This window comes from Paenibacillus sp. JT31N17 (assembly GCF_056269255.1).
Genome location: NZ_JBWDNP010000009.1, coordinates 173,015 through 229,228, shown reverse-complemented (window position 1 = coordinate 229,228; position 56,214 = coordinate 173,015). Strand labels below are relative to the sequence as shown.

Genomic DNA, 56,214 nt, shown 5'->3' with positions numbered 1-56,214 from the left:
TTGGCGCATCTTCTTATCCGCGTCTAGACGGAACACCTTGATTAGCTCTCTGGTGAAATCCCAGTCCCAATTTTCGTAATAAGCGGAAGCGATCTCGAGCGTCTCCATCACACGCGCGCCTCCGAAGTAAGCCTTCTTTTCCTTTACGTAACAAATCTGCTTAGGCTTCTCCCCTGGTTTTATACTTCGGCCCTCCACTTCAACCGTGCCGGCATCAGGACGAATGCCTCCGCCGATCATATTGAGCAGTGTCGTTTTGCCGGCACCGTTGCGGCCGAGTAGACCGTAAATGACGTTCTCATCCAGCCGAAGATCTATGCCGCGTACGGCCTTCGTTCTGCCATAGCCCTTCGCTAATCCAACACATTCCAGTATGGTAGTCAAAGCAAGTTCATCCCTTTCGCTCTTGCCGAATCATGGCAATAAGTTCGTCCGTGGTCATACCGAGTTTCTCTGACTCGTCCAGCAGTCTAAGCAGAAAGTCTTCGCGGAAACGTGAGATTCGCTTGCGAATGATCTTCTCTTTCGCTCCTTTAGCCACGAACATGCCGAGCCCTCTCTTCTTGTACAGAATCAATTCGTTGACGAGTAAATTAATTCCCTTAACGACCGTTGCAGGATTCACTTCGAACGTCCGCACGATCTGACTGACCGAGATCACCTGATCTTCTTCTTGGTACAAGCCCGTAATAATATCGTTCTCGATCATCTCGGCAACTTGTTGAAAGATGGGTTGCCCGCTGTCGAAATTCATATCCACCTCATCACCTTCCGATGCTATCTCTTTCTCGGAGTATTATAGTATGTCATTCATGTAACATACTATAATACCAACATAGCAAAATTGTCAATTGTTTCTTCTTGGTGTTCTGATTTTCTTTTTATACCTCGATCCTGTATGGCTCCGTTAACTGTTGGAATTGGGTTCTTGTCGCTTGACATGATTTGTCGAATTTAAGAATATGTACCCGTTAACAACACAGGAGGCTGCCGATCAATTTGTCCGACACACTCGTCATGATTAAGCTTTAACAGCATTAGGTAAGCAACAGCTTTTCCCTGCTCTACACGAAGCGTAACAGTTTCCAAAGCACTCCGCGCACCATCTAACCAACCAAGTTCATGTCATTGCAAGTTGACAAGAACTTGCTTACATTACAAAAAAGTTTGCAATTTATACGGACTTCAATATTATTTTGACACCTAGCAGTTATTCACATTATAAGTTGGTCCTTCTAACGAAAAAAGGCTGCCTTATTCTCGGCAACCTAACGTTTCTTTTGTGAGTTCTTACTGAACCTCCACAAATGTCTGCTGAAATTCCAGCAGACATTTGTGCTATAAAATGAATTCTTGGAACACTGGCGACCGCAACATGCCGTTGCGAGCGACAATCTCACCGATGTCAAACCATACCCTGAGAAAAAAAGAATAAGCAAAAAGAAAATTGTAGAACAACTAGGCAAGCACGAAGAAGCCATCAACCTAGTCCTCGAACTTGGTCCCAAGGCGATTGCCCCGTTCAAAAAGTACCATCCATTAAAAATTACAATTTCATACACGAATCCTTATCAAGCCACGGCCATATTAAAAACTTTCATCAATGTTCATCATCCGGATGAATTGGCCGAAATAACAAATTGGCTACTTTTCTTAGGTTGAGATATCAAGGTCAGGGAAATACCAAAAGAGGTTGTAGAAGGATTACAGGAGAGAGTGGATGTTTTAGGGAACGAGTAATTGACCGTAACTACCGCCTGTAACGGATTTGACCCGTGTCACCGGTATGCAAAAGGGCGGAATTAATAATCATTTTGAGAATAAGGATCACCTTGCCCTAGAAGCGTTTGAACATGCTGCATCGGTATTGAGGGCTTGTTACGTGAATGCGATGGCTAACAAAAAGACGGCTTTTGAAAAGCTGGCTGCCTTCATTTCGGTTTATCAAAATGCTTATGACAACCCCCCGATTGCAGGCGGCTGTCCCGTTCTAAACACAGCCATCGAAAGTGATGACGCCCATCCGGCATTAAAGGAAAAGGCGCAAATGGCGATGGGCGATTTTTTGGAATTAATCCGTTCTCTTCTTCGGTTGGGTATCGAGCAAGGCTAGATTAAAGAAGAGTTAGAGGTGCAAGAATTAGCCATCTATATTACCTCAGTTATTGAGGGCTGAGTCATGCTGAGTAGACTTTACGAAGACAATGCACATGTCCGTTCAAACATAAATCGGTTGCTTTGAGAGATTGAAAGGTACCGAACGGGAAATTGAATCACCGCAGGACCTTATTCAAGTTGTATTATTTTTGTATTAAGATTACGAACACCTTAGTAGAGAAAGACAAATCGCTCCCGCCTGCCTTCTAATTGCTAATGTCCGGATTATAACATTTCCGCATAACTGCCCGTTAACGTAGTGAAGCTGCCGTTCTTGCCGGCAGCTTCATCAACTATTTATTGAGCTATCGTACCCGTTAGTTGAACAAGTTCTCGCTATGTCCCCACCTTGACCCAAAAGCCGGTCAGTAACAGTTTCTTGATTCAGCAGCTGATTCACTCTTTGATCCAGCCTACCAGCCCATCCTTGTTCTCAGATTGGAGATGTGGGCTGTATGATGACGTCCGTGCCAGGCATAGATCCCAAGGTTTACATCTAATCGGATGATACCAGAGTCAGGATGAGTAAAGGTACGCTCCCACTGTGTGTCCAGCAATGACAACAGTAATAATCCCCAGCGCGCATGGAGCTGATCGAGCAGCCCTAAAGATAAAGAAATATCCGCTAAGCGGCTATCGTCAAGCTCTGCCCAACGTGCTTCATCATAAGGTTTAATAGTCGGCCCAACTTCAGTCAACGCAAGCTTGAAACGAATCAGACTATTCAAATGACTGTCAGCCAAATGATGCACTACTTGTCGAACAGTCCAGCCCTGCGGCCGATATGGTGTATCCAGTTGCTTCTCATCAAGCCCCTCGATCGCTTGACGGATCTGCAAGGGCAACACTTCGATTTCTTCGATCCAGCGAAGACGTTGCTCCTTGGAAACCACACCGCTCCATTCAAATTTACCAATCGGAAATTTCAAGGCTTTCATTTTCAGTTCTGTCAATTCTAATCTCCCCTTATCATTAATACGAGTATTAATTTACAAACCACTCTACGGTTCATTTAGATAAAGACAAAAAAGGCAGGCCTACGTTAATCACACTACCTCTGTACTATCTGTTACAATACGCGGCTGCTGGCAACCGCGTATTGGTTTTTTATTATGCTATCGTACCCGTTAGCGTAATCATCACTATGACCGGCTATTGAGCTAACGTACCCGTTAGCCTAACGACGAGCAGTGGAAATCTGTACATAATCACTTATTTTGTGAAGATGAAAAAGGGATCCGCCGTAGCTAAGCTTAGCGACAGGAAGAAGCAGCTGCCGCGGCAGCACACTGCTCGTTAGCTGATGTCAGGCTTCATTAACATTAACAATTAATGTTCCGTGTAGCTTTTCACCAACAAAAGCATTAAGTTTCCATAGTCCTTTCGTTGGCAGACTGAATCCTGAAGGCGATGCAGCAGTTGCCCCCCAATTTTCTCCACCTAAAACGCGTTCAACTATAGTTAGCTCCTCACCCGTTTCACTTATGGCAATTACTTTTAATGGCTTATTTACAATCTCATCCTTGTTTCCCCATAATAGCCACATATATTTTTGTGTTTGCCCCGCAACAAATGGAGTATTACTTATAGCAATTCGCCCTTCATCCCCAAGCCAGTCAGCTTTGATTTGTTTTCCCTCATCATTTGTTGTTGTTAACTCGACCGTTCCCGTTTCCTTCCATTCCTTTGTTAAGACCGATTCATCGTTGCTACAGCCAGATATGAGAGTGACGACAGCAAACACAAGTACTGTCAATATCCTAAACACCCTATACACCTCCAATTCAATTCTTATGATTTAATTTACACTAAACGGAAGTTGTTGGTCGTTATACATTACTGCCCACTAGATGGGCTAATGGCTGCCGCGCGGCAACCATAGGCATTACGTTATCGTAATCCGTTAGCGTAACGACAGTTTCAACACATTCCTTATCTTATGTATTGAACATGAAATCAGAAAGTAAGAATGTTAGATCGAGCCCTTTTCTTTATGTATCAAGCATTTCATCCTGACGAAACATGCAAATTTATTTACAAATATTAAGTACAAATAAAACCAATTCAACTGAAAATAAGCGGAGAAATTATATAAAGATTTCGGACGTTAATTAAGCTTCGATTCAGTGAAGTTATAAAATTATAAAAACCTACACCTTTAATACACCAGGCACGAGATTGGAAATCCCTTCCATGATTATTTGCAACACTTCATTTGCAACCTGATCTGATGATAGCTTATCAGCATCTTGAACCCAATGTGAAGCTGCCCCTAATATTGACCAACTCAAGACACGTGCAATCGTTTCAAAAGGTACTATCAAATTTGTAGGATCATGATTAACCACCTGTTTTATCCATGTTAGAAGAAGTTCATATAGTTCTTCTTTTGTCGCTCGTTCAATCAAAGGATCGACAACATCTTGTGGTTCACACTGACGGTATTCGTCTTCGTAATGCTCCAATACAGTCTGAATAAGTAAATGTAAAGTGCTTCCACTCCATTCGGATACAGGAGGGAGTTTGTTTTCAAGCAGACGTTTAAAATTATCTCTTATGAGCTCCTGTAATAACTCATATTTATCCGTAAAGTGGGCATAAAAAGTTCCGCGATTGATATTGGCCCGATCCGTAATATCCTGAATAGTCATCGCGATAAATCCTTTTTCCTTCATCACTTCGAGTGAGGCGTTTCGTATTAAGTTCCGCGTTTTCTGAACGCGCCGGTCCGTATTGTTCGGAGGCGTTGCCATAATAACTTCTCCCCATCTCCAATAATGCCTCTAAATTAACTCTCAAACCCCACAAATTCACAGAATTGTTCCTTATTCATCAATCCACAATTATTGCTTATTGTTTATGAGGTAGCCATTCATTTACTATTTTAATAAACGAGTATACTTTAAGCAACAAAGTTCGTTATCCACCAGATGCTTGTATACCAATTAATCCAATGTGGAGGGAGAGCGGTTCCATGAAGTATAAAACTTTAGGCAATACAGGTTTAGTTGTGTCAAAGCTTACTCTGGGCACGATGACGTTTGGCGAGGGTTCGAGTCACGGTTTTAACCATACTGTAGATCAAGAAAAAGCTCATACTTTAGTTTCTCACGCCCTTGATTCAGGTATTAACTTTTTCGATACATCAAACAATTATGGGAATGGCCTCTCTGAAGAATTTTTAGGACGTGCCCTTGGGTTAAGACGTAAAGATGTGGTACTTGCGACTAAACTTGGTTCTCGAACAAGTTCTGTTCTCACAGACGCTGGGTTGTCCTATCGAAATATAATTGCATCTACTGAAGCAAGCTTAAAACGTCTAGGCACTGATTATATTGATCTTTTGCAAATCCATGTCCCTGATCCGCTTACCCCTATTGAGGAGACAGTGCGGGCAATGGAAAACTTAGTCCAACGAGGACTTGTACGTTATGTTGGATATTCCAACCTAATGGAATGGCAGGCTGCTACTTACCTTGCCTTGCAGCGACAGTACAATTATGCTCCATTTGTCTCCGCACAAATGTACTATTCTCTTTTGGGTCGAGATATCGAGTATGGGGTTGTGCCTTTTTTACAACATGCTGGTTTAGGATTACTGGTCTGGAGTCCGCTTGCTGGAGGGTTCTTGAGTGGGAAATACACCCGAGAGAACTGCACTGGGAAAAACGGGCGACTAGATTCTTTCGATTATCTTTCTTTTTTATCCATAGATCGAGAAGTTGGCTTTAAGGTTGTAGATAAGCTGAAAGAAATATCAGCCGCTCATGAAGGTGCAACACCTGCTCAGGTTGCTATGGCTTGGCTTATGGCAAAGTCTTATGTGACCTCCGTTATCATTGGAGTAAGTAAGTTAGAGCAATTATCAGACAACATTTCTGCAGCTAAACTATTACTCAACGAAGAGGAGTTAAAAATACTTGATGAAACTACAATGCCGAAGCCGCTTTACCCCTACAAATGGCGAGCCAGCAATGGTGAAGCTATGGTACGAAGAATGCTTAATGAATAACGTGGAAGAGCACTTACACTGAGGCCAAGATTCAACAATGTAATGTGATATCGTTTTGCCAAAACAATAAAACCAGTCTAGCACTTATTTCAGTGTGTTTTGACTGGTTTTTTAATTTCGTCAGTTCATCTTTATTTCTATAGTGCCGCGTCAAACACGAAAGGGAGTGTCCTTGCCATATTACCTCTACCATCGAACCATTTGCCAGATTTAAAAACACGTCGCGAACGCAGAATTGAAATTCTCGGGGAGCGTCGCCGAATCAAGAAGATCCTGAAGAAGTTGCGGCCAGTTGCGTTCGATAACGACACCGTTACGGAATCCGGGAACTTCCAGTTCAAAACCAACCCCCTCAAAGGACTGGTTCGCCGCGGCCATCATTCAACTATCAGCTCAGGTCTTTGAGCATAAGCTCCCTTTTCTTCTTTCAACTATTTGATATTAAATAAATTCTTTAAATTTTTTAATACATTATCAACTAGCCACAAGGCTGCCGCTATAGCAAAAACCATGTATATTATAAAGCCATCATCCGACACTGTATCATCGGCCAGAGTAAATAAATACGCAACAATTCCTGCAAACATAAGATGTAAAGCAAAACACAATATGTAGTAATAAAACGCACCCTTTATTTTGTAAATAACCAGATCAGTAACAATTGAGCAGGGTGCACCGATTATTAGGCAGTAGAACGTAGAGTAACTAAAAATGAATATAAAGTTGGATACCTCGGGGTAGTCATAAGCAAAAAATAATATAAATAGAGCAACGATTAAAGAGCTGAATATACTCGCTATTATCTTCCTCCCAATACCCATTATTGTGATCATCTATACCCCCCTTTTCAAGTGCGAGATAACAAAATTGTCATAGATCTTTTCAACAAGATACAATGACTTCCTTCCGCACTCTTCTGCCCGTTACTTCAAAAGAAAAAGGAGCACCTGCCGCAGCACACTAATCCACGCTATCGTACCCGTTAGTTCAATAATTTAAGCGCTACTTCCTTCATCTTGAATCCCATATTTACTGAAACGGTGATACCATCCATATTTTGTAAATAGTTGCCGATCACGTGCCGAATGCAGCAGCCTTAATGCCTAGTGTCTTGAGAAATAAAGTATTAGACTGGATGTATTGAATCCGCGCTGTTTTTCGATTTGTAAAAACGTCAGTCTCCGAAAAATAAGTATTAGACTGACCCTAAAAACGAAATAGCAGCAGCCATGGACGAGAAAATAAAGTCCTAGACTGCTGCATTTTTATTGAACGTCATCCGTTAGAGTAATGAGATACCATGAGCGCAATCACACAACTAGGCCCAGCAGCGGACTTCCTTCAGCTTCGACACAGATAGAGCCGATGGGTTCAGTTGTTGAAGTAGTGTCCCTGTTCGAGATCCGGGATCAATGCGGGGTGCACTGGCCGCCATCCCAAGCGTTCCTGGGTCAGTGCGCTCGACATCGGGTTGTCGGACGACGTGAAGGTGCCGAGAAAGCCGAAGTGGGCTTCTGCCTCTTCACGGGAAATGCTGACCACTGGCAGGTTAAGGTGGCGACCGATGACGCCGGCGATGTCACGGAATGGCACACCTTCTTCGCCGACCCCGTGCAGCCGTGAGCCAGCCAGTGCGGATTCGACGGCGAGACGGTACAGGCGCGCCGCATCGAGGCGATGAACGGCCGGCCAGCGGTTGGACCCGTCGCCGATGTAGGCGGAGACGCCCTTGTCGCGAGCAATGTCGATCAGCATCGGGACGAAGCCATGATCGCCCGGGCCGTGCACGGACGGTGCGAGACGGACGACCGATGATCGCACCCCACGCTCTGCCAGTGCGATCACCGCGGTCTCCGCTGCGCCCCGGGGCACTGCGGCGTCAACCGCGACCTCCTCCGTCCCGAGAAGCCCCAGCGGGGTCGACCATGCGACTAACAATGTTCCCGAGGTGAACACGAACGGCTTGTCGGAGCCCTCAAGCGCCGCACCTAACGTCTCGACGGCGCGCAGGTCGGCTGCGACTGCGACTGCGAAGTCCGAGAAGTCGGTCTTGAAGCCCAGGTGAATGACGCCGTCTGCTGCAGCAGCGCCCTTATGCAGGCTGTCGAGGTCGTCGAGGGCACCACGGTGCACCTCGGCCCCGACTTCCGTCAGCGACTCGGCAGCCTTGTCTGAGCGGGCAAGGCCGACTACCTGATGCCCTGCATCGATGAGTTCGCGGACGACGGCGGAACCGATGAAGCCCGTCGCTCCTGTGACAAAAATACGCATAATGCAGTCCTCCTTAAGTTGTTGAGTAGTAGATCTACTTGAACTACCAGCGGTGCGCATAAACGATTAGCACCGCCGGCCCCAAGGCTAAACTCATTATAGTCTGCGTCTCATCCAGATCTTTGCCTGTTCCTCGTTACTTCTTGCCTAATCCTCCGGAAGACACCCTGACCTCTGACAGTTCATGGATTTATCTATATGTATGAACGTCCGATATGGCTGGTTTTCACGTGATAGAATGACAGCCCGCCAAGCCTTACGGCCGCGGGCTACGAAGGAAAAGTAAGGGGCTGTAAGCAACTCGGTCAGTAATGGCTGAAGTACTTCCTGCTATCCCATACAATTTGATCAGTCCAATATTTGCGTTTGTTGACGCAATCTAGCGACGTCTCTCCTTGGCGGGCTTCCGAAAAAGCGGCTGTAATCTCGGCTAAATTGAGAGGTGCTCACATACCCCACCAGCCCGCAAGCAGTGTTCGCATCCATGGAATTGGAAACCATCAGACGCCTCGCTTCATGAAGGCGCAGCGCTTTTTGGTATTGCAGCGGGCTCATTGAAGTGACTGCCTTAAAATGTTCGTGAAACGAGGACTCGCTCATATGTACCAGCTCGGCCAAGTCTGTAACCTTCATCTGCTGGGAGAAGTTGTCGCGGAGCCAAGCAATCGACTTCACAACCCGCTGCACGTCCGAATCCGCAAAACACATTTCAGCGACGTGAACGCCGATGGGGCTGCGCAGAACTCGTATCAAAATCTCATCCACCACGAGCGGGGCAAGCAATTCAGCGTCGCCGGGATTGGAGAGACACTCCACTAGCCTCGTCACAGCTTTGACCATGCCCAAGTCGGCGCTAATGACGTAACCCGCGCTCCAATTACGAACGGCAGGCAGGCCCAGGGGATACACTTTCAGTGCCAACTCAGCAATCCTTTGCGGGTCAAGGCTCAGCTTAACACTCAGGAATGGTTCGGAATGGCTGGCATGTGTGGTCTTCACAGCGATCGGTAGGGCAACGGGGAACATGAGCATATGCGACCGGCCGAACTGATAGACCTCCTGCCCCACCGTGACGACCTTTTCCCCTTGTGCAACGACTAATAGAGAGGGTGAGTCGAAGGTTTTCACGTAGTCAATGTTTACTCGTGAATAGCGACTGACGTGCAAACCGGGGATGCGCTGGCTAAAGGTGCCGTCATGTGGAGTATAGGTGTGGATCAGGCGTGCCAGACGGGCCGTTTCTGCATCAAGCGATCCCTCGGCGTTACTCGACGTAGTTGTAACCGCATGTTCATCTAACATCTTCATCGTTTCCAAAGCAACTCCTTTTTATTTAGAGGGGATCCAATAATTCCGACCAGTCTGATAGGTTCTGACCAATGGGTCTGGTATTGCGCGACCATCCTCGGGGGGAGGGGTTGGTTCTGTATTATCTGAGTCCTCGTCCGTTGGTAACTATTCGCTTCGGCTCCCTGGAGATGGCGACATGGTGGGCATGTAGTAAATAATTATGGACGAGGTCATTTATAGATGTACTCTCTGTACTCTAATGATATCATGTGAAGTTCGTCTAATCTTGAATTTTTCCATTGACCTCTTCTGCCCGTAAAGCTACCGGCAGCGGCCTGTCTACATCTTTTTTTCACGGTCTAATACTTTATTTCCAGTCTAATACTTTATTTTCATTGAACACCAAGCCTACTCCAGCTCCCATCTGATCTCAAGGTGGAGGCTATTTGACGCTTACTTTTAAAACAAGTAACTGTGCAGGTCACCAATGCCATGAACTAATAAACCATCTCCCATCCACAACGGGAAAATCCTTCGGTCATACCCAGCTATTCAATTACTGCTTGTTCACACAAGGTCCTCACAGCTGAATGTAAGCTTTCAAAATGATAGTCTGGCTTCGCGCCATGAGGTATATTGTTGCCTAGAAACACGGTCCGGACATGAGCATTTTTCCCGGCTTGAATATCTGTTTCCCTATCGCCTACCATGAAACACTGAGACCTGTCGATCCCATATTTTATAATGAGCTCATTTAACATCCCTGGTTTCGGTTTGCGGCAAGAGCAGCCAGCATGAGGCTTATGTGTACAGGTTCGTATCTCGCGAATAGTCCCCCCTCCCTCCTTGATAACTGTCAGCATGTGATTATTGATTTCCTCCAATGCTTCCCTTGTCATGTATCCAAGCCCCACTCCACCTTGATTCGATGCCACAAACACTTGGAACCCCTTTTGATTCAATTCTGCGATGGCGTCCGTCACGCCAGCAAGTAGCACAAAATCTTTTTTGCTATTAATATTTCCCGCTTTATTAATTACACCATCTCGATCCAGAATGAAGGCCTTCATCAAATCAGCTCCAATTTTGTTTTGGACATCTCCTGCAAATGAACTGCTCTGATGCCTAATACCTTTCGAAATTTTCTAATTCTCATAATCCTGAGAAACCTCCATATAAACGGATAAGCCTATGGAGACCCCAGTAATATAAGATAAATACGAAGGATCTAACGGGAGTGTACAAGGTGAAACAAATGATAAGAAACCGGCACCGTGCGCCAGCCATAACGTAGGATTTACAGCATCCAAATAAGTGCTAGTGATAACGGCCGTCTCCTGAATCATGGTTACCTGACGAGTTTCCATCCTGATTCCCTCCTTCCTCCGATTCGGTATTCTGCATCGGATCAAGCACATTGGATTGCTGTTCATGGTTGGGCTGCGAGTTCTCCCCTACCCGGGTCGGATCAGGAGAATGGAGCATCGCGGGCCTCAGCTTCATCGACCAGATCGGAGCACGCGTAACCAAATCCTTGAAGCCTTGCATATCAACCGGAACTGCCGGGCTCATATACGGAATACCAAAGGACTTCAGGGAAAGCATATGATTCCCGATCACGATCAAGCCGATCACGACTCCATACAGACCAAACATACCGGCCATGAGGATGAGCGGAAAGCGGAGCATACGCAGCGCGAAAGCAGAATTATAGGCGGGCGTCGCGAACGATCCGATTGTCGTGAGCGCGATGACGACAACGGTAATCGGGCTTGCGAATCCGGCAGCAACCGCCGCTTGACCTACGACCAACACACCTACGATGGATAATGCGCCTCCGACCTGCAGCGGCAGCCGAACGGTTGCTTCCCGCAGCACCTCCATCGACACCTCGACAATAAGCACCTCAAAAAAAGACGGGAACGGCACTCCTGCTCTCCCCCCCGCCACGGCTACGGCGAACTCCGTCGGGATCAGTTCCGGATTAAAGGAGATGATGGCTACGTACAAGGCCGGAAAAATCAGGGAGAACATCAAGGCAATGACACGCACCACCCTGATGAAGCTGCCCTGCAGAAAACGCGATGTATAATCCTCGGTTACCTGGTAGAACTGGTTGAACACCGCCGGCACGATAAGCGCGAAGGGTGTTCCGTCCACCAGAATGGAGACCCTGCCTTCCAGCAGATTGGCAACGACTTTATCCGGCTTCTCTGTATTTTGCACTTGTGGAAAAGGAGACAGATAATTGTCTTCGATGAACTGCTCCAAATAGCCGGCATCCATAATGCCGTCGATATCGATATTGGATAATCGCTTTTCCACTTCCTGAACTAGTTCCGGATTCGCAATCCCGTCCAAATAGGTAATCGCCACATCGGTTTTGGTTATCCGTCCAAGCGTAATGACCTTCACCCTCAAATCAGGGGTTATCAGCCGGTACCGGATCAAGCCCAGGTTGTCGGCCAGATGTTCGATGAAGCCTTCACGGGGGCCTTGAATCACCTGTTCGGTCGGCGGCTGCTCAATCGCTCTCTTGCCAAAATCCTGGCAGCCCATAATGAGCACTTCATCCAGACCGTCTATGGCGAGGACCGTCCATCCTCTCGATATGCCGTTCACCAGTTCGCTCATCTTGGAGGTCGTCTTGATTGGACTGTAAGGCAGTGTCTGCCGCTTAATCATTTCTGAGAGCTGTTTCGGGGTTTTGCGTTCCTCCTCTGGCGTCTCCACAATCCTCATCAAAGGCCGCAGCACGTCCTCATTGATTTGCGCTTTGTCGGTCAAACTGAAGTAATAGAACAGAACCGCCGGATAATGGCCGTGAATATCAAATTCACGGATAATGAAGTCATCGCTGTCCTTAAGCAATTCCTGCAAGAAAAGAACTGTTTCATCAATTGACCGATGAGTTGGCTCATCTCCCAGCTGCTCCATAATCTTGTTGGGCGGTTCTATTTTCCTTCGTGACTGATCAGACCTCTGGATATGATTTGATTTTTGCTTGGATTTATTAATCATGGATCTCCAGACGGACATATCCATTCCTCCTCACAAGCCTGAATGAACAGTTGCTTTTCCTTTATTCTTCTTCGTAATAGGCTTCCAAGTATTTCATCCAATTATGTATGAGGACGAGTAACCACGCTCCTGATTCTGGTGGTCAGTTTCGTCAATCAGGCTGCAGCAGTAAAAACAACCGAATTGCACCAAGCTGCAAACGGAGATCTACAAGAAAAGACGGCGTCACTTGCGTTTATTGATCAAAACTATGCAGAAAGATATGCAAAGCCAACCCCTACTCCATTGCCTCTGTAAATGTAAAAAAAACATTTGCTGATTAAGGCAAATGCTTTTTTTAACTCGGGCGCTAACTCATTAATCTTCAGCAGCCGCAAGCTGTTCAGGCAAAGATGGCCATCCATAAAGTAAGCCATTCTGGTATAATTTGCGTCAATGCTAGGAGCTTTTATTAGCATCGAGAGAGATGTTCTGCTTGATAATCCAAAACGAACTCCCCCGTGCCCAGTTAGCTCAATCAACTCTCTCTTTTTGAGCCCTTTGGGGTTCTCTGAATGAACCGAACATACCTGTAAAAAAGCCCGATTAACCCGATAGTAAATCCATATCCAGAAAAACGTTCAAAAGCTAAAAAAATACTCCGAACAGTGTTGTATGAACACCTAAAAGTTGAACTTGAAGAGCAACTATGGGCTGTTAGCCGCGGCCATCATTCAACTATCAGATCTTTAGCATTTGAGGGGAAATTGGTACAGTCAATACTTTCGTCTTAAACCCATTTCTTTCAATAATTTGAGATTAAATAATTTTAAGACATTGTCCACTAGCCATAAACCTACCGCTGCCGCAAAAACCCCAAATACAAAAATGCCGTATTTAAGAGTATCATCAGCAATAATATACAAATAAACAACAATTCCTGCAAAAATAAGGTGTAGAGTTACAAGTTCGATATAAGCCGATATCTTTTGGATATTACGTGCTTCTATACTATGTTCATGGAGATACTCCTTATCTTGTGAATATTTAAGGACTCTGCGTGTTCGGACAGTAGAAATAATGAAAGAATCACTGAACTTATTAAACTAGCTATGATCTTCCTCCCTTTTTGGTACGAAAATAACGTGTGATCCAGCTTCAGCGAACAAAACAACCTACTCTTTGACCGCTGTAGTAATGCCATTTGTCGGTGCTCACGTAATCGTAGGTGTCGACGAGATTAAATTTCTTATCGGTGTAAAGGGAGACGTTAAGACCATTAGTTACAAGCACGTTGAGGATCATAAGTTACCGCCACCTTTCAGTATACTTTTCCCCCATAGTTAACCTGCCCGTCAACGGACAACGGCAGCTGATCTGATGACCGGCTGCCGTAATATGCATTGAGCTATAGTACCCGATAGTTTAATCATCTATTGAAAACATGTAGAATAATTTACTGGAGAGTATGGAGAATCTCCGTTTCGAGCTTTGATTCATCTTCATTCCAATGTCCGTATATCTCTATTAGCGGAAGGACAAGGTGTTCTCCTACAGCTTTTACAGTTGATTTCATGCTCTTATAAGTTTTGTCTAATTCACTATAGGATCCGATGTGTTTACAATAAGCATATTTTTGAAAAGTAATATCCCTCTTTTCCAATAATGAATCTTCATTCGGCGGAGAGGTCAACTCTATTCCAGCAAACATGTTATGACCATTATCATAAACTACGTGGTTAATTCCTGTATGAGAGAGTCCATTGTTACGCACTTCCTTCCAAACCTTATCCAGCAACTCGAAAATTGTTTCACTGTATACCTTGTTTTGATCATGAGTTTTAGAAAAACCGAACAATGTAAACATTTTTCTTTGATTAATAATAACTGGTTCCATTATTATCATCCTCATTCCGTCCATTTTGGTAACGCTTACATATATCTTTCTTCATACTGCTTCTTTTTTCCTTCTAGTATAGAAGATATACTGCGTTATTTTGCCCGTTACTTCAACGAAAAAGAAACAGTTTTCAAGCAAAACAGGGCTTGCGCCCTGTTTTCGTGAAAGGTGGTCTATGATTTGTGTTTGCGGAAAAGGAACATCAGGCGCCTGTGAACTCGTACTACAGCGTAGGTGTATTCAAAGCTGTCTGAATATTCTGCAGGTCAAACCGCAATTGCTCCTGCACGTTCCAGGGATGGTACCACTCACGCTCCAGCATGTAGGTCAAGATTCGCTCATGGATATCAATGGCATCCTCCAATTGCTTCGTGAGTATCGCCTTGATTTCCGGTGTTCCGGCTTCCGTTACCGCCATTGCGTAGTTCCTCACTCCGCTTTTCGCATTGATCAAAAAGTCCATCGCAATGACCTGGTCGGTCAGGGTGTTCATACCGGTTAAATGCTCTAGAAGAGTGTTCATACCTTCACCTCCTGATCGGCAGCTTGCGTGAGAATCGCCCCTAGCTCCTGCAGCTGGCGGGTCGAGATCTCAACATCCTGCTGTAAAATATCCTTCAAAGCCGCATCCGAAATTAATCCTTGCATCGTCTTGGCCTTGGTCAAGCATATGGTTTTGAACGCGGCCATTTCGTGAACCTCGAGCGTTTCATGCAGGGCATACATCGTTAGAATTCCTCCTATATCGTAAAATTACGGCTTGAGCAATACTTTGATGCAATTGTCTTGTCTCGTGTCAAAAATGTCATAGCCTCGTTTGGCATCGCTTAACGGGATGACATGCGTCACAACGTCGCCTGGATCTATCTTGCCTTTATCGATCAGGTCATACATATAAGACATATAGTGAATGACAGGCGCTTGTCCTGTACGAATATTGACGTTCCGCTGGAAAATGTCACCCAACGGGAAAGCATTGTATCGCCCACCGTACACGCCTGTTACCTGAATCGTGCCGCCTTTGCGTACGGCCTGCGAGGCAATAACAAAACCGCCCATCGCCCCGCCTTGCAATTTTAGGCCGGCTGCCAGGGATTCAAGCGGAGACATCTTGCCGCTCATTCCCGAGCAGTCGATCACGATATCCGCACCTCCCTTGGTCATTTCCTTTAGGTGGTTGCCGATATTCTCCTCCGACTCTGCGTTGACGATCTCTACCTTGTTCGTCCGTTTGGCGTGCTGCAGACGGTAATCGAGGTAATCCACCGCTATTACACGCTTTGCCCCTTTGAACCAGGCAAACTTCTGCGTCAATAGACCAACCGGCCCACAGCCGATGACAATGACCGTGTCCCCTTCCTTCACACCGGCGTTATCGACGCTCCAGAACGCCGTTGTCATGGCATCCGCGATGAGACACAGCTTCTCGTCGGGATGCTCGCAGTTTTCCGGAATTTTGAAATGCGTAAAGTTCGCAAATGGCACACGCAGATACTCGGCTTGTCCGCCCGGATAGCCGCCGGTTGTGCCGGAATATCCGAAATACCCTCCCATATCCCCATGCTCATTCGACTGGTCACACTGGCTTTCCAAGTGATTTTTGCAATAAAAGCATTCCCCACAGGCGATGTTGAACGGGATGATCACACGGTCGCCTTTTTTCAAATTGGTCACGCCGGGACCGACCTCTTCAACGATACCCATCGGCTCGTGTCCAATGACATAATCCTCTTCCAGATTCGGAATCATTCCATGAATCAGGTGCAAATCGGAACCGCATATGGCTGTGGTCGTCAGTCTGATAATCGCGTCATCCGCCTTCTGAATCTTCGGATCTGGGACTTCCTTCACGACAACATTCTTGATGCCTTGGTACGTAACTGCCTTCATGCCTTATTTCCTCCTATGTGCTCGTCCGGCGTGCGATCGAACATGCCTTTGCGTGTTGTATCATCAGGAAACAGCTTCAGCTTGCTGATTTCCACCGTATTATTAGCTGACAGCTGATCCAATTGGTATTGCTTCTTGAGTTCATAGGGGTGAAACCATTTCTTGCGAACCATTAGGTCCGTAATTTCCTGATGAAGCGCAATGCCTTGATGAAGCTGAGTGCGCAAAAGTGCCCTGACATCGGGTGAAACAGCCTCGGTCAACGCTGTGGCGGTGTTTCGAACCCCCTCCTTAGCGCGGATAAGGAAGTCCATGGCAAATGTCATATCGGCCATTTCGGGCATATTCAGCGAGTTAGCGGGATCAACATAATCCATCTTAATCGGATCTGCCTGATTCAATGTCATTAGTGTCACCTCAATTCAAAATGGGAGTCGGCCGGAATTCTGGGACAGGGGCATGGAAGGGAGCTTTGGTATACACAGCTTGCAGATCAGCAATGGCTTGCATGCTCTGCTGTACATCCTTCTGCATCAAATCTTTCAGCTCCTGGTCGAACACCAGGCCCTGCATTAATTTGGACTTGGCCAGACAGAGAGTTTTGAAATTGAGTGCCTCATGAACCTCAAGGGATTCATGGGCGGCTAACGATTCCTGCTGGTTGATCATTTACCCACCTTCTTCTAAAATATTTGAACAGAGATATCTTTTCCTCCGGAAATTGAACCTATTCAATCTTAAACAGACCAGCGGAGGATAAACAAACCAGGCTTGTAGCATATTAAAAGTGACAATTAATATGGCTAAGGTGGTGAATTTCCTTGTTTGATGCCAGCTCCATGCTAACCATGGACAATCTCAAGGCTCTTCTTGAAGGCATGAGCGATGCCCAATTTGACGAGCATGAGTTCAACAAAAACCGGAAGACGACCCTGGTTTATATTAAGACGTTAATCGATACTGAGCGATTAAACGAAGCCATCGTTGAACCCTTAAATATCGATCCACATGAGACGCTAGAAGAAGGACCTGCTGTATCAAAAATGATTATTACCTCCTTGCAGGAGGCAGAGGACAAGCTTGTTACCGGATATGTTCTTATCGTCAATATGCCTGAGAATCAGTGGCTGGCAGTGCAGTTGGAGAACCCGCTTAGCCGCGCCATAGAACAATCCGTCACGGAAACGATTATTTATGGAGCTAAGGATAGTTTTGACGAGCAATTGGAACACAATATCACACTGATCCGAAGGCGTCTGCCTCTTGCCGCACTCAAAACGGAGAAATTTATCGTCAGTTCGTTAACTAAAACGGAAGTTGTCCTTATGTATATCAAAGGGCTGACAAATCCCGAGTTTATCTCCATAGCCAGAGAAAAAATTAAAGCGATCGATTATGACATGTTTCTTGATTCATCACAGATCGCCGCTTTTATAGAAGACCATAAATATACTGTATTTCCTCAATTTCTGGAAACAGACCGGCCGGATCAGTGTGTTTATTCCCTGGGGCTCGGCAAGCTCGTTATTCTGGTAGGCAATACACCTTACGCATTAATTGCTCCGATCACCTTCTTCCACCTCTTTCAATCGCCGGAGGATTATTTTCTTCGCTGGAACGTTGCCAGTTTTTTTCGTGTTATCCGATATCTCAGTTTCTTCCTGTCGATATTCTTAATTCCTTTATATGTGGCGTTATCCACCCATCACTACGAAATGATTCCGCTGCAAATTCTGTATGTATTGATGGAATCTCGCAGCAAATTGCCATTTACTCCTTTCTGGGAAGCGTTTATGATGCTAATCACCCTGGAAATCATTAAGGAAGCCAGTTTGAGAATGCCGACCAAATCGGGGCAAATCCTGGGAGTAATTGGCGGTATCGTTATTGGTCAAGCTGCAGTGGTAGCGGGTTTTGTCAGTAAAGTCCTCATCGTTCTGGTCGGTATTTCAGCTATCGCTTCTTACTTGGTGCCCAACTACCTGATGACCAAGTCCAGCACTTTGATTCAATTTCTATTTCTTGTGATGGCTTCTTCCATGGGAATATACGGCTTGATACTTGGCTTTGCCTGCCTGCTGGCTCATTTGAATGGACTTTCCTCCTTGAAAGAGCCTTTTTTTGCTCCTGTTTCCCCTTTTTACGGAAAAGAGTGGGCGGATCTGTTTGTTCGGGCGCCGCTGAGCTGGATGAAGGACCGGCCAGCATCGCTGCACCCTTTACAGAAATGGCGAACAAGCCGGAAGAGGTGACTTTCATGAATCCTGTCGCATTATTCGAGAAAAAGCATACTTACGGCGGCGTCTATGCCTTTTTGCTGATCAACCGCATTCAAATTCTATATTATCCTTTAATCATGCCTACCTATTTGGTCCACCCTTATATGATATGGGGGATAATTGGGGTTGGCCTTATTTCACAGTTTAATTTAATCCTCTTGTCAAAATGGTTTTCTTCAGGGCATTCCGGTTCCGGTTATGAAGGGCTGGTCAATTTTTTTGGAATGGGCAGGCTTCGGCTGTTTGCTGTAATTGGCCTGTTCCTGCTTGTTATTAAGCTGTCGGTCATCACCCTCGGTTATGTTGAAATTTTGGATAAATTTATTTTTCCCTCCATGAATGCCATTTGGTTAACTTTATCCCTGCTTTTGGTTGGCTTCTACATTGCCTCATATGGTATAGATAAAACAATCCGGTTTATTGTTGTCATTTTCTTAGGCTCAGTCTGGGTCATTATGGTTTACGTCCCTTTCCTTTTGCCACCTTTTGCACATCTTTATGATATATATCCTCTGTTTCCCGTTGAAGGTATAGATTCTCCATGGAAAACCCTATTGTTTATATGGGCTGCCTTTTCCGGTCCGGAGTATCTGGTTTGCCTTTCCCCATGGCTGAAGCCGAAATCCAGGATGATCAAATCGTTCAGCTTGGCGAATACCCTCACCATTATTGAATATTTAATCCTGTTTATCAGTTCATTATTTTATTTCGGCTCGGCCCATCTTGATAAAGTCAGTTATCCCATCCTGAACATGATTCGTTATCTTCAATATCCCGTGCTTGAACGAATAGATATGCTATTTATTACCCTTCACATGTTCAACTTTTTGTTTTTTATCTCGCTGTTCTTGCTATTGATTTATGGAGCAGGAAGGATTTCTTTAGGAATCCATCTCAGGCCAACCAGCCGTATGGGGTTCATCTTGTGCTCCTTGGCTTTATATGCATGGATGATTGTGGCATACAAATGGATTTGGCGTACGGAATCTTCATTGAATATCATGGTAGTCGTCGAAATTTGTTCCAGCGCCTTCAGCTATTTGATTGTTCCCTCCTTACTCCTCATTGCCATAAAACTAAAAAAAGGACGCTTACCTTCATGAGAATCACCAAACGGACATACCTATGGATCTTGTTTGGCGGCTGCATATGGATTAGCGGCTGCTCCCCCTTTGTCGATAAGAATACGGTTGAAGAAATCTCTCCGACTATTTTATGGTCCATTGACGAGGGAAACGGGAAAAAGCTCAAAATCAGCACAGTGGTGCCTCCTTTACTTAATGAGAAGAAAAAACTGTTATCCATCCAGGTGGATCTGTTTAAGCAAGGCGAAAAGAATTTCAATTTGAACTTTTACCGGGAATTAAAGCTTGGACAGCTCCGTATGCTGTTTATGAACGAGAATTATGTAAGGCATAACGGAACCAAGGCGCTCCAAACCTTTCTCATCGATCCCGATATTTCCCCGCGAATCTTCCCTGTCATAGTACGGGGAAGATTTGACGAATATTTGAATGATCAATTGGCCGAACAGGATAATTTGGAATATTTTCTTTATCGCATGTTCAAGCACTATGAGACACATCTTCAAGGAGAGATGACCATTGTCAATCTTCATAATTATCTGAAACGTCGCTATTCCCCCTCGCCGTATCCGGTTCTCCCGGTCTTCAAGGCGAATCCTTCAAATTTCACCTACGATGGGACGGCATTGTTACATGGCGATACGCTCATGGGAACAATCCAAAATGAAGAGGATGAAATCTTCCAGCTTATCGATAACGATCATTACCTCAAGCAGTTTCCTATGCCTAAGCTCTTCTTGAGTCTTGGAAATGTCCGGGCTGAAACCCGTATGAAAATTAGCCGCGATTACTCGTCTCTGTCGCTGCAAGTCAAGCTTGAGGCCAAGCTTGACGAGTATCAAAAGGAGAACAATCTGTTCGAACACGATGGATTAAGTGATCTGGAGGTTGAGATTGAATCCTATTTAAATAAAAATACCTTGAACCTTCTAAACAAAATGCAGCGGTGGAAAGTAGATCCCTTACAGGTAGGTACACATACGATTACCCCATTCAAAAAAGCGATGACCAGTGGACGATGGGAAGACTACTGGGAGCATATGAAGATTAATGTGGATTATCAAGTTGTCATCCGCCCTTTGACCCGTGTAAGCGAATAAGACCTTTCCAGAATCTGTCGGTCGACGATTTCGCCGCAGGTCCGTTGGCGACGGTGCCAGTTATAGCGCTGGCTCGATCAGACTCAATAAGGACCGCCACATTCGCTAATTCTGCGAGCAGTAGCAGTCACTTTAGCAGCGTTTTCTCAAACGCAAGGACAAAACTACGCTCTAACGGGAATGAACAATTCAACAATTTCGTGGTTATTTTTACCTCTCTATTCTGCCTTATAGACGGTGAAGAGTATTTTGAAAAACTTCGCTAGCCGTACGATGAAACGAAAAAGGTTGAGGTTGAAATTATGTAAGCCCTCATCTGATGACAAAGACCTTTTTACCTCTAATGGATTTCTTTAAGGACGCTGCGGGACAATTCGTAATATGAGGTCCACCAGAAAGATCTGGTGACCTCATATTACGAACGGGCACGATAACTTAATAAAAGACATTTGACGAAGGAACTGCCGCGGCAGTAGGTTTAATTCCATTTACGCGTGGTAATAACTAATTATGAAAAACAAAATCTAAGGGGGTTGCTAAATGCTTTGGAGCATCTTTGTTCTTCTACTCATCCTATGGGTGTTGGGCTTTTCTTTTCATATCGCAGGTGGATTAATCCACATTCTCCTTGTATTAGCTTTGATTTCACTAATCTATAATTTAGTTACCGGTAGGAGAAGCCGTTAGCCTAGGAGTAGATCATTTTCCAACATTTAACTGCCTTTCACCGAATCAGTGCAGTTCATGTGCTTGTCCTCAATCGGAAAAGGCTATAGGTTCTTATCCAAATTAATAAGAACGTATAGCCTTAAAATGAAAAATCCGCCGAATGTGCGGATCCAAATCGATGTTGTCTTCCTAATGGTCGGGTGGTTTATTTATCCTTTGACCCCCTGGCACGGATTCGTACGTTTCTAATGACCGTCGACGTCATAGGCGGCGGGACGCATTCGATTTCAAATAATGCTCGCGGCCCGCTAAATAGCCCGTTACTTTAATGAACAAAAAAGGACCGAAGCTAGCTCCTACATTATCGCGCTACGTTTGCTTTATAATACCTATTTTCTCCAGCCCCGTGAATAGGAGCTTTTGGCAGTCCAGTGGTGCTGGTTCGAAGAGGAATGAAAAAAGAAGGACCATAATGCTCCTCCCTTGTTGAGCTTTCGAGTCAGTGAGCTAAATAAATGATATATACCTATTGACGTTATAGTTGTGATGATTCATATTCCTTCACACGCCGGTAAAATGTCCGATGTTTCATATCTAAGGTCTTCATAGCCGAAACAGCCGTTATCCCCCCGCCCTTCCATTCCCTATATACCTGAATAAAGTTAGAGTCGATCTCTTGCCTGGGCCTACCAAACTTTACTCCATCCGCCTTGGCAACTACTATCCCTTCGGCTTGACGCTGCCGATTCTTTTTACGCTCCTGCTCGGCCACATACGCCAGCAAGCTTAAAAATTGATCCTCCATCACTTTCCCAAAGTCGCCCATCGTCCGAAACTTCCGCGAATCAAACAACGTTTGATTATCCAAGCAGACAATATCTGCGCTCACTTCCCGCGTAATGTACTTCCATTCGGCTATAATCCCGTCATAATCACGGCCCAGCCGGTCGAGTGCGTCGATATAAATTAAGTCGCCTTCTCGAATCATCAATCGCTCCCGAGAATAATCGAGACGTTTCTGGTTGCTTACTAATATTGTTCAGGTTCTAACTTTCATCTAATGGTTCCAACTTTAATGTAAACGGACACAGGTGAGGGAAAAAGTTGGATTGTTAAGCTTTCCGCCTGCTCCGTGATATAGGTTGATTGGAAGGATACGACATTGTGTTTCTCAATCGGATTTCCAACGAATCTCTGCAATGACTGGATAATGATCCGATACGGCAGAAGGTTGTACCTCGGCTAAGGCATGTTCTGTCGGCATGTTTACAAAGATATGGTCGATTTCTCTGCCATTCTCTATGGTTGGGAGTTTATTTTGTAACACGATTTTTTGCCAATGGGTGTTCATTCGTTTCATCAAAGGTTCATCCATTTCCATATTAAAGTCCCCAGTCATGATCGCTGGCCGTTCCAGCTTGTTTAAAACTTGCAAAAGAATCGGGACCTGCTTTACCCGTTCTTTTGTTTCTACCCCCAAATGGGTATTTAGTATGATGACAGTCTCCTCTCCTATTTGCAGTCTCGCCGTTAGGATACTCCTTCGCTCTATGGACCCACCAATATACTGAATTCTTTTTGCAATTATCGGATAGCGGCTCAGAATGGCGTTTCCGTATTGGACAATGAGGAGGTTTACACTGGGAGAGAAGCAGGAATACATCCCGAGCTCTTTAGCTAGCCTGTTTAACTGATCTTGAAAGCCGCTACGAGGTGAAAAACGGTCAACCCCTTGCAGGGAAACAACATCCGGTTGCGCTTTTGCAATCTCTTTTGCTATGCGGCGCAAACTGGTTTGCCCATCCATGCCCTTTCCGTGTCGAATACCATAGGTCATCACTCTCAAGTTTATACTGGCTCCTATCGGATTCACCGCTTTCTGCATATTTTCACGAAACAACCGGCTCACTGCCGACCTATATTATACGTAACAATAGTATTGATCAAGCAGTTGCAGTATTTACGATTTTTAAAATTTATATGCGCATTATGCTCAGACTCTTCATTCGTTTCCGTAAAGGATTTGCTCGGTGTTAGGGTAAATTGAAATCCAACACAGGCTTGAATCGTTATAGCGGCCGCGCATGAATGCCTGTATTCCGTCGGTCAAACGTGGAGCGTTTCGGTGCATAAACGAGGGATGAGAAATTGTTAATGCCCTTAATGTGATGCTGATTCGAGGGGAATGGGACTATCGTGATCCGTTAATTCCAATGGACCCGTTATCAACTTTCACCTCCATGATTCGGACAATGTTCCTGTCACCTGACAAGACTTCATTAGCAATGGCCATCCTTTTCAGGATGGCCATATCGTTGTAGAACATTCTATTCTTACAATACAACTTATTCTGCCTCGACCTTGTCAAAATAATGTGCGCTTTCCACCATTGGTGTGCAGTCGGAATGGTCCCCGCTCAACGTGATCTCGAAGATGAAATCCTTTTCCAACACGAATGGCTTCACCATCCTCCAATCGATTCGCCCTTGGCCAAGCGGCAGCGAATCGTGCTTTTGCCCCATGCTGTCGACCAGATGATAGTATTGCGCGTAAGGCGAGGTTCGCTCAAGTACCTCACGCAGCCGCTCATTGTCTCCGCCGAACGAAATGAACGTATGGCTTACATCGACATTCAACGAAAGTTCCAGAGGTACGATTAAATTGTCTATGAGATACGGGTTGCGGCCATAGGAGAACAGTCCTTCGGTTGAATCTTCCCAGACAAAAACTTCCTGCGAGTACGACATGACTTTATGGATCTCCTCACGCAGAAGAAAAGTTCGTTCCCTGGTTACATTTCTACTGCTGGCTGAATGGACGTAATGTGCGTGCACAATACATTTGGCACGTTCTTCCATGCAAATGCGCGCAAGCAATTCGCAAGATTCGTGGTAAAATTGGCGAATGTGCGGGTTTTCGCTCAAGATGTCCAAATATTCGCCTCGGTAGTTGGGCGGATGGTGTAAATAGGGTTTAACCCCGCGATCATGGAGTTGGCGGATGCGGTTCCGAATGAGATCGGGATCTTGCAGGTCGCGATCGCTCAGATAGAACTCGATGATATCCGGGTTGTATCTGAGTCGGTTATCTAGGTTACTCTGCTCGAGATTTCCTTTCAAGCGCATGAACTTCATTTTGCATCACCTCAGCCTCCATCCTATCATAACCGTGTAAGAAGAATATTAACTAGTCGTCTTGGTTTGTGAGGATAGCGCCTCTAAATGTGATTTTCCTCTCCATTAAAGGCCCGATGCCCCTGCTCTTTCCGGATGTAACGGTGGTGGACGAACTAATTCAACAGATGCGGCATGCGGTTCGCAGCGAAGGGCTGATCGAAGAAATGAGGAATTCGATAGTCATTGAGACCAGTTAATACCTGATGACACAATCGTTTAAGACAAGCCTCTTCCCAATGCATTTTGGACCCATAATCCCTTTTAGTCTAGATAAGTTCAATGATTTGTTCATGCTAATTTTACGATTTGTCATTATTAGGTTAATGAAGTTCGAACACTCCACCTGTAGACTTAAAGCTGTCAACCGAGCAGAGGAGCCGCGAATGAACGATAGAGGTAGGCTAGCGGACTATGATGAACAAATACGAGGAAATCACCAAACCCATCTTAGATGAGAGCGATCAGAACTTGTTTGCCGGGAAGGACAAGCTGCCGTCCGAGAAGACGCTGGCAGCTCGATTCGGGGTGAGCCGCGAGACGATCCGCAAAGCCCTCGAGAACTTGATCGATTTGGGGAAAATTTATAACGTCAAAGGCTCAGGCTATTATTTGCGGCGAAACGGGCTGCACATGGCGAGCACGTTAAATAAATTTTCCAGCACTACGGCTTTGATTCGGAACGCAAACTTTTCCGAAGGCGAGAACGAAGTTCATCTCTTGACAGCCAATGGAGAATTCATCGTCTACTCGCGAAATGTGCTGCCTCAGAGCATTGTCGGGAAAGACTTCGCGGAACAGTACAACCCCGGATCGCTTTGGAAGCATTGGAAGATGACGTGCTGCCTTACCGTCTAAAGCAAAGCGACCCTCCGCTCCTGAAATTTATTCAGGTGCACTACGATGACAAGGCTAACGCGGTATACATTTCTTATGTATTCATGAGAAATGACCTAATCCGGCTTTATGTCCGCAGAACTTAACTGCAACAAGGTACACATAACAAAATGGAGGTGCAGGATATGGATTCGAATCCCTTCTTCCGACGGACCATCGAGGAAATTTATTCTGATTTTTTAGATGTGAATGGAAGGGTTATGATGGCGGCCCATCGAGGCCATTGGAGACCAGCAGCGGAAAATTCTCTCCGCTCGATCGAGCTCGCCATCGATATCGACATGGATATCGTTGAGCTCGACATCCGGAAAACGAAAGACGGCGCGCTCGTGCTCATGCACGACGATACCGTGGACCGAATGACCGACGGTTCCGGCAAAATCGCAGACCTTACGCTGGAGGAAATTCGCTCTCTGCGTCTGAGGCAGGGCGATGGCGGACCCGAGGCACCTTTTACCGACGAGTTGGTCCCAACGCTGCACGAAGCCATGCTGGTAGCCAAGAATCGAATTTTGGTCAATCTGGACAAGTGCTGGCCGATTCGCGAAGATGTTTACCGGGTTCTGGTCGAAACCGGAACCGTCAGAGAAGGGATCTTCAAGAGCGAAGAAGCGGATCTGGACGAAGTCGAGATCTTTTTGAACGGTAAAGCCGAGCGCCCAGCATTTATTCAGAAAATCCAGGACTTCCGGATTCCGGCAGAAAGCGAGGCGGAATTCGAGGCATTGTTCCACAACACCGTCGGAATGGAAAAACTCAAAGCGTTGCTGAGCGACAAGGTCAATCGCGAAGCCTTTCTTCGGAAAGTGCCTCCAGCCAATGTACATTTGCTCGATCAAGTGGATGAACTCTCCGAGAGAATTCGACCACAAGCAATCGAAATCAACTTCCTGTTCGATCGCAGCCCGCTTGCCCGTCCGGCAATGTTGGAGAAGCTCAAGGCCCATCGACTCAGGGTTTGGGTCAACACGATGTTCGCCTGGGATTGCGGCGGGCATACGGACGAAGTGTCGCTGTCGAATCCCGAGGAGGGTTGGCAATGGCACTTAAATAACGGAGCCAATATGATTTTGACGGACCGTCCGGAACAACTAGTTCAATATCTGAACGCAAGGAAGTAAACGCTTAAAGAGCAAAAGACGGTTTTTATTAAGAAAGCCTACATTTAAGCTGCCTGCGGTAACGCTGCGAATCGAGGAATATCCTGCATCATCTTGCCTTTATCAAAATTCATGTCCCTTTTTCAATATACCGAACAAGATTCGAATGAGCTTATTGCATAAGGTGATGCGGGATTGCATTTTTCAACGGATTATCCTGCCGTTTGGTGTAATACTCATGCAACGCTTTAAAGGCTGTGTTTTTAGCAACCAACGGCATCATCACACAGAAGAGGTTTCGTCCGGCACGGAGACAAGCTCATGCGGCAGTAGATAAAGGCTTAGCATCTGAAGAGCAGACTTGCACTCGCAATCCTTAATTACCGTAAGGAACTTGGGAAAGTACCGATCTAGTCCATTATGAACATGTCCTCGTACGACACACAGCCAAGTCCCTCTTCCACATGCAAAATAACAAGTGCACGTTTCGCGATTTGTTCCGGGGGTATGATACCGCCGCTCCAATTGCTCCAGGGCTTTCTTTTGAGCTCACTCAGTTCGATGCAACGTAGTTTCGTTCTTTTTAAATGGTAAGTCCTCCTTGTCTGGAGTACTTTACCATTATTTACCCAAATGATGCCCCATTATCTTTTTGGATCGATCTTTTGAGCTTGGTTGTACTAGGGTCTCACCAAGCGCTCGCTTATTTCGTTCTTCCATACTTTCTCCCGTACCTTACTATCGTCCGATAAAGGCTTTTGTCAGTAAGTGACTTCAGTGCGTTGAAATTTGGCCGGGTGTTCACCTCCAGAATCCACATCCGCCCATTCCGATCGAGAGCCACGTCAAGACCGAGCTCCTTGAAACGAACGCTATGACGGTCGAAGCAGCGGGCCGTTTGCCTGCCTATCGTCTTCAACCACCGTTCATAATGATCAATCTGAGTTGAGGTGTAACCTGATCGGTGCAACGTCTGCTCCAAAAGCGCAAGCTTGCCGCCTTGGTGATAGTTCGTGACGACTTTGTTCCGCTTACCAAGCTTGACGAACATGACGGTAGGCACCCATTTACCTCTTCCTGTCTTTTGCATCGTCATCCGCAAGTCGAATGGTCTGCCACGGGAAGCTTGCAAGTAAATGCCCTTCTGGAGCAGGTAGCTCCTGCCGCGAGCAATTTTTTTCAATTGGTCGAAGAGGGAACTGGCGGAGGATACCTCAAACGTTCTCGCGTCTTTCTTGACTCGGAACTTCCGGGATGATGTTCGCACAATGCGTGCTATTCCGCTGCCACCCGTCCCGTTTGTCGGTTTGAAATACACCATCTTGTAACGACTGGTCATCTCCTTAAGCGATGAACGAGTAAACTGCTTCGTTTCGGGAACGAATCGTCTCAATCTACGGTCCGAAAGTAACCATTTTGTCTTTGTCCATTTATTTTTGACCGACAAGCTGCCACTGCCTTTTCTAAGCATCTCATCATCTCCTTCGCATCTCTCGGAATAGATTACTTTCCTTCTCAGAGATACGTCACGGCGGATACCCTGGTATCACTAGAACCTGGTGGTTTTTTCGGGAGCAACTCGTTATAAATTATCGACTAAGTTACGCTCACCGACTCCAACAAGCTGCCGTAGCCGTTGCAGAGAACTAACAGGGTTCGTACGGGCTGTAGGTTATACTATTGAGAAGAAGCAGTCGGAAACCGTATTGATCGCTTAGCTTGTACTGAATAGGCACTAATTAAGATGTCAAGCCTTTCAATGATGCGTTCATCATTCTCGAATTGTCACCCCATCCGTAACCGCCTTAACTTGCTCCGCGCTGAGTCCTTCCAGCAGTTTTTTCAATCCTTCTATTTATATCATCCTCACTTTTTGTCCCGGTTGTGTCCTGTCATTGTTAAAGGCCCCAGCAGTCTCAGCCTGAGCCCAAATTCCCAAACATTACGATTTTCAGACAAAACAAAAGCACCGCTCAGTTACTTCCCCAACTAGATGTTCTGGCTGCTGAGAATTCTTCTCCATATTTCTCCCCCCATTTATCGATTCCTGTCCATGTAGGATTTTAATTTTTCATATAGCGGAACAATTTCAACCGGTGCGCGTATCATTGCCAAACTCAACCCAATGGCTGCATTACAACCCGACCTCCTACCCGTTGCAATTGATCCAAGTTTCTCGCATTTCCCCGTCATCGTCGCCGTATTCTTCTCTAGTAGTGGCAGCCATCCCAACTTCCTCTCTGTATTTGCACGCAAAAAAGCCACGGAAAATAGAAAAAAACATACTTGTCGTAAGTTTAATCCATTCTCCGTGGCAGTTATATGCTCAAATTTGATTGTTGTCCGTTTCCGGATGCTCCTTCACGTACCGAAAATAAGACGGCTGTGAAAATTTTTGTTCTTCGTAATTGTACTTATATTAGCATGATTATCCAACCCGCTTCAAGTGAAATGGACGAAAAGAAAGGGCCGGTGGGATTCCATCGGCCCTTTCTTACAGGGAAAACGCGTCTGTGCCTATTGGCATGAGTCACTCAGCGCTTATCCCACCTCACGCGTCACATTATTTCCAGCAAACGATGGTCTCGCCGGATAACGCATCCGACAGCGGACCACACAAGAACATGACGATATTGGACATATCCTCCGGCTGGGCGATCTGCTGTAAGCGCGAGCGGTCCTCTTGGCCAGTAACAGTACGGGTAGCGAGGAATCGAGCCGTATATGTCGGCGCTGGGGAAATACAATTGACGTTGACGTCGAACGGGCGAAGCTGCTCTGCTAAGCTGCGGGTGTATTGGGAAATGCCCATCTTCGCCGCGGCGTAAATAATGCCTTCCCGCACCGGGATGTGCCCGGCGACCGAACCCACATTGACGATTTTACCGGAACGGCGCTCGCGCATATGCAGGCCAGCGAACTTACATGCATACATCGTTGACAGCAGATTGCGTTCTACGACCGAGCGGATGTCTTCCACAGAGATATCGAGCGCGTCGTTCGGGTCCGGGCGCGGCGTATGCAGGCCAATATCGCCGCCGGCGTTATTGATTAAAATATCGAGCGATCCGAGCTCCTCAATCGATTGCTCTATCAACGCCTTCACCTGCTCCGAATCGGACAGCTCCGCCGCGAGGAAACGGCTCTTAACGCCGTATTGCGCAGCAATCTCCGCCGCCACGGCGCTGCCCGATACCGCCTCGTTAAAGCGAGCGGCGGCTTCCTCATTTACATCATGAATAATCACGTTAGCGCCTGCACGAGCTAAGTCAATCGCGTATTGCTTACCAAGGCCTCTGCTGGAACCGGTTACAAGAGCATTTTTACCACGTAAGTCCATTGTCGCCATCGGAATCACCTCATGGATAATTTGAATTGCAGCCTATTCAGAATAGCGCTTTCGTAAGTTCGATAAGTACGCTAGGCCCGCATCAAGCTCTTCAAGCTCGTAAGCGGCGATCTCCTCCGCCGATGCGCCCTTCTCAAACGGCGTGCGCCAATCGCCTTTCATTCTCGCATGATCCTCGACGAACCTGAGCAGGCGAGTTAATTGCAACGCCGACCGTTGCGGGTATTCCGTCCAGAAGTCTTCCATCAGCACGCGGACATGCCGTGCTTCCAGGGCGCCGTGTTCAATCGACATCGTAACCTGCGGATTCACTGCTTGAAAGATCCGAAGCAGTTCGGGGAAATCAATCACCCCTTGTCCGAGCGGCTTCCGTACGAGCCGGTACCCTTCCTCAGACGTGTAAATAGCATATTCTTTGAGATGCACATTTTTCACGCACGGGGCTACTCGCCGGAAAAAGTCAGTCGGCTCTTCAGCTGTAGCCAGTGGATTGCCTGTGTCCAGCGTGATCCCAAACTTCTCCGAACCGATCGTTTCGCACAGCCAGAGCAGCTCCTCGGACGCGAGGTCCTGGTGGTTCTCAACAGCCAAATTCGCGCCGGCCGGGTTAGCCGATTCCATGACTTCCTGGAACGAATGTAAAATCGATTGGAGGAACCGCTTCCAGTCACCAGCCATATGCCTGCGGTCACCGCCGAACCTGGCTCCGCCGACGACCGTTCGTACCGTCAGTGCCCCGATCCGGTCGGCCAGCTGCAGCGCTTCCTTAAGTGCCGCAGGTTCGAAGCCACCTGCACCCACATTGATAAATAGCCCCCGCTCGCGCGCATAGTCGGCTGCCTCGTCGGCATCGCTATGCTTCAACACATCAAGGGGGATTTCTCCGCCCTGCAGCCCGTATGCTTCCGCCGATTGCAGCAGCTCCTTGGCTGTAATGCGCGGCCGGCCAGCCGCTGGGGCAATGCCCATCGCATAGACTGTTCCATTTGCCGTTAGCCCGAACCTCATTCAATACACCTCCCCTAATGATTCCTTATTCTGAAGTCCAACCCCCGTCAATGACGAGTGACGACCCGGTCATAAAGCTGGATAGCTCTGACGCCAAATAAACGATGAGACCGTTTAGCTCCCCCGGCTTCCCCCAGCGCTTGAGCGGCAAGTGATTCAGGAAAAATTGGTTCGCTTCCGGATTGTTGATGACGACCTGGTTCATCTCCGTCGCAAACGGTCCCGGACAGATGGCGTTTGCCGTAATGTTATGCTCGGCCCACTCAAGCGCCATTACCTTCGTCAGCTGGATCAATCCGCCCTTGCTGGAGCAGTAAGCAGACCGTTCCGCGAGTGCAACTTGGCCGAGCATTGAGGCGATATTAATTATGCGGCCGAACTTTTGTTTGATCATGTGCGGTACGACTGCCTTGGTACACAGGAATGGCGCCTTTAGATTAGTCGTTTGCACCAAATCCCAGCTAGCTTCGTCGAAATCGAGAATCGGCTTGCGAACGTTGACACCGGCATTGTTGATCAAGATATCCAATCGTCCGAAGGTGCCGATCACTTGGTCCACCATCGCCTGAATTTGCTCATAATCGGTCACATCGACAGCAACCCCCAGCGTGTCTCGTCCCGTTTCCTTACGGATCAGTTCCGCACTATCCTGCGCCTTCCGCTTGTCACGGCTAGTGACGGCGACACTCGCTCCGGCATTCGCCAACGCCCGGGCGAATTCCAGCCCCAACCCCTGGCTTCCGCCTGTAATAAGTGCAACCTTGCCGTCCAGCTTGAAATTAGTCATCGTTGGTATATCCTCCATTATTCATGATTGAATTTCATCGCGGGGTAACCGATCTTCTACCGTTCGGATATTGTGATTACACCAGTCCAGCCTCTATCTAGTTCAGTTAACTGACCAATACCATCTCGAGAGCCGTTAATCTGCCATAGCCTTTTACACCAAGAGTAGTGCAAATAGGCGCATTTCCCGAAGCCGATAAAGGCCACACGATACGGTTGGTTCATTCTCAACCCTCTTTTTATCAACACAATGCTGTGGCGGAAACGTACACAAATCGCTCGAACCGTGCTAACACATGGCTCTTCTGCGTCGGGTGCCGATCGTATAGATAGTCGATAAAATAACCCGGGTGTTCCGAATTTCCTGCGAACATATCATAATGAAGCGGAATGACGGTATCGAAGCCGGCTGCGACCGAGAGCTCTGCCGCTTCCCGATAATTCATGTTGCCTACGATATTCTTTGCATTGCGGAACGGGTCGCGCCCGTTGATCGGTACCATACCGAGGTCTATCGATTCAGCTTGCAACGCTTCGATCAAACCGGGATATACAGTAGTGTCGCCAGCGTGATACATCGTAACGCCGTTGAGTTCCACAACATAGCCTACGAATCGGTGATCCAGCTCATCGTCGTATTCCAACTCTTCATGGGCTGAGGGCAGCGGTTTGATCCGGAATCCCGGCCCATTCCACCACTCATTCGTTCGCGCCAAGATCAGCTTCTCCGGTCGAACCCCGAATTGCAGCATCGATTCCCGGCAATATCCCGGCGCCATATAAACCGGGTCTTCGTGGGCCTCCGCTAAAGCGGAAATGGTGTCCGGATCCATATGATCCATATGGTCATGGGTAACTAAAATATAATTCGCGTTCGTCATTTGCCCCGGCATAAGCGGCGGCTCAAATGCCCGATACACCGATGGAGTCAAATACGGATCGATGTAAATGACCGTATCTCCCCCCTTGACCACGACGCTGCACTGGCCGAGAAACCAAATAGCGAGCATACCAAACGGTACACGGGTATCGTCGATCTCTTGGATTAGCGCTTCCCCTGTACGTTTGTGTGGTTTGTCCGTCATAAGCCGATCCCCCCATTGATGTGCAGCTCGGTGCCGGTTACTTGGCTTGATTCATCAGACAATAAGAAGACTGTTCCATACCCCATATCCTCAGGTGTTTGCATGCGGCCAGAAGGAATATGCGACGACGCCTTCTTCTGCAAATCGTCCGGGCTTATGCCCATGTTCTGATGAAGTTCAATTTCCCCCTCGGAGGCAACCCAGCCGACGGTAACCCAGTTCGAACGTATATGCTTGCTTCCATAATGGGCTGCGATGTGGCGGTTTAACGTGAGCACTGCTCCTTTGGAACAGGAGTAAGCGGCCAATTCTTTTCCGCCTTTATAGCCGTTCGTCGAGCCCATATGGACGATGGAACCACCGCCGGTTTTCAGCATCGACTGAATCGCGTACATTGAACAGAAGAAAGCGCCTTTCATATTAACGGCAAAAATCGAATCAAACATTTCCTCGGATGTATCCACCATCGAGCCTCGCGGGAAAATGCCGGCGTTGTTTACAAGACCGTCGATTCTGCCAAACCTGTTAATCGTTTCATCGATCAGCTGCTTGCACGCCGTTTCTTTGCTGATGTCCCCTTTGACAAACAACGCCTCTGCGTTATCGACATCCTTTATCTCCTGTACAACTTTGGCACCGTCTTTTTCATTCCTTCCCCCCACCACAACCGACGCACCTTCTTTGGCGCACATTAAAGCGATTCCCTTCCCGATACCCTTCGTTCCACCTGTTATGACGACCACCTTGCCGTTAAGCCGGCTTCCCATGCCGATCCCGCCTTCCAGTGCATTCGCTCCATTTATTCGCTGTTTTATCCGCTTGTCATGCCTCGATGAGATACGTATTCACAATTGAATCCAATTCGAGCTTCGCCAACTCCAAAGCGCTCTTGGCCTCGAAGTCTTCAATAAACAGTTCCAGCGACAAATATCCTCTATATCCGCTTTCGTACAGTCTCATATTTTTTTCATTCATCTAACATCCGATATGGATACCCACCGCCCTGTCTGAGCCGATTTCTCCACGGCTTCCAGCACCATTTGGTTGTTAAGGCCGTCCTCGAAATTAGGCGTCGGATTTTGGCCGTTGGCAATGCCGTTCATCAGTTCCGAGATCAGATTTATAAACGTATGCTCATAGCCGATAATATGGGCTGGCGGCCAATACGCTCCTGCAAAAGGATGGACTTCCTCCTGGCAATTAATGGAGCGGAACCCCTGCGTTCCGGTCTCATCATCTGCGGAATAAAATTGCAGGGTGTTCATCTGCTCCATATCCCAACGGATCGAACCCTTCGTGCCGTTGATTTCGAAGCGGTTTCCGTTGCGGTTGCCGCCGGCAAAGCGCGTAGCTTCAAAAACCCCGACAGCTCCGTTTTCGAAGCGGGCCATAAATATAGACGCATCGTCTACGTCGACTTTCCCGAGAGCTCCGCTCTTCACACTGGCGCTTAAGCCGCCGCTCATTTCCCCGATCGGACGTTCCTTGATAAAGGTTTCCATCATTCCGTTCACTTCCTTAAACTCGCCTACCAGAAAACGGGCAAGATCAAGCGAATGAGCGGCAAGATCCCCAAGCGCGCCGGTACCGCAAACTTCTTTTTTCAAACGCCATACCAACGGGAAGTTCGGGTCTATAATCCAGTCTTGCAAGTAATTCGCTCTAATATGATAGATGCTGCCAAGTTTTCCTTCGTCGATCAGCTTCTTTGCATATTGAACGGCCGGCACAAAGCGATAGTTATGACAAATCATGTGGATAACCCCGGCTTTGTTGACCGCCTCCAGCATTTTTTGGGCTTGCTCCACGCTCATCGCAAGCGGCTTCTCGCAGAGGATATGTTTGCCTGCTTGAGCAGCGGCAATGGCAATTTCCGCATGAGCGTTATTCGGGGCACCGATATCGATCAAATCAATATCGTCTCGTTCGATCAGCTTGCGCCAATCGGTTTCGTACGATGCCCAACCCAGCTTCTGAGCAGCCGCCTTCACAGCACCCTCGTTGCGTCCGCAAATCGCCTGCATCACCGGAATGCCGTCGCTGTCAAAAAAGAATGGCACATCCCTGTATGCGTGGGAATGGGCCTTGCCCATGAATTTATAGCCAATCATGCCAATCCGGATTTGTTTTTTGCTCATCGTCATATGTCCTCCTTGAATTTCTTCTTCACAGAAGCCCACTGATCTTGGGGAACCACATCAACAACCGCTTTTATGGTCATCTTGCCAAAATCGATAGCCGGTACATCCTCGAAGGACAACCGGTTCGTCTGGAGCATGCCCAGCATGCCTGGATAATGGCTCTCGATGTCGCGAAGACGATGGATGGCGGCCGTAAAATCATGATACGACGCATTGACGGAGCCAATGATACACTTATTTTTGATGACCATTTCCTGATACGTCGAATCGCTCGGCAAATCCAGCCGGCCGCTGCCGGGAGTAATGCCGAGAAGCGCGAGGATTCCGTTATTGTTCACCAGTGGGATCGCCTCGTAACCGAGAGGCGCATGCCCGGTGCATTCCCAAACCATATCAAAGCTTATGCCCAATTGTTTCGAGTATGCGGTTAGACCGGACAAGAATGCGTCTTCGGCGGAGGATTCAGCTTCCCGGTAATGTGCACCGATGCGGCGAATGATGTCCGCGTTCATGCTTGCAGAGTCAGATTTGGACCAAACGTACGTGTCAAGGCCGAGAACTCTGCATGTCAACGCCGCCAAAATGCCCAAAGGCCCGGAACCTAAAATAAGCACCGTCCGGGGCTGCCATATCATGCGCTGCTGAATCTTTAAGGTTTGTGCATATACTTTTTCCACGATGCTTTGCGGTTCGACAAAAACCCCGTACGGCAGGCACTCATCAGGAACTTTAACAACATATTTTGAATGCTCCGCTACATACTCGCACAGATAGCCGTCCGCACCTGTTATCCCCCGTTCCGTGTAACGGCCGGTTTGGCAAAAGTCTTGCTGAGCGTTGCGGCAATTGACGCACGCTTCTTCACCGCAAGGTCTCCTTACAAGAGCCGTAACCAGATCACCGCGGGATAGTCCGGACTCGGATCCGGCTTCCTCGATAACGCCCAACAGCTCGTGACCGATTACCATTTCCGATCTGCCTTCGGGGTATCTGGCAAAGTTGTCTACGATGATCTCCCGGTCCGTTCCGTCGAGTCCGACGCAAAGCACCCGAATCAAAACGTCCTGCGGACCGGTCAAATCCGGCTTCGGGATATCCGCCAACGACACTGTCGCCTGACTCTCTCCGCCGCTGATCGCAATCGCTTTCAAAATCATCACTCCCTTAATCCGAATGCCATCCCTTTATCCGTCTGCAAATCTCTGTAATGTTGCCAAAAAGACTGCCGTCTGGCAGCCTGAATGACATGGAGCGGTTGTTTGACTTGGGACTTAAAAAGGAAGCGCTCACAAAACCGCTTAAAGACATTATCCTCCTCCCGTTGCTTTAGGTTCTGTTTAATTTGTAACAGCATCTTCATCATATTATTGGGATAGCTCATTGTAAAGAAATGTATTTAGTGTTTCAATACTGTTAATCAAAACGAGTCTGAAGATGAACAACGCGATCCAAATTCAGCTGTCATTGTATATCATTCGTTGGACAATATCATCCTTTGACGGAACCGATCAAGGCTCCTTTCACAAAATGCTTTTGCAAAAACGGATAGACGATCAAAATTGGAATTGTGGATACCATAATTGCAGCCATGCGAATCGTAAATACATTCACCTGGTTTTGAAAGCCGATGGAAAGTCCCGACTGCTCGGCTGCAGCGCTCGTGTTGCTGATTAAATCATTGAGCACCAACTGCAGCTGCCACATATTCTTTTCCGTCATATAAAGGAGCGAGCTGAAGAAATCATTCCAGTACCCGACGGCGATAAACAAGGAGATCGTCGCAATAACGGCATTGGACAGCGGGAGCACGATACGGAAAAATACAGTCAAATCGCCCGCCCCATCGATCTTGGCCGCCTCCTCCAGCTCATCCGGTATGCCGCGGAAGAAGCTCAGCATGACAAAAATGTTCCATGCTCCCATTGCATTTGGCAGAATCAGCGCCCAGTAGGAATCGATCATGCCCAGCCCTTTGACCAGAAGATATGTGGGGATCAGCCCGCCACTGAACAGCATCGTGAACAGAATGAGCAGCGCAAAGGTCTTCTGCCCGCGCAGCCGCTTTCTTGAGAGGGCATAGGCCGTCGTTGCGGTGAATAACGTCCCGATCAGCACACCGCCCAAGGTCGAGATAACCGTCACCTGAAAGCCGGTCAGCAGCGATATATTTTGCAATACCGCCTTGTAAGCGTATAACGAAAAGCCCTCAGGCTTCAGAAAAAGTCCGCCGCCCATTGTCTTTTCCGGTTCGCTTAACGAGCCCATGACGATATACCAAAACGGGTAGATCATCGCAACCATCAGCAAAATAAAAAATATATAATTCAGCACATGGAACAACCGTTCACCCTTCGATAATCCAATCAAGTCCCCACCTCCTACCAGAGCCCGTCTTGTCCGAATTTCTTCACGATTTTATTGGCCGATACGATTAAGATCATCGCAATCAAAGACTTAAATACGCCAGCCGCGGTTGCATAGCTGTAATTGGCGTCGGCAATCCCCACCCTGTAGACGTAAGTATCGATAATGTCGCCGACATCGTATACGAGCGGGCTGTACAGCAGGAAGATTTGCTGAAATCCAGCTTCCAGAATGTTGGCCAAACTGAGGATAACGAGAATGATAATAACAGGCCGAATCGCCGGAAGCGTCACATGCCACATCTGCTTCGCTTTATTCGCCCCGTCCATTCGTGAGGCCTCGTACAGCTCCGGGTTTACTCCCGACATGGCCGCCAGATAAATGATCGTTCCCCATCCTACTTCCTTGTACAGATCGCTCACCACGAGAATGGAACGGAAGTAATCCACATTGATGAGAAAATCGATCGGTTTTCCGCCGGCGCCTTTGATTATATAATTGACCAGGCCATCGACCGGGTTCAGGAAGGTAATGAGGATGCCGGAGAAAATGACCCACGACACAAAATGGGGCAAATAAATAATCGATTGCGTTATCCGTTTAAAGACCATGTTCTTTAATTCATTGAGCAGCAGGGAAAGGATGATGGGAACGGAAAAGCCCGCCGCCAGCTTGTACACACTGATCACCAGCGTATTGCGCAATATCTCGTAGAAATCAGGCGAGTGGAATAACTTGTTGAATTGCCCGAAACCGACCCATTCACTGCCCTTTATTCCGTTATAAATATTGTAATCCTGAAAGGCGATGACGATGCCGTACATCGGGGCGTAGCGAAAGACAAAAATCAGAAGCATGCCGGGCAATAACAGCAGATACAAGTACCTGTCGCGCAAAATGTCCTTCCACAATTTCCGTTGACTGAAAGAACCCGTATTTGTCCGGGCCAAGGTTTTTGCAGAGGTTTTCATTCGGACACCCCATCTCTTCTTGAAATGGAAGAGAAGCTCCGGGCCGGAGCTTACTCTTCACCTTTTTGCCATTAAACTTTGTGCAGCGACTTACTTATAAGGAGTGATGTTTTCCTCGTACCATTTGTCATACTTGGCGTATTCTTCTTCCTGGGCACTATAAAGCGTGTTCGCTTCTTCATCCACTGCTTTACCGCCAAGCTGCTGATATTGGCTTACAAATTTGTCGAATTCATCGATGCCGAGCTTGCCTGTAATGATGCCCCAGAACGTCTCGTCGCGGACTTTTTCGATATCCGTGGAGTATTTGTCCCATTGCGGACGGTTCGTCGCTTTGAATACAGCGATCTTGTCGCGCATCGGCTGGGACGTTTTAATTTTGTACTCGAACATTTCGGTTACTTCGGGCATATTGGAAAGGTTGGAGGCGTCCTTGCGCGTGATTACCCAGGAGAAATTGTCGAGTCCAAGCTTGTTGGCTTCGTCTGGCGTAACTGTTCTGTTATACATGCCGTTGTCCATTGTATAATGCTCGCCTTCCTTGCCGAACCGCAGCAAGGAATTGACCTCCGGCGAAGCAATGACATTGAGCACCTGCACCGCGTCGTCGGCGGAGCCCGTGTCGGTCACAACCAGGTAGCACCAGCCTCTTGGGGCAGACGGAATGTCGGACTTGAATCCGTCCGGTCCCGCCACCGGATCAATTGCCATATATTCGCCGCCCGGGTTGTTCTGTTTAAAATTGATGGTTGCATTGCTTGACGGATTGAAGCTGGCGACCCAACGGTAGAACGCCCCGACCTTGCCAGAAGCATAAATTTCATCGACTTTTTCGTTAGTAATGTTCGCGGCACTGGCCATTCGGGGGTCAATAACGCCTTCTCCATACAGTTGGGCAATCTGCTGCAGCGCCGTTTTGACCTGCGGCATAGTGGCGCCGTATTTGATCGATCCGTCATCCTGTTTGATGAACGCATCAGGATCCACCCCGTATGCGTAGAAGAACGGCGCGAGACTGCGGAAAAAGTAATCACCCGACAAGCCGTACGTATCCTTTTTGCCGTTGCCGTCCGGGTCATCGTTCGTAAAGGCTCGGAGGGTGTTAACGAATTCATCAAGTGTTTTCGGCACCTCAAGCCCTAATTTATCCAACCAATCCTTGCGAATGATAGTGGTCATGGTGCCGGCTTCCGCGACATCTCCGGGAATTTGATACAATTTACCGCTGGAATCCCAATGATAAAACAACGTATCCTTGGTATAGTAGTCGATAATTTCTTTGCCGTATTTCTGCAGCGATGGGGTAAGGTCCTGAACGATGCCCGCCTGGACCCACTTCGAATATTCCTTCGTATCGCCGGTCCATAGTATATTCGGTCGGGTGTTCTTGGCGCTCATCAGTAAGTTGATCTTCGTATCTACCTCTGAAGCCGGCAGGAAGATCGGATCGATCGTCACCTGTCTGCCGAGTTTATCTGTCAGTTGCTCCTCTAAAGTTTTCTCAGCCCACGAATCCGGCGTCTTCGGGCCGCCATTCAGCGTAATGCTGAGCTCTAGCGGCTTCTTTGGCGCGGCGGTATTGGCTGCCTCGTTGTTCGCTGGCGCATTGTTTCCGCTGTTTGCGCCGTTCGAGCAAGCGGCGGCAAGCAGCATCATGCCGGCCAGCGTCAGCCCCAGCCATTTCGTTTTGATTCGTTTCTTCATCTTCAATCCCTCCTCAATGTTCAACGGTTGACCAAATTGTAATCGCCTCCAAAATGACCGATAAGTGAAACCGATAAATGAATATGATTAGTCCGGAAATATATGGTCAAAGCCTGCTTTGGTCCGCTTCAGAAGCTCCTCAGGATCAGCTGCGGGCAGTTCTGGAGTCAGCACCTCTTGTGCTACCGACCCGTCATAACCGGTCTTCTTCAGTGCGGTGAGGAAGCCTTTCAAGTCTATTACGCCTTCACCTGTGTACAGGCGGTCGTTGTCTCTCAGCTCCTCAACCGGCAAATCTTTGGCATCGTTGATGTGAACATGTACAATTTGTTCTGCCTTCAACTGCTCCAGCTGGGACGGCTTAAATCCGGTCGTATGGCAGTGATAGGAATCAACCAGCAGTCCGACATTGGGGAGGCCGATTGCGGCGGCCATATCGAGCGTTTCCTCCACAGTCCAAATAAATGGATTCTTCCTGGACGTGCGTGCATGGTGAGCCCCAACGAATTCCAGACCAAACCGCAGCCCATATGCGCCCAGAATTTCTGCACAGACACGAAGCCGATAGATGGCCTGCGCCATAAAGCGGGCGGACGGATTATCTGTGGAAGGCAGAATGTATGTGACACAGCGGGTACAGTTGAGCGCAGCCGCAGCCGCTGCTGACTCGGCGAGAGCAGGCAGTGTTTGCCTGAATTCTGCGTCTGTGCTGCGCCAATCAACCGGGAGACCGATCGCGCCAATCACAATGCCGGTTTCGGCAAGCAAGCTTGCCGCGCCCTCCGAGCCCAAAGTACCTATCAAACTTTTCGCATCAATGTCCACCGATTCGAAGCCGTATTCTGCCGCTTTACGGATAAATTCCTCATTGCTCCAAGTTGATCCCAATCCGGCTCGGGTCAATCCTCTAATCATGTACTTGCCTCCTTATCGCTTCCTGCATTCATCCATTTACTCAGCTAGGGGAGTTAGACCGTCAGTTAAGCCTCAACCGCAATTATTCTGATAACGAGATAACCTTGCTGCCGTTAGCGGCGCTCTTCCATGCCGCTTCCGTTAGCCGGGCGATTCTTAAACCGCAGCTGGACGGTGCAGCTGCTTCACTTACCCTTCCAAGTACAAGGTCAACGAAATCGATGTCCGGATCGCTCGAAGCTGGAAGCTCCTCTACCGACACCTCAGTAAGGGACTTTTCTCCTTCCCTCGCGACCAATATCTTATTGTTGCGGTATAAGACCGATCCTTTATCACCGTGGATCGAAACATCCTCATGCCAGCTGATGCTGGCACTGCCAACCACATTAAAGGTCGCGATTGCGCCCCCCTTGAAACGGACGGTCACGGCGGAATCGATATCGACTTCCCTGCCGTGGTTCTCAATGACTGCAGATACGCTTTCCGGCTCGAGGCCAGTTACCCAAAGCACGACATCCAGCAGATGGCTGCCCGAATCGTTCAACTGCCCGCCGCACGATAAAGCAAGGTTTTGCCTCCATGACCCGGTTGCGCCGATCAGCCATCTTTGCGCTTGATAAGCGCAGATGTAGTTGATCTTCCCCAATTCCCCCTTCTCTATCAAGTCGTGGATATAGATATAAGGGCTCATCAGGTGACGCTGGTAGGCGACAGCCAAATGCCGGTTCAGCTTCTCGGCATGTGCAATAATGCGCTCCGCATGATCGGAGCCGCTTACGAACGGCTTCTCCATGAGCACGTGGAGGCCGCCGTCAAGGCATGCCATTCCTTGTTCAAAATGCATGCTGTGAGGCGAAACAATTACCGCGGCGTCCGCACCGGACTGGGAGATCGCCTCCCGGTAATCCGCATAGACGGCTATGTTTGCGAGCTCAGGATAAGTTTCCTTCACTAGCTCGATTGCCGTATCGGACGGATCCGCCAAAGCGACGATTTCAGCCTCAGGCACGTTCAAAAGCCTGCGGATGTGCTGCCTTCCCATACCCCCTACACCAATCATAAGAAAACGAACTTTTGCCATCGTAACGCCTCCCATAAAGAAATTTTATTCATTGCGAAAATCCAGGCCGGTCCTGTTTCAAACAGAAAACGGTTTTCAAAATAAAGCGCTTACATACCAACCTCAAAAAAAGATTGGTGTACGAAAGTAGATAAACACGCACCGTTACAAACGTTACATTATCATCATTATGCACACCAATCTGTTTGCGTAGATTATAACACCATAGCATTTTGGTGTAAATATCATTTTTATGCAGGTGTTAACAGGTCTTATTTATTGTTTTCGTCAATATTTTTAAACTAAAAATAATGTTACAATTTAGACGGCTCATCAATTCGTAAAGTAAACAATATTGCAAAATTTGCACAATAGTTGACAAATATTCTTCAACTATTAAAATTAAGCTAGAATCGTACAAAAGAGGGATTGGAAACTTGTGAACAAAAAAGTGACAACTTACGACATCTCCAATGAATTGGGTATCTCTAGAAACACGGTATCAAAGGCACTAAATAATCATGCGAGCATTTCGGAAGAGACCAGGAAAAAAGTCATAGAACAGGCTATTGCTATGGGTTACAACAAGATAATCCCCGGCTCCAGCGAACGACCCGCTATTTCCCGAAGTACGAAGTGCATTGCCTTCTTAACCCGAATAGACCTGAGTGCAAGCGGATATTGGATGAACCTGATGAGCGGGGTCGAAGATGTGCTCAGAGGAAGCGGTTACGACATGAAGATGTCCTTTATCAAAGATGAAGATATCATATCCCTCATGGTGCCTCCTATGCTGAACAGTACAATTGACGGATTTATTGTAGTGGGAATGGTGAACAAAGCCTACACCGAAAAATTACTGGAGCACTCCCTGCCGAAGGTTTTTATCGATTTGAATGCCGAACTGCCGCTGACCGACCTCAAAACCGATCTGGTATTAATGGAGAGCGAAGAAAGCGTATACCAGATTACCCGCCATCTGATTGAGTCGGGGCACCGGGAGATCGGCTTTATAGGAGATATTAATTCCCGCAGCCTGTTCGAGCGTTGGATGGGATATAGCAGAGCCCTTCATGAATCGAATATTCCGCAAAATCCAAATTACTGCATAACGAGCACACATTCTACCAGTTATCAATCCTTTGAAGGGATGGCCGATACACTTGGAGCACTCGATCAGCTTCCTACCGCATTGATATGTGGTAACGACCTTATGGCGCTTCACGCCATCCGGTTCGTAAAGGAAAATGGGATGCGGGTTCCGGAAGATATCGCCATATCGGGTTTTGACCAGATGAAAGAAACGAAGCTTCTGGATATTTCGCTTACAACGGTTACGAATGATGAGTTTCAACTGGGGATGCGGGCTGCAGAGGAGTTGCTGTACCGGATGCAGCGCCCAAACAGACCTTTCGAGGTCATTCGCTTATCTACAAAGGTATGCTTCGGGGAAAGCACGCGTACGACACGCGCCTGACGTGAATCAAACACGCGAAATTTAAAAAAATGAGACTGGGAGTGTATATTGAATTATCTTATTAACACATAACGTTGATCTCCTGGACAACCTGCATTTTCCCCAACCATTTGACCTAATTAATTTAAAATCTCCAGCAAGGTTCTATTTAGGCAATCCTCCAGATGTTCTTCATTAATAAATCATATTAGAAGAAAACTCACAGGCTGGAACTGCGTGTTCAATGACAGACATTATCTCACCTCGTTTCTAAATATAGTAAGCTCTGTGCTGATACTCATTGAGTGTCGGCATTTTAATTTCTTGAAAAGGAAAATATTGTGATAATCCCAGCATTTCTTTTGCGACATTCTAGAGCAAATCCCTCACCTGTCTCTTCTTCGGACGTAAACTCTTCCAGTTAAACCACCTGGCTTAGAGCGATTGCTGCGTTGACCTGATTGTGTCCGTAAGCCCAACTATTCCATGGGACAATAAGCCAGCGAGCCGCCGCGGCTGCCAATCCACCCGACCTCCGAATCATCCAATACACCTAACGAGTCTAAAAAATGAATAGGCCTAAGGCCGTATCCCTTAACGTTTCCGCGACATGAATATGGAAAGGGTATCAGCTCGACCGCCAGATGATGACCGGCCTTAATCATTTCCGGCGAAGCCCTGTGCGTACTGTGTGGCGCCGGATAAACCGTAACCATCGGGTCCTCCCCCCTGGAATTTGACGGCAAGAGAGCGGGTGCGTTCCACGGCTTCCTCCACCGTCACCCTGTGCGCCGCTGGAGCGCCGCTCCAATCTACATCGTCCGGGCCAAGAACCAGAGGATTTTTAAGGAAGAAGGGCATGAGCGCCTTCAAATCGGCATATCCCATTAAGAGGTGCAATCTGCCTCTGCTGTTAACCATGCGGTTGAGCGTAATCTCAGCCATCTTTCGATGCAGGAAATTTGTTGGAAACTGTCATTTATAAATAAAGGAGATGAACACTAGATGAACACTATAGAAAAAATATCGATCAGCCTAACTCAGTTTCTTGACTTCTCGTTAAAGCCGAGCGGACCTGGGAAGGTGTCCTCGATCCGTAAAATAAAGTACAACGAATACTCTGTGGCGGCGGATTACTGGAAGGGACTTCGGGACGCTATTCCAAAATTCCATGAGCAGGGATTAACATTTGATTATTTAGAGAGCATAGCTACCAATGCAAACGACAAGAGAAAAACTCGTTACACCGATGCAGTAAACGCATATAAAAAGTTTCTTGGCAAAAAAGAGATTCAATGGTTCGATCCAGGTAAATCGTTTTGGACGTTCGAGAATCTGTCGGTTAAATCGCACGCTGAATTAGGTCTAGTCATAAACGAACAACCTCATCTGGTCAAGCTTTATTTCAAGCAGGATCCGATTGATAAAAGGAGATCCAAAACAGCCTTGGCGCTTATGCGAGCATCCACCCAATCGGATACAAATACCGATGCAACGCACTCCATTCTCGATGTCAATAAAAATAAATTATATCTTGCTTCAGAGGATCAGGATGATCTGGACCTCCTACTCGCCCTGGATGGAGAAGCTGCACAGTTCATTCAGATATGGAACAGCATTTAAGGAGCAAATTCATTAATAAGAAGCATAGGCCAGACCTCATGAATCATACTCCAAGCTGTCGCACTTGGCTTGACAATCCGTCAAAAATAGAAAAAGTCCTTTTGGGAATAATAATTCTACTTTGAATATTGGAGGCTTTAAAATAATGAACATTCAGCGGGCAACAGCAATCTCCAAATCAGTTGATATGGTGATAGTCAGCTGCGAAGGGACACAGGTGTATATTCAACACGTCGATGAACGGACGAAATCGGCGAGAATTTTTCCCATAGGGCAGCCGGAGCAAGAGCGCAGCGTCCCCGTGGATAGCCTTACCGAAGAATTCGAGTAACAAGCGACGTCCGTTACGGATGCGCGAAGTCAGCCTATTCTCTTCGAATTAGGTCAGATCGGGTTATTATGGCTTATTCCAAACTGCTCCTGGGGTGCAGCTGCAACGGGGTTTAAAAGAAACACTAAAGAAGGATGCACATGAGACTCTTGTGCATCCTACTTCTGAGCGCTGCCTATTGCCATCGATCGTAGACAAGCAGTCTGCTCTCTGCGGTCAAACGTTTGAAATGCTTCTTGACTTACCGGCAAATCCCGAACGGGTAAGCGAGTCCGGCAGGCAAAAATGCTCCGCGCACCTCATGTGCAAGAACAGTAAAAGCTCATTAATCCATATATTGCTCGTCTGGCTCGTGTAATGCTGAAGCCAGGATTTTCTCTGCGACGAATTCAGGGGTATCAGCAGGAGTGGAAGAACCTTGTCGCTGCTGCCGAACACCCAGAGCGTTTTTGCCAAAATCCGTTGCGGTTGAGCGCGGATAGACTGTAATCACCCGGATATTCTCTGAGGCTAATTCACCTCGTGCCGTATCGGAAAGCATGTTCAAAGCAGCTTTGGTAGCTGCATAGGCTCCCATTCCAGCAATACGCATCTTGGAGACCACCGAGCTTATATTGATGATCAGTCCTCCCCCTTGCTCCCGCATAATAGGGATCACAGCTTGCATAGCTGCCAATGGTCCAAACACATTCAGGTCCAGGGTCTTGCGGAAGTCATCAGGATTGAGGTCAGCGATCGTGCCAACGGCAGCTTGTCCTACGTTATTGATGACCACGTCCAAGCGGCCAAAGTGGCGCACCGTCTCCTCAATGACTCTTTGAACCTGCTTCGGATCGCTCACATCAGCAGGCAGAGCGACGGCCTCACTTCCCTGGCTCTGCAATTCTTCGGCGAGATGATTGAGTGCATCGGCAGATCGAGCTACCAGTGCTAATTTAGCACCAGCAGTGGCAAAGCGGCGTGCTGTGGCTAAGCCGATACCAGCGGATGCTCCAGTAATAAGAACGACCTTGTCACGAATTTCCATAATAAATGTTCCTTTCTTTGAGAAGATTCGCCAAACCGTTTATGGGAGGAATCGGTCAAGCAGGTTCCTGAAAGAATAAACGGATCATGAAATGAGCAAAATAGATCGGCATTTCCATTCTTTTAGCGCCTCTCAAATTTAACTGTTTTGCACTTGAAACGGAAGTTCAAATAAGTTAGCATGGCATTAACTAAAAGTTTATGCGATGAAGGGGTTCTTTGAATGAATGAACAATTGAATACGTTTATTCAGGTGGCAGAGACGGGTAGCTTCTCCAAGGCAGCTGAAAAACTATTTGTGTCTCCAACCGCTGTGATGAAGCAAATTAATTTGTTGGAAAAGCATATAGGAGTGCCTCTTTTGATTCGCACTAACCAGGGTGTTGAGCTCACCGAGGCAGGGAAATCATTTAACAAGGATGCAGCATTATTTTTGCAGAGTTTTCAAGAAGCCGTGCTGCGTATACGCCAAGGTGCACAGGGAAATCAGCATGTTATTCGTGTGGGCACCTCTATACTTAATCCCTGCAAGGTTTTGCTGGATTTGTGGAATGAAATCAGCGACCAATATCCGCAGTTTAAAATAAAAATCGTCCATTTTGAGGATGATGCTTATACTCTCCCAGCCACTTATCGTACCATTGGCAAACACTTCGATGTCATCGTAGGGCCATACCTTACAGAAGACTGGGAGGATTATCTCCGTTTACTTGAGCTGGGAAGGTACCGCTTTTGCTTTGCCGTATCTCGCAACCATCGGCTGGCTTCTAAAAAAACACTGTCTGTCAAAGATTTGTATGGAGAGAAGTTGGCTGTGGTAAAAGGGGGAAAAAGTGCAGTAATTGATGGAATTCGTAATTTTTTGATAATGAACCATCCTAAAATCAAAATTAAAGATGTTCCGCGCCTTTATGATATTGATGTATTCAATCGTTGCGAGCAAAGTGATACTGTCCTGCTAACATTGGATGCATGGGTAGATGTTCATCCGGCCTTACTGACCATCCCCAGCGATTTGGATTTCACAATGCCTTATGGTTTGCTATATCCCTTACATCCATCCGAGGATTTCAATCAGTTTTTAGAAATCATAAAAGAATTGTAATCTAAGCACCGTCAACCGGCACATAATTGTGCCGGTTTTTTCATTAAGGAACCTCCCTCCCCTATATACCGAACAAGACTTGAATGAGCTTATTATATAAATCGATGAGGGATTGCATTTTTTTCAACGGATTATCCGGCCGTTTTTCCCGTCTTCGACCAGCTGAGCGATCACTATTGCATCCTTGATGTCATTTTGGTTGGCGAATTGCCATCCAACTCTTTACTTTTCTTTACGTGCAGTGAATTCACCGCACCATACATGACTTTGCTGTCCGCTTAGGCAATGCGCAAGATTCAGCCAATAATGGCCAGTCGGTTCCATACCGACGATGGCATCCTGGTAGCCAATCTTTTCTCCATAGAGGGAGGTTACTTAAAGAAATAAATACGCATACTATTTGCAACCAAATTTTCTAGAATCAAAATAAGACTTGACCAATATTCCTTTAATTAAAATCAGCTTCAATAAAATTGTATAAGCGAGTTGATTTCGAATGTATATGCTTCTGATGATACTTGGTCATGTTTTTATTGCTTGGCGTTGGGGAGATTGGCGTAACTGGTCAAAATATCAGTCAACTTTTTTATATATGATTACAACTGATTTAACTTACAACTTGCTGACATATAACTACGCGATGTGGGAATACCAACCTACCGTAATATTTCCAAATCACACTTTAACGAATCTGACAACTATGGTCGTTGGTTATCCATGCTTAATCTTCGTTTATTTAGGGCGTTATCCTTATAAAAAGATCAATCAGATTCTGTGGCTTATCTTATGGGTATTTTTAGAGTCCTTTTTAGAGTGGATTGTTTTACATTTAGGGGCACTCACATACCACAACGGTTGGAATTTTTTGTGGTCAATATTTTTTGATATTGCAACCTACATAATGCTTCGCCTTCATTACAAAAAACCCTTATTGGCATATGGATTATCAATTATTATAACGGTCGGATTTTTAATTATTTTTAAAGTACCTGTCTCTACAATGAAGTAAGCATATTTCCAATTCAACCATACTTGATTGTCCAGAAGCTTTCGCCTATTTATTTTGGTTGAAAGTTTATGAATTTTTAATAAAATTCCTATCACGAGTTTATTTTTTCAAATGCTTTATTTTATTTTTTAGCTGGATAATAGATAAGACAACAAACAGATTATAAGAAAAGAAAGGAAAATAACTTATGATTTCAAATGCGCTATTGGAAACACGAAATCTAACAAAATCGTTTCGTGGCAGAAAAATCGTTAACAATCTAAATCTGAAAGTTATGAAAGGCGATGTGTACGGCTTTCTTGGACGAAATGGACAGGGAAAGACAACCACAATACGCATGATGACTGGCCTAATTATCCCTGATTCGGGAGATGTGGTAATTAATGGGTATAACTTAAAAACGGACTTCAAACCTGCCATTTCACAAATTGGCGCTATCGTGGAATCACCAACTTTTTATGACTATCTTTCGGGATATGAAAATCTCTCATTGATGGCAAACCTTGTACCTGGCCTTAACAAAAGCAGAATTGATGAAGTGCTGGAAATCGTCAGATTAAGAAGCCGCGCGAAAGATAAGGTCAAAACGTATTCTTTGGGTATGAAGCAGCGTTTGGGGATAGCCAACGCGCTTTTGAATCATCCCCAACTAATCATCCTTGATGAACCGACCAACGGGCTTGATCCACAAGGTATGAAAGAGATTAAAGAAATGATTGTTCAACTTTCATCTGAAAAGAACATCACCTTTTTCATATCCAGTCATTTGCTCCATGAAATGCAGCAGCTTTGCAATCGTATAGGCATTATCAATGACGGGAATCTTCTTGTTGAAGGCAATGTAAATGAATTGGTTGGCAATTCAACAGAAAACTCGTTGGAAAAGCTTTATTTTGAAGCTACCAGAGTGTGAGGTGTTAATAATAATGAAGCTACTAAAAAATGAGCTTTATAAGCTCTTTAGAACAAAAAAACTGTATATTTTTGCGGCAATCATTTTAGTTGTCCTTATTCTGAATTTGCATAACTACCAGCCCGGATCAGAAAGGACAATCTGGACATTTACTTATGGGCAATCTGCCCCACTGATCTTAATCAATATACTTTCTCAATTTATGATTATTTTCATTCCTATATTCATTGGTGATAGTATTGCGAATGAATATAGGCAAGGGGCATTAAAGTTATCTTTGCTGCGACCTATCACCAGAAATCAACTCTTGAGAGCAAAAATCGCTTCGCTGCTTGTATTTATAACTATTATGGCGCTTTTCTTTATCATCGCCTCTTATGCAATAGGAATCTATTTCTTGGGATGGGGCAGTGGAACAGAATATGCCGGACAATTGTACACGCCTTTAGAGGGTGTATTGCTCACATTAGGGGCCAATGCTCTATTAATTTTCCCCTTTATGGCATACGGTCTGTTTGTGACTTCTATAGCCCTATTATCCAGCAGCATGAGTTTAACCGTTATCAGTTCCCTGGCAGTTATGACTATTGGACTAAATTTAAACGTCTTTGAAGAAATCGCTCCCTATTCCCTTGCGTATCACATTGCGTACTTCCATGAAAATTTCGTCCATACTTTCAATTGGAAGCCGGCACTTCAAAGCACCGGAATTATCGCAATCTATCTGACAGCATTCTCTTTATTTACATTCTATAAATTCAAGACAAAAGAGATCTTGTATTAAACTTGCAAAAAAAGTTTGAGGAGGCGGCTGAATGTTAAGCTTGGTAAAGAATGAAATATATAAAGTTTTTCGCCTAAAAAAATTCTACCTTTTCATGGGAGTTATTTTAGCAATTCAAGCAGTAGAAATTTTTCAATATAAATTAATGCCACAAGGGAAAATTGCCTTTTCGCTCAACGGCCAATCATTTCCTCTAGAAATGATTGCAAACAATTCTATTATAATGGTTATGTTTATCGCTGTACTTGCGGCGGACATGATTGCGGATGAATATAGAAATGGTACTTTCAAATTGGTGCTTTTACGTCCGGTCAATCGTATTCAGTTTATCGGTGCTAAAGCTGTGGCACTGCTGGCATCCATAATAACTATTGTCTGCTTTACGGTAATAACCTCGTATATGATTGGGGCGATCACATTTGACTGGGGTCATCATCTTCTGTTTCAAGGTGTTCCGATTGCCAGGAATAGTATTGCTATAACGATAATATCGGCGATTGCTTCCATACTGCCAAGTGCCGGATTTGGCATGGTGGTCATATTTATCGCTTTGATAACCGAAAATATAGGTATAACCATTGGTTCAGCGTTGTCATTATTTTTTATCTCGCCCCTACTTGAGGGGTATGGAAACATAAGCAAATATTCCATCATCTATTTAATGAATACCTTTCATGAAATGTTTATAAATAGCGCTACGTTGGTTCAAATATCTGCTAAGATCGGAATAATCGCAATATATATCGCATTATTTTACGTTGGCAGCGCCATTCTTATGAAAAGAAAGGATGTGTTGCTATAATATTTAAATATAAGGAGGAATTATTATGCAGAACACTAAAATTATAGTCGTAGATGACGAGTTGGAAATCGCCGAACTTATAAAAGATTATCTTGAAGAGGAACAATATGATGTAATCATCAGCACCGATGGAAAAGAGTGCATTAAGCTTTTTAGAGAGTACCAGCCGCAACTTATTGTTCTGGATATTATGCTTCCGGGTTTAGATGGCATGGAAGTATGCAGAACCATACGGGCTGAATCATCCATCCCTATTATCATGCTTAGTGCAAAGAAAACAGAGGTTGACAAAATTTTAGGCTTGGGATTGGGTGCCGATGATTATGTGGTTAAGCCTTTCAGTCCGGGAGAGGTTGTAGCAAGGGTAAAAGCTCAATTAAGAAGATATAATCAACTTTCTGTACCTGCCGACAAGAGCGATGTCATGTCATTTCAAAATTTAAAAATCAACTTGAAAGCCTATTCTGTAGAATTGAACGATAAATATGTGGATTTTACAACGAAGGAATTTGAAGTCTTACGGTTCTTGGCGTTACATGCCAACCAAGTTTTAACCCGCCAGCAAATCTATGAAAATGTTTGGGGCATCAACGAGTATGGAGATTTAAACACGGTAACAATCCATATTAAGAAAATCAGAGAAAAAATAGAAGATGATATTTCTTCGCCTCAATTTATTAAAACCGTTTGGGGGGTTGGCTATAAATTTGGAGGCAGCGGAAAATGAGAATTGGAATTTGGAAAAAGCTGATTATATCCTTCTTCTCCTTGTTGATTCTCCCTATGTCTGCAGTATTGGTTACTGGATTTAATACGCAAAATACTCCTTCCGTTTGGACTGTTGTCCAAATTATATTGGCTCTATTAATTCCTTTTTGCATTTGCGCTCTTATTTTAGGCTGGATTATATCTTCAAGCATTTTAAAACCGCTGCAAGAATTAAATTTAGCGACAAAAAAAATAATGGATGGAAATTTTGAGTTTGTATTTAATTATAAAAATAACGATGAAATGGGCGATTTATGTGTTGCTTTTAATTTGATGAGAAAACAATTAAAAATGTCACTGGAAAAACAGGCAGTTCTTGAATATTCTCGCAAAGAATTGATTGCCAGTATTTCACATGACTTGCGTACTCCCATGTCCTCCATTAAAGGTTATGTGGAAGGTTTACAGGATGGTATCATACATGACAAGGAGAAATTCAACAGGTATATCACTGTCATAAAGAACAAAACAGAAAGCCTTGATAATTTGATAGAAAGCCTTTTCCAATATTCTCAACTGGACATAAATGACCAAAAAGAGAAGTTCTGTGTCCGCGATTCCAAAGCGCTGCTTGAAAAAGTTATTAATCCCATTGAAATTGAATTTGCCGATCAGTCGGTAAATCTAAATGTTATAAAGCCATTTCCTTCGGTACAACTTTTTGCCAATGAAAATGGCATTGCACAGGTTCTTGATAACTTAATCAGCAATGCAAAAAGGTATGTAGATAAAAACGGAACGATAACCATTGAGGCAAATATTGATGGTGATTACTTAAAGATTTCCGTAACAGATAATGGTGCAGGCATATCACAAGAGGATTTGTCACATGTATTTGAACATTTTTACCGTTCTGAAAAATCTCGCTCAAGAAATTATGGCGGCGCAGGGCTTGGTCTCGCCATTTGTAAAAAAGTAGTCGAAAATCAAGGCGGTAAGATATGGGCTGAAAGTATGCCCGATGTTAGAACAACGTTTTGTTTTACAATTCCGCTCGCCCTATAGTATAAAACATAAATGCTGGCTGTTTTTGTCAGACAAGATTAATGATTTCCAATGTCCTCCGCTTGAAATATTCTTCAAATGGTCAGAATCCGACTCAAGTATTCATTGACAGAAAATTCTGTGGTACTGTGCATGTGAAATCCGATATAAGTATATTAAGTATATAATGATAAATGAAAAGGAGGCGCTGTATCTAATTGGAATCTATAGAAACAGGACTAAAATTATTTGTGTTTATAATAGTTATTTCACTATTCTTTGCTTTGGTAGGTTTTCTAGTCAACAAATATCTAAGTGACTTCTTTGATAAATTAATAGTAAAAATATTTTCTTTAATTAAAAAATTTTTTAGAAAAACGGACTGACCCATCCGATTGAAGATAGTCTGAAGGGGCGGTTGTCACATGTAGCACTGATAACGGTTTTAAATCAGATAGAATGAGGTGTTGTTATCGAGCTATCCTGACCCGTTACTTCAACAAACGAAAAAGAAGCTGCCGCGCGGCAAGCTCCTCACTAAATACCCGTTAGCTTATCGATGTTCGGCGATATCTGCCTTCTCTATAATTACTAATGAATAAACAGCGGCACCACATTCTCCACCCATTGAACTTTGTTTTATTACTTTCCAGCCATTTTCAAGTAGTGTATTTAATTCATCGAGATTATTTTTCTTTCCACTAGTATAATATACAACGATGGCTTGTTGCATTTTTCAAGTCACCTTCCTTAATAATTGATGGTTACACGTGATATCTTTCTACAATTGAAACCTGCCAGTTATGTTAATGTTTTTCCACTTCCACGGAAACCAGTTTCCCCCATGTACGTTCGCTAAAAGTTTCCATATGGTTAGCATGCCAGATTGGCGGCCGTCACTCGCCTGGTAAGGACGAATGATAAGGCGCTCTGTTTCTAGGCGCATCATGGATAAGGCTGTTTCCATCTTAGTTAATCCTCCTAGTCTATTTTGCTAAATGTTTCAGACTGGATTTCGAAATCTGGCATATCCCCGTTAAAGCTGCGTCTAGTTTCCTATTGCCTCTTTTGGACCTGCGCTATGAGTTATTTTCAGGGTAGTTCAATCTTTAGTAAATCGTGCTATCTTATGCCTGCCTCCGCCAGTTTCTCATCCAGCTTCGCCTTCTGGCGCAAATGGTGCCTGCTGTGCATACCAACCATCTCAAACCAATCACATGCGTTGAGCCAGCCAAACCAGCCATGGCGCACCTTGCAAGCCGGATTCGCCTCATCTACGCAACCCGCCCAAAAGTTCAACTTCTCTAGCACCTGTTCCAGGCAAGCTATGATTTCATCCTTGCTCTCGGGGTTGCTTGTCGCGTTGGGCGGTTCCTCAAGTTTCACAGGGATATTGGGCCACTCTTTTTCGGCAAGCGCCTTCCTCCCGTCTTCCGTCTTGCCTTCAGGCTCTTCGTGTGTTGCCTTGGTGCATGTTTCAATATGCCCGATGTACTCTTTTGCCACATCGATCACATGGATATACATTTGCCCGACCGACCATACGTTTTCATTGCATTTAAATCGCAACTGCTCTATCGAATATCTGTCCAGATTCCGCATGTACTGCTCGATAATAGCCAAAGAATCGTTCAACATCCAGATCCTCTCCCCGTTAATACCAATTTATTACAGCACCTGTGCAATCTCCCACACATGCCCGTCCGGATCGGCAAAACAGGCCGTCCGTCGCCCCCAGGGGCGCGTTATCGGTCCATTCAACAACCTGACGCCCCGCACTTCCAGCTCATCGCATACCCGGTCAACGTCTGGCACTTGAATCGTGAACTGAAACCGCACACCATCTCCGCCGCGACCAACCTGCGCCGGCTCAATCAACTCGCGGGCATTGGATTGATTTAGCAGATTGATGCTTATATTGCCATAATCGAACACCGCGCAGCTTTCATCTTCATATATGATCGCAAGCTTGAACGTCTCTTGGTAGAATGCCTTCGACCGATGCAAATCTTCCACAAACAATGTGACCTCAGTAATTTTGTTCGCCCAGTCAGCTCTCGCCATCCGCATTCAACCCCATTTACATTTTTTTTACATTCCTTTGGATCATATATAATTGCCCGTTATCAAACCTTGCGATGCAGCGCGAGTCTGCCATCAAACTCTGAGGGATTCGAGGAATCGCTTGATTGCTTGGCTGCCTGCCTCGACTAGGGGTTCGATGCGCTGCGTCGCCACATCCGGCAAAAAGTCACTACAGGCTTTATAATAAACACATAACACCGACCACAGTGAGTCAGCAATAGTAACTCCCACCCTTAAGATATTATAACTTGTTCTGTACAGAAAAGAAGAAAATGTGTTACTAACATGCATCCAGACTTTTTTGGTTTATGATTTGTAACCCCGTTCCACTGCCCTTCTCTTTGGCGCAACAGTCGGCTGAAGTAATGAAGATCGGCATAGCCCGTCAAACCGGCGATTTCCTCGACGGAAAGCGCGGACTCCCGCAGCAGCCGTTTAACCTCCATTAGTCGGATCGACTGCACGTATTTATTCGGCGTAAGCCCAAATGCTGCTTTGAACAGCTTCGCCAGATAATCTTCGTTCCAATTGGCACGCGCCGCCAGTGCGGCGTTTGAGCACGATATATGGAGAAGTATAGCCCCCCATTCACTCGCCAGTAATAATCGCTGCGGAAATATTGTTCGATCATGTAGTTGGTTGCATGCTGCAGGCGCTATTACCAACGCACGACCGGTGCGGTATCCGGGCATGAATTCCTGGGCTTCCCCCCCTTGAACGTTGCCTTTTCAGTTAGCAGCTTAATCGATACCTATCGTTTCGTTGTACGAGTTTTGGCTTATTCGCGGGATCTCAAAGAAAGCACGGCGTACCGGATGCGTTAAACCAAAGGGCACCGACCCGTACCGTTAGCAAGAACGGACTCCACCCCTTGGACAGGCGTAACGAACCCGAGCTTCCTTCATACATGTCTAACAAGGGTGAAATCCTGCGAATAAGCGAGCATTCGTGAGAAAACTTAATCGTACCGAGGGAGTTGAACGAATTAATCGTAGCCCCATACTTTATTGAGCAGACCGTCGCCCGCCGTATAAAATGAAGCGCGGGAGTCCTTCGTCGTTCTGTCATTCGCCTTCCCCCGCCGAGAACACAGAAGGAACGAGCACCCCATCCTTCATCTGG

59 protein-coding genes and 4 pseudogenes (2 of these 63 only partly in view) are annotated in these 56,214 nt (G+C 46.1%); 21 read left to right on the top strand and 42 right to left on the bottom strand.

The window, feature by feature from the left end; translation table 11 throughout:
• Nucleotides 1-318, bottom strand: partial view of an ATP-binding cassette domain-containing protein gene (locus AC0YOB_RS25370; RefSeq protein ID WP_475790720.1) — the start only. Its footprint begins 495 nt before the window's first position; the window shows 318 of its 813 coding nt (coding positions 1-318); the start codon lies at nt 316-318; its stop codon lies beyond the left edge, outside the window.
• Nucleotides 319-391: 73 nt separating this feature from the next.
• On the bottom strand, nt 392-754 hold the full coding sequence (locus AC0YOB_RS25365; protein ID WP_475790711.1) for a GntR family transcriptional regulator: 363 nt from the start codon (nt 752-754) through the stop codon (nt 392-394).
• A 635-nt stretch (nt 755-1,389) separates the two neighbouring features.
• On the opposite strand from AC0YOB_RS25365, the pseudogene AC0YOB_RS25360 reads away from it, so the two are divergent.
• Nucleotides 1,390-1,659: pseudogene (locus tag AC0YOB_RS25360) on the top strand (helix-turn-helix transcriptional regulator); the annotation flags it as partial.
• Between the two features lie 127 nt (nt 1,660-1,786).
• Complete coding sequence (locus AC0YOB_RS25355) at nt 1,787-2,113, top strand: TetR/AcrR family transcriptional regulator (RefSeq protein WP_475790710.1); 327 nt, start codon at nt 1,787-1,789, stop codon at nt 2,111-2,113.
• Nucleotides 2,114-2,570: 457 nt separating this feature from the next.
• Here the strand turns inward: AC0YOB_RS25355 and AC0YOB_RS25350 are convergent, their stop codons facing one another.
• The 3 genes from AC0YOB_RS25350 to AC0YOB_RS25340 form a co-directional block, all read right to left on the bottom strand.
• Entirely contained in the window at nt 2,571-3,095 is a 525-nt protein-coding gene (locus tag AC0YOB_RS25350; protein ID WP_475790719.1) for a YfiT family bacillithiol transferase, read from the bottom strand.
• A 368-nt stretch (nt 3,096-3,463) separates the two neighbouring features.
• Nucleotides 3,464-3,913: a hypothetical protein gene (locus tag AC0YOB_RS25345; RefSeq protein WP_475795127.1), complete on the bottom strand. Its 450-nt coding sequence runs from the start codon at nt 3,911-3,913 to the stop codon at nt 3,464-3,466.
• A gap of 394 nt (nt 3,914-4,307) precedes the next feature.
• Complete coding sequence (locus AC0YOB_RS25340) at nt 4,308-4,910, bottom strand: TetR/AcrR family transcriptional regulator (RefSeq protein WP_475795126.1); 603 nt, start codon at nt 4,908-4,910, stop codon at nt 4,308-4,310.
• A 221-nt stretch (nt 4,911-5,131) separates the two neighbouring features.
• Here AC0YOB_RS25340 and AC0YOB_RS25335 point away from each other — a divergent pair, with 221 nt between their 5' ends.
• Together AC0YOB_RS25335 and AC0YOB_RS25330 are read left to right on the top strand one after the other, a co-directional pair.
• Nucleotides 5,132-6,169 (top strand): aldo/keto reductase, encoded by a 1,038-nt coding sequence (locus tag AC0YOB_RS25335; RefSeq protein WP_475795125.1) that lies wholly within the window; start codon nt 5,132-5,134, stop codon nt 6,167-6,169.
• 177 nt (nt 6,170-6,346) lie between these two features.
• A pseudogene (locus AC0YOB_RS25330) lies at nt 6,347-6,508 on the top strand (IS1380 family transposase); the annotation flags it as partial.
• Nucleotides 6,509-6,600: 92 nt separating this feature from the next.
• On the opposite strand, the gene AC0YOB_RS25325 reads toward AC0YOB_RS25330, so the two are convergent.
• The 5 genes from AC0YOB_RS25325 to AC0YOB_RS25305 form a co-directional block, all read right to left on the bottom strand.
• A complete protein-coding gene (locus tag AC0YOB_RS25325; RefSeq protein ID WP_475795124.1) occupies nt 6,601-7,002 on the bottom strand; it encodes a hypothetical protein in 402 nt (133 codons plus the stop codon).
• 538 nt (nt 7,003-7,540) lie between these two features.
• Entirely contained in the window at nt 7,541-8,440 is a 900-nt protein-coding gene (locus tag AC0YOB_RS25320) for an SDR family oxidoreductase (RefSeq protein WP_475795123.1), read from the bottom strand.
• Nucleotides 8,441-8,788: 348 nt separating this feature from the next.
• Entirely contained in the window at nt 8,789-9,748 is a 960-nt protein-coding gene (locus AC0YOB_RS25315) for an AraC family transcriptional regulator (RefSeq protein ID WP_475795122.1), read from the bottom strand.
• Nucleotides 9,749-10,278: 530 nt separating this feature from the next.
• Complete coding sequence (locus AC0YOB_RS25310; protein ID WP_475795121.1) at nt 10,279-10,800, bottom strand: D-glycero-alpha-D-manno-heptose-1,7-bisphosphate 7-phosphatase; 522 nt, start codon at nt 10,798-10,800, stop codon at nt 10,279-10,281.
• Between the two features lie 247 nt (nt 10,801-11,047).
• Nucleotides 11,048-12,769, bottom strand: coding sequence for a spore germination protein (locus tag AC0YOB_RS25305; RefSeq protein WP_475795120.1), 1,722 nt, complete (start codon nt 12,767-12,769; stop codon nt 11,048-11,050).
• A gap of 1,101 nt (nt 12,770-13,870) precedes the next feature.
• Here AC0YOB_RS25305 and AC0YOB_RS25300 point away from each other — a divergent pair.
• The gene (locus tag AC0YOB_RS25300) at nt 13,871-14,077 is read left to right on the top strand and encodes a DUF3888 domain-containing protein (protein ID WP_475795170.1); all 207 of its coding nucleotides are present in this window, start codon (nt 13,871-13,873) and stop codon (nt 14,075-14,077) included.
• 109 nt (nt 14,078-14,186) lie between these two features.
• Here AC0YOB_RS25300 and AC0YOB_RS25295 read toward each other — a convergent pair whose 3' ends face one another.
• From AC0YOB_RS25295 to AC0YOB_RS25270, 6 genes are all read right to left on the bottom strand, one after another.
• Nucleotides 14,187-14,627, bottom strand: a complete 441-nt coding sequence (locus tag AC0YOB_RS25295; RefSeq protein WP_475795119.1) for a GyrI-like domain-containing protein — start codon at nt 14,625-14,627, stop codon at nt 14,187-14,189.
• Nucleotides 14,628-14,853: 226 nt separating this feature from the next.
• A complete protein-coding gene (locus tag AC0YOB_RS25290) occupies nt 14,854-15,153 on the bottom strand; it encodes a spore coat protein (protein ID WP_475795118.1) in 300 nt (99 codons plus the stop codon).
• A complete protein-coding gene (locus AC0YOB_RS25285; RefSeq protein WP_475772867.1) occupies nt 15,150-15,356 on the bottom strand; it encodes a hypothetical protein in 207 nt (68 codons plus the stop codon). Before AC0YOB_RS25285 ends, AC0YOB_RS25290 begins: the two co-directional genes overlap by 4 nt.
• A 27-nt stretch (nt 15,357-15,383) precedes the next feature.
• Nucleotides 15,384-16,520, bottom strand: a complete 1,137-nt coding sequence (locus AC0YOB_RS25280) for a zinc-dependent alcohol dehydrogenase (RefSeq protein WP_475795117.1) — start codon at nt 16,518-16,520, stop codon at nt 15,384-15,386.
• Nucleotides 16,517-16,897 carry a spore coat protein gene (locus AC0YOB_RS25275; RefSeq protein ID WP_475795169.1) on the bottom strand — a complete coding sequence of 127 codons (381 nt, stop codon included), beginning with the start codon at nt 16,895-16,897 and terminating at the stop codon, nt 16,517-16,519. The genes AC0YOB_RS25280 and AC0YOB_RS25275 overlap by 4 nt, the downstream gene beginning before the upstream one ends.
• Before the next feature lie 40 nt (nt 16,898-16,937).
• Nucleotides 16,938-17,189: a spore gernimation protein GerQ gene (locus AC0YOB_RS25270; protein ID WP_475795116.1), complete on the bottom strand. Its 252-nt coding sequence runs from the start codon at nt 17,187-17,189 to the stop codon at nt 16,938-16,940.
• A 170-nt stretch (nt 17,190-17,359) separates the two neighbouring features.
• Between AC0YOB_RS25270 and AC0YOB_RS25265 the strand changes: the two genes are divergently transcribed.
• The 4 genes from AC0YOB_RS25265 to AC0YOB_RS25250 all read left to right on the top strand — a co-directional run bounded on the left by AC0YOB_RS25265 (nt 17,360) and on the right by AC0YOB_RS25250 (nt 21,671).
• The gene (locus AC0YOB_RS25265; RefSeq protein WP_475795168.1) at nt 17,360-18,772 is read left to right on the top strand and encodes a spore germination protein; all 1,413 of its coding nucleotides are present in this window, start codon (nt 17,360-17,362) and stop codon (nt 18,770-18,772) included.
• A 5-nt stretch (nt 18,773-18,777) separates the two neighbouring features.
• Nucleotides 18,778-19,902, top strand: a complete 1,125-nt coding sequence (locus tag AC0YOB_RS25260) for a GerAB/ArcD/ProY family transporter (protein WP_475795115.1) — start codon at nt 18,778-18,780, stop codon at nt 19,900-19,902.
• Nucleotides 19,899-20,984, top strand: coding sequence for a Ger(x)C family spore germination protein (locus AC0YOB_RS25255; RefSeq protein WP_475795114.1), 1,086 nt, complete (start codon nt 19,899-19,901; stop codon nt 20,982-20,984). Before AC0YOB_RS25260 ends, AC0YOB_RS25255 begins: the two co-directional genes overlap by 4 nt.
• 540 nt (nt 20,985-21,524) lie before the next feature.
• A complete protein-coding gene (locus AC0YOB_RS25250) occupies nt 21,525-21,671 on the top strand; it encodes a lmo0937 family membrane protein (protein ID WP_475795113.1) in 147 nt (48 codons plus the stop codon).
• A gap of 517 nt (nt 21,672-22,188) precedes the next feature.
• On the opposite strand, the gene AC0YOB_RS25245 is transcribed toward AC0YOB_RS25250, so the two are convergent.
• The 3 genes from AC0YOB_RS25245 to AC0YOB_RS25235 form a co-directional block, all read right to left on the bottom strand.
• Nucleotides 22,189-22,689 carry a recombinase family protein gene (locus AC0YOB_RS25245; RefSeq protein WP_475795167.1) on the bottom strand — a complete coding sequence of 167 codons (501 nt, stop codon included), beginning with the start codon at nt 22,687-22,689 and terminating at the stop codon, nt 22,189-22,191.
• A gap of 135 nt (nt 22,690-22,824) precedes the next feature.
• Nucleotides 22,825-23,490: an endonuclease/exonuclease/phosphatase family protein gene (locus AC0YOB_RS25240; protein ID WP_475795166.1), complete on the bottom strand. Its 666-nt coding sequence runs from the start codon at nt 23,488-23,490 to the stop codon at nt 22,825-22,827.
• A gap of 508 nt (nt 23,491-23,998) precedes the next feature.
• Nucleotides 23,999-24,778: a TIM barrel protein gene (locus AC0YOB_RS25235; RefSeq protein ID WP_475795165.1), complete on the bottom strand. Its 780-nt coding sequence runs from the start codon at nt 24,776-24,778 to the stop codon at nt 23,999-24,001.
• 462 nt (nt 24,779-25,240) lie between these two features.
• Between AC0YOB_RS25235 and AC0YOB_RS25230 the strand changes: the two genes are divergently transcribed.
• The gene (locus AC0YOB_RS25230; RefSeq protein WP_475795112.1) at nt 25,241-25,684 is read left to right on the top strand and encodes a GntR family transcriptional regulator; all 444 of its coding nucleotides are present in this window, start codon (nt 25,241-25,243) and stop codon (nt 25,682-25,684) included.
• Between the two features lie 164 nt (nt 25,685-25,848).
• A complete protein-coding gene (locus AC0YOB_RS25225) occupies nt 25,849-26,844 on the top strand; it encodes a glycerophosphodiester phosphodiesterase family protein (RefSeq protein ID WP_475795111.1) in 996 nt (331 codons plus the stop codon).
• A 44-nt stretch (nt 26,845-26,888) separates the two neighbouring features.
• Here AC0YOB_RS25225 and AC0YOB_RS25220 read toward each other — a convergent pair.
• From AC0YOB_RS25220 to AC0YOB_RS25150, 15 genes and pseudogenes are all read right to left on the bottom strand, one after another.
• Nucleotides 26,889-27,118, bottom strand: a pseudogene (locus tag AC0YOB_RS25220) (IS110 family transposase); the annotation flags it as partial.
• Nucleotides 27,119-27,526: 408 nt separating this feature from the next.
• Entirely contained in the window at nt 27,527-28,294 is a 768-nt protein-coding gene (locus tag AC0YOB_RS25215) for a YheC/YheD family protein (protein WP_475795110.1), read from the bottom strand.
• 1,092 nt (nt 28,295-29,386) lie between these two features.
• The gene (locus AC0YOB_RS25210) at nt 29,387-30,172 is read right to left on the bottom strand and encodes an SDR family NAD(P)-dependent oxidoreductase (RefSeq protein WP_475795109.1); all 786 of its coding nucleotides are present in this window, start codon (nt 30,170-30,172) and stop codon (nt 29,387-29,389) included.
• Between the two features lie 33 nt (nt 30,173-30,205).
• Nucleotides 30,206-31,180, bottom strand: coding sequence for a sugar phosphate isomerase/epimerase family protein (locus AC0YOB_RS25205; protein ID WP_475795108.1), 975 nt, complete (start codon nt 31,178-31,180; stop codon nt 30,206-30,208).
• Nucleotides 31,181-31,205: 25 nt separating this feature from the next.
• Nucleotides 31,206-31,967 carry an SDR family NAD(P)-dependent oxidoreductase gene (locus tag AC0YOB_RS25200; protein WP_475795107.1) on the bottom strand — a complete coding sequence of 254 codons (762 nt, stop codon included), beginning with the start codon at nt 31,965-31,967 and terminating at the stop codon, nt 31,206-31,208.
• A 241-nt stretch (nt 31,968-32,208) separates the two neighbouring features.
• Entirely contained in the window at nt 32,209-33,051 is an 843-nt protein-coding gene (locus tag AC0YOB_RS25195; protein ID WP_475795106.1) for an MBL fold metallo-hydrolase, read from the bottom strand.
• Nucleotides 33,048-33,818: an SDR family NAD(P)-dependent oxidoreductase gene (locus tag AC0YOB_RS25190; protein ID WP_475788654.1), complete on the bottom strand. Its 771-nt coding sequence runs from the start codon at nt 33,816-33,818 to the stop codon at nt 33,048-33,050. The genes AC0YOB_RS25195 and AC0YOB_RS25190 overlap by 4 nt, the downstream gene beginning before the upstream one ends.
• A gap of 55 nt (nt 33,819-33,873) precedes the next feature.
• Nucleotides 33,874-34,026, bottom strand: a complete 153-nt coding sequence (locus AC0YOB_RS25185) for a hypothetical protein (RefSeq protein ID WP_475795105.1) — start codon at nt 34,024-34,026, stop codon at nt 33,874-33,876.
• Nucleotides 34,023-35,189 carry a Gfo/Idh/MocA family protein gene (locus AC0YOB_RS25180; protein WP_475795104.1) on the bottom strand — a complete coding sequence of 389 codons (1,167 nt, stop codon included), beginning with the start codon at nt 35,187-35,189 and terminating at the stop codon, nt 34,023-34,025. Before AC0YOB_RS25180 ends, AC0YOB_RS25185 begins: the two co-directional genes overlap by 4 nt.
• A 2-nt stretch (nt 35,190-35,191) precedes the next feature.
• Nucleotides 35,192-36,343 carry a glucose 1-dehydrogenase gene (locus AC0YOB_RS25175; protein WP_475795103.1) on the bottom strand — a complete coding sequence of 384 codons (1,152 nt, stop codon included), beginning with the start codon at nt 36,341-36,343 and terminating at the stop codon, nt 35,192-35,194.
• Between the two features lie 337 nt (nt 36,344-36,680).
• A complete protein-coding gene (locus AC0YOB_RS25170) occupies nt 36,681-37,559 on the bottom strand; it encodes a carbohydrate ABC transporter permease (RefSeq protein WP_475795102.1) in 879 nt (292 codons plus the stop codon).
• 11 nt (nt 37,560-37,570) lie between these two features.
• Nucleotides 37,571-38,527: an ABC transporter permease gene (locus AC0YOB_RS25165; protein WP_475795101.1), complete on the bottom strand. Its 957-nt coding sequence runs from the start codon at nt 38,525-38,527 to the stop codon at nt 37,571-37,573.
• A gap of 90 nt (nt 38,528-38,617) precedes the next feature.
• The gene (locus tag AC0YOB_RS25160; RefSeq protein ID WP_475795100.1) at nt 38,618-40,231 is read right to left on the bottom strand and encodes a type 2 periplasmic-binding domain-containing protein; all 1,614 of its coding nucleotides are present in this window, start codon (nt 40,229-40,231) and stop codon (nt 38,618-38,620) included.
• A gap of 87 nt (nt 40,232-40,318) precedes the next feature.
• Entirely contained in the window at nt 40,319-41,146 is an 828-nt protein-coding gene (locus AC0YOB_RS25155) for a sugar phosphate isomerase/epimerase family protein (RefSeq protein ID WP_475795099.1), read from the bottom strand.
• An 82-nt stretch (nt 41,147-41,228) separates the two neighbouring features.
• Nucleotides 41,229-42,227 (bottom strand): Gfo/Idh/MocA family protein, encoded by a 999-nt coding sequence (locus AC0YOB_RS25150; protein ID WP_475795098.1) that lies wholly within the window; start codon nt 42,225-42,227, stop codon nt 41,229-41,231.
• A 418-nt stretch (nt 42,228-42,645) separates the two neighbouring features.
• On the opposite strand from AC0YOB_RS25150, the gene AC0YOB_RS25145 reads away from it, so the two are divergent.
• Nucleotides 42,646-43,683 carry a LacI family DNA-binding transcriptional regulator gene (locus tag AC0YOB_RS25145; RefSeq protein ID WP_475795097.1) on the top strand — a complete coding sequence of 346 codons (1,038 nt, stop codon included), beginning with the start codon at nt 42,646-42,648 and terminating at the stop codon, nt 43,681-43,683.
• Between the two features lie 636 nt (nt 43,684-44,319).
• On the opposite strand, the gene AC0YOB_RS25140 is transcribed toward AC0YOB_RS25145, so the two are convergent.
• The gene (locus tag AC0YOB_RS25140) at nt 44,320-44,550 is read right to left on the bottom strand and encodes a hypothetical protein (RefSeq protein ID WP_475795096.1); all 231 of its coding nucleotides are present in this window, start codon (nt 44,548-44,550) and stop codon (nt 44,320-44,322) included.
• A gap of 117 nt (nt 44,551-44,667) precedes the next feature.
• On the opposite strand from AC0YOB_RS25140, the gene AC0YOB_RS25135 reads away from it, so the two are divergent.
• Both AC0YOB_RS25135 and AC0YOB_RS25130 read left to right on the top strand, forming a co-directional pair.
• A complete protein-coding gene (locus AC0YOB_RS25135) occupies nt 44,668-45,285 on the top strand; it encodes a hypothetical protein (RefSeq protein WP_475795095.1) in 618 nt (205 codons plus the stop codon).
• Between the two features lie 145 nt (nt 45,286-45,430).
• Nucleotides 45,431-45,616 carry an H-type small acid-soluble spore protein gene (locus AC0YOB_RS25130; protein ID WP_475795094.1) on the top strand — a complete coding sequence of 62 codons (186 nt, stop codon included), beginning with the start codon at nt 45,431-45,433 and terminating at the stop codon, nt 45,614-45,616.
• A gap of 325 nt (nt 45,617-45,941) precedes the next feature.
• On the opposite strand, the gene AC0YOB_RS25125 is transcribed toward AC0YOB_RS25130, so the two are convergent.
• A complete protein-coding gene (locus AC0YOB_RS25125) occupies nt 45,942-46,643 on the bottom strand; it encodes an SDR family NAD(P)-dependent oxidoreductase (protein ID WP_475795093.1) in 702 nt (233 codons plus the stop codon).
• A gap of 222 nt (nt 46,644-46,865) precedes the next feature.
• Here AC0YOB_RS25125 and AC0YOB_RS25120 point away from each other — a divergent pair, with 222 nt between their 5' ends.
• Nucleotides 46,866-47,747 (top strand): LysR family transcriptional regulator, encoded by an 882-nt coding sequence (locus AC0YOB_RS25120; protein WP_475795092.1) that lies wholly within the window; start codon nt 46,866-46,868, stop codon nt 47,745-47,747.
• Nucleotides 47,748-47,891: 144 nt separating this feature from the next.
• On the opposite strand, the pseudogene AC0YOB_RS25115 reads toward AC0YOB_RS25120, so the two are convergent.
• A pseudogene (locus tag AC0YOB_RS25115) lies at nt 47,892-48,080 on the bottom strand (IS110 family transposase); the annotation flags it as partial.
• 163 nt (nt 48,081-48,243) lie between these two features.
• On the opposite strand from AC0YOB_RS25115, the gene AC0YOB_RS25110 reads away from it, so the two are divergent.
• The 6 genes from AC0YOB_RS25110 to AC0YOB_RS25085 all read left to right on the top strand — a co-directional run bounded on the left by AC0YOB_RS25110 (nt 48,244) and on the right by AC0YOB_RS25085 (nt 53,028).
• Nucleotides 48,244-48,756 carry a CBO0543 family protein gene (locus AC0YOB_RS25110; protein WP_475795091.1) on the top strand — a complete coding sequence of 171 codons (513 nt, stop codon included), beginning with the start codon at nt 48,244-48,246 and terminating at the stop codon, nt 48,754-48,756.
• A 187-nt stretch (nt 48,757-48,943) separates the two neighbouring features.
• Nucleotides 48,944-49,669, top strand: a complete 726-nt coding sequence (locus tag AC0YOB_RS25105) for an ABC transporter ATP-binding protein (protein WP_475795090.1) — start codon at nt 48,944-48,946, stop codon at nt 49,667-49,669.
• A 13-nt stretch (nt 49,670-49,682) separates the two neighbouring features.
• Nucleotides 49,683-50,453 carry an ABC transporter permease gene (locus tag AC0YOB_RS25100; protein WP_475795089.1) on the top strand — a complete coding sequence of 257 codons (771 nt, stop codon included), beginning with the start codon at nt 49,683-49,685 and terminating at the stop codon, nt 50,451-50,453.
• 31 nt (nt 50,454-50,484) lie between these two features.
• Nucleotides 50,485-51,255, top strand: coding sequence for an ABC transporter permease (locus AC0YOB_RS25095; protein ID WP_475795088.1), 771 nt, complete (start codon nt 50,485-50,487; stop codon nt 51,253-51,255).
• A gap of 25 nt (nt 51,256-51,280) precedes the next feature.
• On the top strand, nt 51,281-51,982 hold the full coding sequence (locus AC0YOB_RS25090) for a response regulator transcription factor (RefSeq protein ID WP_475795087.1): 702 nt from the start codon (nt 51,281-51,283) through the stop codon (nt 51,980-51,982).
• A complete protein-coding gene (locus AC0YOB_RS25085) occupies nt 51,979-53,028 on the top strand; it encodes a HAMP domain-containing sensor histidine kinase (RefSeq protein ID WP_475795086.1) in 1,050 nt (349 codons plus the stop codon). The genes AC0YOB_RS25090 and AC0YOB_RS25085 overlap by 4 nt, the downstream gene beginning before the upstream one ends.
• A 532-nt stretch (nt 53,029-53,560) precedes the next feature.
• Here AC0YOB_RS25085 and AC0YOB_RS25080 read toward each other — a convergent pair.
• The 5 genes from AC0YOB_RS25080 to lepB form a co-directional block, all read right to left on the bottom strand.
• A complete protein-coding gene (locus AC0YOB_RS25080) occupies nt 53,561-53,740 on the bottom strand; it encodes a hypothetical protein (RefSeq protein WP_475795085.1) in 180 nt (59 codons plus the stop codon).
• A 389-nt stretch (nt 53,741-54,129) separates the two neighbouring features.
• Nucleotides 54,130-54,645, bottom strand: a complete 516-nt coding sequence (locus AC0YOB_RS25075; protein WP_475795084.1) for a DinB family protein — start codon at nt 54,643-54,645, stop codon at nt 54,130-54,132.
• 30 nt (nt 54,646-54,675) lie between these two features.
• The gene (locus tag AC0YOB_RS25070) at nt 54,676-55,071 is read right to left on the bottom strand and encodes a VOC family protein (protein WP_475795083.1); all 396 of its coding nucleotides are present in this window, start codon (nt 55,069-55,071) and stop codon (nt 54,676-54,678) included.
• Between the two features lie 254 nt (nt 55,072-55,325).
• A complete protein-coding gene (locus AC0YOB_RS25065; RefSeq protein WP_475795082.1) occupies nt 55,326-55,784 on the bottom strand; it encodes a helix-turn-helix transcriptional regulator in 459 nt (152 codons plus the stop codon).
• A gap of 372 nt (nt 55,785-56,156) precedes the next feature.
• Nucleotides 56,157-56,214 carry the 3' end of a signal peptidase I gene (gene lepB / locus AC0YOB_RS25060; RefSeq protein ID WP_475795081.1) on the bottom strand. It continues 1,349 nt past the right edge of the window, so only the last 58 of its 1,407 coding nucleotides appear in the window; its start codon lies off the right edge, out of view; it ends in the stop codon at nt 56,157-56,159.

Excerpts from the sequence above, each read along its gene's own strand:
- AC0YOB_RS25290 (WP_475795118.1), bottom strand. The coding sequence starts at position 15,153 with ATGAACACTCTTCTAGAGCATTTAACCGGTATGAACACCCTGACCGAC.
- AC0YOB_RS25310 (WP_475795121.1), bottom strand. The coding sequence starts at position 10,800 with ATGAAGGCCTTCATTCTGGATCGAGATGGTGTAATTAATAAAGCGGGA.
- AC0YOB_RS25230 (WP_475795112.1), top strand. The coding sequence starts at position 25,241 with ATGATGAACAAATACGAGGAAATCACCAAACCCATCTTAGATGAGAGC.
- AC0YOB_RS25325 (WP_475795124.1), bottom strand. The coding sequence starts at position 7,002 with ATGATCACAATAATGGGTATTGGGAGGAAGATAATAGCGAGTATATTC.
- AC0YOB_RS25250 (WP_475795113.1), top strand. The coding sequence starts at position 21,525 with ATGCTTTGGAGCATCTTTGTTCTTCTACTCATCCTATGGGTGTTGGGC.
- AC0YOB_RS25260 (WP_475795115.1), top strand. The coding sequence starts at position 18,778 with ATGAATCCTGTCGCATTATTCGAGAAAAAGCATACTTACGGCGGCGTC.
- AC0YOB_RS25285 (WP_475772867.1), bottom strand. The coding sequence starts at position 15,356 with ATGTATGCCCTGCATGAAACGCTCGAGGTTCACGAAATGGCCGCGTTC.
- AC0YOB_RS25280 (WP_475795117.1), bottom strand. The coding sequence starts at position 16,520 with ATGAAGGCAGTTACGTACCAAGGCATCAAGAATGTTGTCGTGAAGGAA.
- AC0YOB_RS25155 (WP_475795099.1), bottom strand. The coding sequence starts at position 41,146 with ATGATTAGAGGATTGACCCGAGCCGGATTGGGATCAACTTGGAGCAAT.
- AC0YOB_RS25320 (WP_475795123.1), bottom strand. The coding sequence starts at position 8,440 with ATGCGTATTTTTGTCACAGGAGCGACGGGCTTCATCGGTTCCGCCGTC.
- AC0YOB_RS25340 (WP_475795126.1), bottom strand. The coding sequence starts at position 4,910 with ATGGCAACGCCTCCGAACAATACGGACCGGCGCGTTCAGAAAACGCGG.
- AC0YOB_RS25105 (WP_475795090.1), top strand. The coding sequence starts at position 48,944 with ATGATTTCAAATGCGCTATTGGAAACACGAAATCTAACAAAATCGTTT.
- AC0YOB_RS25365 (WP_475790711.1), bottom strand. The coding sequence starts at position 754 with ATGAATTTCGACAGCGGGCAACCCATCTTTCAACAAGTTGCCGAGATG.
- AC0YOB_RS25190 (WP_475788654.1), bottom strand. The coding sequence starts at position 33,818 with ATGGGAAGCCGGCTTAACGGCAAGGTGGTCGTCATAACAGGTGGAACG.
- AC0YOB_RS25185 (WP_475795105.1), bottom strand. The coding sequence starts at position 34,026 with ATGAATGAAAAAAATATGAGACTGTACGAAAGCGGATATAGAGGATAT.
- AC0YOB_RS25100 (WP_475795089.1), top strand. The coding sequence starts at position 49,683 with ATGAAGCTACTAAAAAATGAGCTTTATAAGCTCTTTAGAACAAAAAAA.
- AC0YOB_RS25070 (WP_475795083.1), bottom strand. The coding sequence starts at position 55,071 with ATGGCGAGAGCTGACTGGGCGAACAAAATTACTGAGGTCACATTGTTT.
- AC0YOB_RS25085 (WP_475795086.1), top strand. The coding sequence starts at position 51,979 with ATGAGAATTGGAATTTGGAAAAAGCTGATTATATCCTTCTTCTCCTTG.
- AC0YOB_RS25180 (WP_475795104.1), bottom strand. The coding sequence starts at position 35,189 with ATGAGCAAAAAACAAATCCGGATTGGCATGATTGGCTATAAATTCATG.
- AC0YOB_RS25150 (WP_475795098.1), bottom strand. The coding sequence starts at position 42,227 with ATGGCAAAAGTTCGTTTTCTTATGATTGGTGTAGGGGGTATGGGAAGG.
- AC0YOB_RS25080 (WP_475795085.1), bottom strand. The coding sequence starts at position 53,740 with ATGCAACAAGCCATCGTTGTATATTATACTAGTGGAAAGAAAAATAAT.
- AC0YOB_RS25090 (WP_475795087.1), top strand. The coding sequence starts at position 51,281 with ATGCAGAACACTAAAATTATAGTCGTAGATGACGAGTTGGAAATCGCC.
- AC0YOB_RS25355 (WP_475790710.1), top strand. The coding sequence starts at position 1,787 with ATGCAAAAGGGCGGAATTAATAATCATTTTGAGAATAAGGATCACCTT.
- AC0YOB_RS25315 (WP_475795122.1), bottom strand. The coding sequence starts at position 9,748 with ATGAAGATGTTAGATGAACATGCGGTTACAACTACGTCGAGTAACGCC.
- AC0YOB_RS25165 (WP_475795101.1), bottom strand. The coding sequence starts at position 38,527 with ATGAAAACCTCTGCAAAAACCTTGGCCCGGACAAATACGGGTTCTTTC.
- AC0YOB_RS25195 (WP_475795106.1), bottom strand. The coding sequence starts at position 33,051 with ATGACGGACAAACCACACAAACGTACAGGGGAAGCGCTAATCCAAGAG.
- AC0YOB_RS25255 (WP_475795114.1), top strand. The coding sequence starts at position 19,899 with ATGAGAATCACCAAACGGACATACCTATGGATCTTGTTTGGCGGCTGC.
- AC0YOB_RS25240 (WP_475795166.1), bottom strand. The coding sequence starts at position 23,490 with ATGACCTATGGTATTCGACACGGAAAGGGCATGGATGGGCAAACCAGT.
- AC0YOB_RS25125 (WP_475795093.1), bottom strand. The coding sequence starts at position 46,643 with ATGGAAATTCGTGACAAGGTCGTTCTTATTACTGGAGCATCCGCTGGT.
- AC0YOB_RS25235 (WP_475795165.1), bottom strand. The coding sequence starts at position 24,778 with ATGCGCTTGAAAGGAAATCTCGAGCAGAGTAACCTAGATAACCGACTC.
- AC0YOB_RS25295 (WP_475795119.1), bottom strand. The coding sequence starts at position 14,627 with ATGGAACCAGTTATTATTAATCAAAGAAAAATGTTTACATTGTTCGGT.
- AC0YOB_RS25160 (WP_475795100.1), bottom strand. The coding sequence starts at position 40,231 with ATGAAGAAACGAATCAAAACGAAATGGCTGGGGCTGACGCTGGCCGGC.
- AC0YOB_RS25110 (WP_475795091.1), top strand. The coding sequence starts at position 48,244 with ATGTATATGCTTCTGATGATACTTGGTCATGTTTTTATTGCTTGGCGT.
- AC0YOB_RS25200 (WP_475795107.1), bottom strand. The coding sequence starts at position 31,967 with ATGACTAATTTCAAGCTGGACGGCAAGGTTGCACTTATTACAGGCGGA.
- AC0YOB_RS25210 (WP_475795109.1), bottom strand. The coding sequence starts at position 30,172 with ATGGCGACAATGGACTTACGTGGTAAAAATGCTCTTGTAACCGGTTCC.
- AC0YOB_RS25215 (WP_475795110.1), bottom strand. The coding sequence starts at position 28,294 with ATGCTTAGAAAAGGCAGTGGCAGCTTGTCGGTCAAAAATAAATGGACA.
- AC0YOB_RS25130 (WP_475795094.1), top strand. The coding sequence starts at position 45,431 with ATGAACATTCAGCGGGCAACAGCAATCTCCAAATCAGTTGATATGGTG.
- AC0YOB_RS25335 (WP_475795125.1), top strand. The coding sequence starts at position 5,132 with ATGAAGTATAAAACTTTAGGCAATACAGGTTTAGTTGTGTCAAAGCTT.
- AC0YOB_RS25205 (WP_475795108.1), bottom strand. The coding sequence starts at position 31,180 with ATGAGGTTCGGGCTAACGGCAAATGGAACAGTCTATGCGATGGGCATT.
- AC0YOB_RS25135 (WP_475795095.1), top strand. The coding sequence starts at position 44,668 with ATGAACACTATAGAAAAAATATCGATCAGCCTAACTCAGTTTCTTGAC.
- AC0YOB_RS25275 (WP_475795169.1), bottom strand. The coding sequence starts at position 16,897 with ATGGATTATGTTGATCCCGCTAACTCGCTGAATATGCCCGAAATGGCC.
- AC0YOB_RS25095 (WP_475795088.1), top strand. The coding sequence starts at position 50,485 with ATGTTAAGCTTGGTAAAGAATGAAATATATAAAGTTTTTCGCCTAAAA.
- AC0YOB_RS25225 (WP_475795111.1), top strand. The coding sequence starts at position 25,849 with ATGGATTCGAATCCCTTCTTCCGACGGACCATCGAGGAAATTTATTCT.
- AC0YOB_RS25065 (WP_475795082.1), bottom strand. The coding sequence starts at position 55,784 with ATGCCCGGATACCGCACCGGTCGTGCGTTGGTAATAGCGCCTGCAGCA.
- AC0YOB_RS25120 (WP_475795092.1), top strand. The coding sequence starts at position 46,866 with ATGAATGAACAATTGAATACGTTTATTCAGGTGGCAGAGACGGGTAGC.
- AC0YOB_RS25265 (WP_475795168.1), top strand. The coding sequence starts at position 17,360 with ATGCTAACCATGGACAATCTCAAGGCTCTTCTTGAAGGCATGAGCGAT.
- AC0YOB_RS25305 (WP_475795120.1), bottom strand. The coding sequence starts at position 12,769 with ATGTCCGTCTGGAGATCCATGATTAATAAATCCAAGCAAAAATCAAAT.
- AC0YOB_RS25075 (WP_475795084.1), bottom strand. The coding sequence starts at position 54,645 with ATGTTGAACGATTCTTTGGCTATTATCGAGCAGTACATGCGGAATCTG.
- AC0YOB_RS25350 (WP_475790719.1), bottom strand. The coding sequence starts at position 3,095 with ATGAAAGCCTTGAAATTTCCGATTGGTAAATTTGAATGGAGCGGTGTG.
- AC0YOB_RS25140 (WP_475795096.1), bottom strand. The coding sequence starts at position 44,550 with ATGGGATATGCCGATTTGAAGGCGCTCATGCCCTTCTTCCTTAAAAAT.
- AC0YOB_RS25270 (WP_475795116.1), bottom strand. The coding sequence starts at position 17,189 with ATGATCAACCAGCAGGAATCGTTAGCCGCCCATGAATCCCTTGAGGTT.